The sequence below is a fragment of the Alteripontixanthobacter muriae genome (genome assembly GCF_013336795.1).
GTDB classification, from domain to species: Bacteria; Pseudomonadota; Alphaproteobacteria; order Sphingomonadales; family Sphingomonadaceae; genus Pseudopontixanthobacter; species Pseudopontixanthobacter muriae.
Window position 1 is genome coordinate 121,483 of sequence record NZ_JAAFZT010000012.1, and the last position, 52,085, is coordinate 173,567.

Annotated in this window: 52 protein-coding genes, 1 tRNA gene, 1 other RNA gene and 2 pseudogenes; 22 read left to right on the top strand and 34 right to left on the bottom strand. The window is 62.4% G+C overall.

Translation table 11 applies throughout. From position 1 onward, the window contains the following. The 8 genes and pseudogenes from gatB to rpsU all read right to left on the bottom strand — a co-directional run. A pseudogene (gene gatB / locus G7A66_RS14090) lies at positions 1-683 on the bottom strand (Asp-tRNA(Asn)/Glu-tRNA(Gln) amidotransferase subunit GatB); the annotation flags it as partial. 59 nt (positions 684-742) lie between these two features. Then, a complete protein-coding gene (locus tag G7A66_RS03960) occupies positions 743-1,870 on the bottom strand; it encodes an acyltransferase family protein (RefSeq protein WP_174294408.1) in 1,128 nt (375 codons plus the stop codon). Further along, positions 1,867-2,067 carry a hypothetical protein gene (locus G7A66_RS03965; RefSeq protein ID WP_174294409.1) on the bottom strand — a complete coding sequence of 67 codons (201 nt, stop codon included), beginning with the start codon at positions 2,065-2,067 and terminating at the stop codon, positions 1,867-1,869. The genes G7A66_RS03960 and G7A66_RS03965 overlap by 4 nt, the downstream gene beginning before the upstream one ends. A gap of 1 nt (position 2,068) precedes the next feature. Then, positions 2,069-3,553, bottom strand: coding sequence for an Asp-tRNA(Asn)/Glu-tRNA(Gln) amidotransferase subunit GatA (gene gatA, locus G7A66_RS03970; RefSeq protein ID WP_174294410.1), 1,485 nt, complete (start codon positions 3,551-3,553; stop codon positions 2,069-2,071). After that, on the bottom strand, positions 3,550-3,852 hold the full coding sequence (gatC, locus tag G7A66_RS03975) for an Asp-tRNA(Asn)/Glu-tRNA(Gln) amidotransferase subunit GatC (RefSeq protein ID WP_174294411.1): 303 nt from the start codon (positions 3,850-3,852) through the stop codon (positions 3,550-3,552). Before gatC ends, gatA begins: the two co-directional genes overlap by 4 nt. An 11-nt stretch (positions 3,853-3,863) precedes the next feature. Then, entirely contained in the window at positions 3,864-5,684 is a 1,821-nt protein-coding gene (locus G7A66_RS03980) for a DUF4153 domain-containing protein (protein WP_174294412.1), read from the bottom strand. A 29-nt stretch (positions 5,685-5,713) separates the two neighbouring features. Then, a complete protein-coding gene (locus tag G7A66_RS03985) occupies positions 5,714-6,271 on the bottom strand; it encodes an FKBP-type peptidyl-prolyl cis-trans isomerase (protein WP_174294413.1) in 558 nt (185 codons plus the stop codon). A gap of 245 nt (positions 6,272-6,516) precedes the next feature. Then, positions 6,517-6,723, bottom strand: coding sequence for a 30S ribosomal protein S21 (gene rpsU, locus G7A66_RS03990; RefSeq protein WP_006834591.1), 207 nt, complete (start codon positions 6,721-6,723; stop codon positions 6,517-6,519). Positions 6,724-6,971: 248 nt separating this feature from the next. Between rpsU and crcB the strand changes: the two genes are divergently transcribed. From crcB to G7A66_RS04015, 5 genes are read left to right on the top strand one after another with little or no spacing between them, the layout of a single operon-like run. Next, positions 6,972-7,406, top strand: coding sequence for a fluoride efflux transporter CrcB (crcB, locus tag G7A66_RS03995; RefSeq protein ID WP_174294414.1), 435 nt, complete (start codon positions 6,972-6,974; stop codon positions 7,404-7,406). A 4-nt stretch (positions 7,407-7,410) separates the two neighbouring features. After that, complete coding sequence (locus G7A66_RS04000; RefSeq protein ID WP_174294415.1) at positions 7,411-8,643, top strand: RluA family pseudouridine synthase; 1,233 nt, start codon at positions 7,411-7,413, stop codon at positions 8,641-8,643. A 6-nt stretch (positions 8,644-8,649) separates the two neighbouring features. Then, positions 8,650-9,309, top strand: coding sequence for an HAD-IA family hydrolase (locus G7A66_RS04005; RefSeq protein WP_174294416.1), 660 nt, complete (start codon positions 8,650-8,652; stop codon positions 9,307-9,309). Then, positions 9,302-9,517 carry a hypothetical protein gene (locus tag G7A66_RS04010; protein WP_174294417.1) on the top strand — a complete coding sequence of 72 codons (216 nt, stop codon included), beginning with the start codon at positions 9,302-9,304 and terminating at the stop codon, positions 9,515-9,517. The genes G7A66_RS04005 and G7A66_RS04010 overlap by 8 nt, the downstream gene beginning before the upstream one ends. Beyond that, complete coding sequence (locus G7A66_RS04015) at positions 9,514-10,218, top strand: ATP12 family chaperone protein (RefSeq protein ID WP_174294418.1); 705 nt, start codon at positions 9,514-9,516, stop codon at positions 10,216-10,218. Before G7A66_RS04010 ends, G7A66_RS04015 begins: the two co-directional genes overlap by 4 nt. A gap of 32 nt (positions 10,219-10,250) precedes the next feature. Here the strand turns inward: G7A66_RS04015 and G7A66_RS04020 are convergent, their stop codons facing one another. The 4 genes from G7A66_RS04020 to G7A66_RS04035 form a co-directional block, all read right to left on the bottom strand. Then, on the bottom strand, positions 10,251-10,841 hold the full coding sequence (locus tag G7A66_RS04020) for an ABC-type transport auxiliary lipoprotein family protein (protein WP_174294419.1): 591 nt from the start codon (positions 10,839-10,841) through the stop codon (positions 10,251-10,253). Positions 10,842-10,911: 70 nt separating this feature from the next. Beyond that, positions 10,912-11,886, bottom strand: a complete 975-nt coding sequence (locus G7A66_RS04025; protein WP_174294420.1) for an MlaD family protein — start codon at positions 11,884-11,886, stop codon at positions 10,912-10,914. Between the two features lie 8 nt (positions 11,887-11,894). Continuing rightward, a complete protein-coding gene (locus tag G7A66_RS04030) occupies positions 11,895-12,821 on the bottom strand; it encodes an ABC transporter ATP-binding protein (protein ID WP_174294480.1) in 927 nt (308 codons plus the stop codon). Next, positions 12,821-13,951, bottom strand: coding sequence for an MlaE family ABC transporter permease (locus tag G7A66_RS04035; protein ID WP_174294421.1), 1,131 nt, complete (start codon positions 13,949-13,951; stop codon positions 12,821-12,823). Before G7A66_RS04035 ends, G7A66_RS04030 begins: the two co-directional genes overlap by 1 nt. Before the next feature lie 81 nt (positions 13,952-14,032). Between G7A66_RS04035 and G7A66_RS04040 the strand changes: the two genes are divergently transcribed. Together G7A66_RS04040 and G7A66_RS04045 are read left to right on the top strand one after the other, a co-directional pair. Continuing rightward, positions 14,033-16,690, top strand: a complete 2,658-nt coding sequence (locus tag G7A66_RS04040; RefSeq protein WP_174294422.1) for a valine--tRNA ligase — start codon at positions 14,033-14,035, stop codon at positions 16,688-16,690. A gap of 33 nt (positions 16,691-16,723) precedes the next feature. Continuing rightward, positions 16,724-17,470, top strand: a complete 747-nt coding sequence (locus G7A66_RS04045) for a 7-carboxy-7-deazaguanine synthase QueE (protein WP_174294423.1) — start codon at positions 16,724-16,726, stop codon at positions 17,468-17,470. A gap of 22 nt (positions 17,471-17,492) precedes the next feature. Here the strand turns inward: G7A66_RS04045 and G7A66_RS04050 are convergent, their stop codons facing one another. The 7 genes from G7A66_RS04050 to G7A66_RS04080 all read right to left on the bottom strand — a co-directional run bounded on the left by G7A66_RS04050 (position 17,493) and on the right by G7A66_RS04080 (position 25,071). Continuing rightward, a complete protein-coding gene (locus tag G7A66_RS04050; protein ID WP_232366633.1) occupies positions 17,493-19,106 on the bottom strand; it encodes an ATP-binding protein in 1,614 nt (537 codons plus the stop codon). 162 nt (positions 19,107-19,268) lie between these two features. Then, the gene (locus tag G7A66_RS04055) at positions 19,269-20,054 is read right to left on the bottom strand and encodes a TIGR02186 family protein (RefSeq protein ID WP_174294424.1); all 786 of its coding nucleotides are present in this window, start codon (positions 20,052-20,054) and stop codon (positions 19,269-19,271) included. Beyond that, on the bottom strand, positions 20,051-20,965 hold the full coding sequence (locus tag G7A66_RS04060) for a sulfite exporter TauE/SafE family protein (RefSeq protein WP_174294425.1): 915 nt from the start codon (positions 20,963-20,965) through the stop codon (positions 20,051-20,053). Before G7A66_RS04060 ends, G7A66_RS04055 begins: the two co-directional genes overlap by 4 nt. A gap of 58 nt (positions 20,966-21,023) precedes the next feature. Next, the gene (locus tag G7A66_RS04065; protein WP_174294426.1) at positions 21,024-22,043 is read right to left on the bottom strand and encodes a hypothetical protein; all 1,020 of its coding nucleotides are present in this window, start codon (positions 22,041-22,043) and stop codon (positions 21,024-21,026) included. A 116-nt stretch (positions 22,044-22,159) separates the two neighbouring features. Next, positions 22,160-23,611 carry a glycosyl transferase family protein gene (locus G7A66_RS04070; protein ID WP_332310484.1) on the bottom strand — a complete coding sequence of 484 codons (1,452 nt, stop codon included), beginning with the start codon at positions 23,609-23,611 and terminating at the stop codon, positions 22,160-22,162. A gap of 146 nt (positions 23,612-23,757) precedes the next feature. Next, a complete protein-coding gene (locus G7A66_RS04075) occupies positions 23,758-24,195 on the bottom strand; it encodes a VOC family protein (RefSeq protein WP_174294427.1) in 438 nt (145 codons plus the stop codon). An 84-nt stretch (positions 24,196-24,279) separates the two neighbouring features. Next, positions 24,280-25,071: a TorF family putative porin gene (locus G7A66_RS04080; protein WP_174294428.1), complete on the bottom strand. Its 792-nt coding sequence runs from the start codon at positions 25,069-25,071 to the stop codon at positions 24,280-24,282. A gap of 294 nt (positions 25,072-25,365) precedes the next feature. Between G7A66_RS04080 and G7A66_RS04085 the strand changes: the two genes are divergently transcribed. Then, the gene (locus G7A66_RS04085; RefSeq protein ID WP_174294429.1) at positions 25,366-26,166 is read left to right on the top strand and encodes a metallophosphoesterase family protein; all 801 of its coding nucleotides are present in this window, start codon (positions 25,366-25,368) and stop codon (positions 26,164-26,166) included. Beyond that, positions 26,166-27,488: a UDP-glucose dehydrogenase family protein gene (locus G7A66_RS04090; RefSeq protein ID WP_174294430.1), complete on the top strand. Its 1,323-nt coding sequence runs from the start codon at positions 26,166-26,168 to the stop codon at positions 27,486-27,488. Before G7A66_RS04085 ends, G7A66_RS04090 begins: the two co-directional genes overlap by 1 nt. Before the next feature lie 31 nt (positions 27,489-27,519). Here the strand turns inward: G7A66_RS04090 and G7A66_RS04095 are convergent, their stop codons facing one another. The 6 genes from G7A66_RS04095 to G7A66_RS04120 form a co-directional block, all read right to left on the bottom strand. Continuing rightward, the gene (locus tag G7A66_RS04095) at positions 27,520-28,185 is read right to left on the bottom strand and encodes a hypothetical protein (protein ID WP_232366623.1); all 666 of its coding nucleotides are present in this window, start codon (positions 28,183-28,185) and stop codon (positions 27,520-27,522) included. An 86-nt stretch (positions 28,186-28,271) separates the two neighbouring features. Continuing rightward, positions 28,272-29,051, bottom strand: coding sequence for a hypothetical protein (locus G7A66_RS04100; RefSeq protein WP_174294431.1), 780 nt, complete (start codon positions 29,049-29,051; stop codon positions 28,272-28,274). 39 nt (positions 29,052-29,090) lie between these two features. Next, positions 29,091-29,533: RNase P RNA component class A (gene rnpB / locus G7A66_RS04105), an RNA gene on the bottom strand. Positions 29,534-29,541: 8 nt separating this feature from the next. Next, on the bottom strand, positions 29,542-30,243 hold the full coding sequence (locus G7A66_RS04110) for an N-acetylmuramoyl-L-alanine amidase (protein WP_174294484.1): 702 nt from the start codon (positions 30,241-30,243) through the stop codon (positions 29,542-29,544). Positions 30,244-30,248: 5 nt separating this feature from the next. After that, complete coding sequence (locus tag G7A66_RS04115) at positions 30,249-30,896, bottom strand: histidine phosphotransferase family protein (RefSeq protein ID WP_174294432.1); 648 nt, start codon at positions 30,894-30,896, stop codon at positions 30,249-30,251. Positions 30,897-30,943: 47 nt separating this feature from the next. Further along, positions 30,944-31,339: a Mov34/MPN/PAD-1 family protein gene (locus tag G7A66_RS04120; RefSeq protein ID WP_174294433.1), complete on the bottom strand. Its 396-nt coding sequence runs from the start codon at positions 31,337-31,339 to the stop codon at positions 30,944-30,946. Positions 31,340-31,355: 16 nt separating this feature from the next. Here G7A66_RS04120 and G7A66_RS04125 point away from each other — a divergent pair, with 16 nt between their 5' ends. From G7A66_RS04125 to G7A66_RS04140, 4 genes are all read left to right on the top strand, one after another. Further along, a complete protein-coding gene (locus tag G7A66_RS04125) occupies positions 31,356-32,306 on the top strand; it encodes an RluA family pseudouridine synthase (RefSeq protein WP_174294434.1) in 951 nt (316 codons plus the stop codon). Positions 32,307-32,484: 178 nt separating this feature from the next. Beyond that, the gene (rpoH, locus tag G7A66_RS04130) at positions 32,485-33,390 is read left to right on the top strand and encodes an RNA polymerase sigma factor RpoH (protein ID WP_174294435.1); all 906 of its coding nucleotides are present in this window, start codon (positions 32,485-32,487) and stop codon (positions 33,388-33,390) included. Positions 33,391-33,508: 118 nt separating this feature from the next. Next, the gene (gene mtgA / locus G7A66_RS04135) at positions 33,509-34,189 is read left to right on the top strand and encodes a monofunctional biosynthetic peptidoglycan transglycosylase (protein ID WP_174294436.1); all 681 of its coding nucleotides are present in this window, start codon (positions 33,509-33,511) and stop codon (positions 34,187-34,189) included. 5 nt (positions 34,190-34,194) lie between these two features. Beyond that, complete coding sequence (locus tag G7A66_RS04140) at positions 34,195-35,115, top strand: cation diffusion facilitator family transporter (protein ID WP_174294437.1); 921 nt, start codon at positions 34,195-34,197, stop codon at positions 35,113-35,115. On the opposite strand, the gene G7A66_RS04145 is transcribed toward G7A66_RS04140, so the two are convergent. The 3 genes from G7A66_RS04145 to G7A66_RS04155 form a co-directional block, all read right to left on the bottom strand. Beyond that, positions 35,112-35,678 (bottom strand): DUF2939 domain-containing protein, encoded by a 567-nt coding sequence (locus G7A66_RS04145; RefSeq protein ID WP_174294438.1) that lies wholly within the window; start codon positions 35,676-35,678, stop codon positions 35,112-35,114. The two genes, G7A66_RS04140 and G7A66_RS04145, sit on opposite strands and share 4 nt — an antisense overlap. A 61-nt stretch (positions 35,679-35,739) precedes the next feature. After that, positions 35,740-37,005 carry an ATP-dependent Clp protease ATP-binding subunit ClpX gene (gene clpX, locus G7A66_RS04150; protein WP_174294439.1) on the bottom strand — a complete coding sequence of 422 codons (1,266 nt, stop codon included), beginning with the start codon at positions 37,003-37,005 and terminating at the stop codon, positions 35,740-35,742. Positions 37,006-37,174: 169 nt separating this feature from the next. After that, entirely contained in the window at positions 37,175-37,897 is a 723-nt protein-coding gene (locus tag G7A66_RS04155; RefSeq protein ID WP_174294440.1) for an ATP-dependent Clp protease proteolytic subunit, read from the bottom strand. Positions 37,898-38,308: 411 nt separating this feature from the next. Here G7A66_RS04155 and G7A66_RS04160 point away from each other — a divergent pair, with 411 nt between their 5' ends. Continuing rightward, entirely contained in the window at positions 38,309-39,691 is a 1,383-nt protein-coding gene (locus G7A66_RS04160; protein WP_174294441.1) for a cation:proton antiporter, read from the top strand. A gap of 109 nt (positions 39,692-39,800) precedes the next feature. Here the strand turns inward: G7A66_RS04160 and tig are convergent, their stop codons facing one another. After that, positions 39,801-41,453, bottom strand: coding sequence for a trigger factor (gene tig, locus G7A66_RS04165; protein ID WP_174294442.1), 1,653 nt, complete (start codon positions 41,451-41,453; stop codon positions 39,801-39,803). Positions 41,454-41,553: 100 nt separating this feature from the next. Then, positions 41,554-41,638: transfer RNA gene (locus G7A66_RS04170), tRNA-Leu, on the bottom strand. Between the two features lie 83 nt (positions 41,639-41,721). On the opposite strand from G7A66_RS04170, the gene G7A66_RS04175 reads away from it, so the two are divergent. Continuing rightward, positions 41,722-42,093: a hypothetical protein gene (locus tag G7A66_RS04175; RefSeq protein ID WP_174294443.1), complete on the top strand. Its 372-nt coding sequence runs from the start codon at positions 41,722-41,724 to the stop codon at positions 42,091-42,093. Positions 42,094-42,160: 67 nt separating this feature from the next. After that, on the top strand, positions 42,161-42,469 hold the full coding sequence (locus G7A66_RS04180; protein ID WP_174294444.1) for a DUF3297 family protein: 309 nt from the start codon (positions 42,161-42,163) through the stop codon (positions 42,467-42,469). Between the two features lie 9 nt (positions 42,470-42,478). Here the strand turns inward: G7A66_RS04180 and G7A66_RS04185 are convergent, their stop codons facing one another. Beyond that, positions 42,479-43,258, bottom strand: coding sequence for a CHAP domain-containing protein (locus tag G7A66_RS04185; protein ID WP_174294445.1), 780 nt, complete (start codon positions 43,256-43,258; stop codon positions 42,479-42,481). A 127-nt stretch (positions 43,259-43,385) separates the two neighbouring features. Between G7A66_RS04185 and der the strand changes: the two genes are divergently transcribed. Then, complete coding sequence (gene der / locus G7A66_RS04190) at positions 43,386-44,822, top strand: ribosome biogenesis GTPase Der (protein WP_174294446.1); 1,437 nt, start codon at positions 43,386-43,388, stop codon at positions 44,820-44,822. 10 nt (positions 44,823-44,832) lie between these two features. Next, positions 44,833-45,354 (top strand): DUF2721 domain-containing protein, encoded by a 522-nt coding sequence (locus G7A66_RS04195; RefSeq protein ID WP_174294447.1) that lies wholly within the window; start codon positions 44,833-44,835, stop codon positions 45,352-45,354. 1 nt (position 45,355) lies between these two features. Here the strand turns inward: G7A66_RS04195 and G7A66_RS04200 are convergent, their stop codons facing one another. Together G7A66_RS04200 and G7A66_RS04205 are read right to left on the bottom strand one after the other, a co-directional pair. Next, on the bottom strand, positions 45,356-46,669 hold the full coding sequence (locus tag G7A66_RS04200; protein ID WP_232366624.1) for a DUF418 domain-containing protein: 1,314 nt from the start codon (positions 46,667-46,669) through the stop codon (positions 45,356-45,358). A 74-nt stretch (positions 46,670-46,743) separates the two neighbouring features. Continuing rightward, on the bottom strand, positions 46,744-47,928 hold the full coding sequence (locus tag G7A66_RS04205) for an SPOR domain-containing protein (protein ID WP_232366625.1): 1,185 nt from the start codon (positions 47,926-47,928) through the stop codon (positions 46,744-46,746). A gap of 333 nt (positions 47,929-48,261) precedes the next feature. Between G7A66_RS04205 and G7A66_RS04210 the strand changes: the two genes are divergently transcribed. The 4 genes from G7A66_RS04210 to G7A66_RS04225 all read left to right on the top strand — a co-directional run bounded on the left by G7A66_RS04210 (position 48,262) and on the right by G7A66_RS04225 (position 51,584). Next, positions 48,262-48,996 (top strand): AAA family ATPase, encoded by a 735-nt coding sequence (locus G7A66_RS04210; RefSeq protein WP_174294448.1) that lies wholly within the window; start codon positions 48,262-48,264, stop codon positions 48,994-48,996. A 39-nt stretch (positions 48,997-49,035) separates the two neighbouring features. Next, entirely contained in the window at positions 49,036-49,719 is a 684-nt protein-coding gene (locus tag G7A66_RS04215) for a hypothetical protein (protein WP_174294449.1), read from the top strand. Positions 49,720-49,730: 11 nt separating this feature from the next. After that, entirely contained in the window at positions 49,731-51,083 is a 1,353-nt protein-coding gene (locus G7A66_RS04220; protein WP_174294450.1) for an SPOR domain-containing protein, read from the top strand. A 135-nt stretch (positions 51,084-51,218) separates the two neighbouring features. Beyond that, positions 51,219-51,584, top strand: coding sequence for a cupin domain-containing protein (locus tag G7A66_RS04225; protein ID WP_174294451.1), 366 nt, complete (start codon positions 51,219-51,221; stop codon positions 51,582-51,584). Position 51,585: 1 nt separating this feature from the next. Here G7A66_RS04225 and G7A66_RS14095 read toward each other — a convergent pair. Beyond that, positions 51,586-52,085 (bottom strand): annotated as a pseudogene (locus G7A66_RS14095) (amidohydrolase family protein); the annotation flags it as partial.

Sequence of the window (52,085 nt, forward strand, 5' to 3'; positions counted from 1 at the left end):
TTCGTTTCGGTACGGGTGCCCAGTTCGCCGCCCGGCTTGCGGACCGAGACGTTGACGTCCGCCCGCATCGATCCTTCTTCCATGTTGCCGTCGCACGATCCGACATAGCGCAGGATGGAGCGCAATTTCCGGACATAAGCCCCGGCTTCCGCGGGCGAGGTAAGGTCGGGGCGGCTGACGATTTCCATCAGAGCAACGCCGGACCGGTTGAGATCGACATACGACATCGTCGGATGCTGATCATGCATCAGCTTGCCCGCGTCCTGTTCGACGTGGATGCGCTCTATGCCGATCCGCTTCGCCTCGGGAATACCCGCCCTGTCATCGGCGTCGATGGTCAGAACACCCTCGCCCACCAGCGGATGGTATAGCTGGCTGATCTGGTAACCCTGCGGCAAATCGGCGTAGAAATAGTTCTTCCGGTCAAAACGCGACCATTTGTTGATCTGCGCGTCGATGGCCATGCCCGTACGCACCGCCTGGCGGATGCATTCGCGGTTCGGCACCGGCAACATGCCGGGCATTGCGGCGTCGATGAGGCTGACCTGCGCGTTGGGTTCCGCGCCGAAGTCGGTCGCGGCGGAGGAGAACAGCTTGGCGCGACTGGTGACCTGCGCATGCACTTCGAGGCCAATTACGACCTCCCACTCGCCGGTTTCGCCCTGAATACGGTAATTGCTCATGGTGCGGTGCGATAATGGGCGGACCGCCCGCTGCCAAGCATTTTGCGCGGGGCTAGCACTCAGATCGTCGGCGCAGCACGTTCCTGTGCGCCCACGCCCATCCGTGCAGCGAGCCGCCGCGACCAATCCCGGGCAGGCGCTTCCACCAGCCGCCATGTGATCCATGCGAAGCCAGCACTGCCTGTCAGCACGGCCAAGCCGGTCATTGTTTCTCCGATGATCCCGGCGGAGGGCCACAGTGCGGCCTGCAGACGGGCGAGAACGAGCAGCACGACGGAGTGGCCGAGATAGATCGAGTAGGACAGGACTCCGGCCCAGAAGAACGGCCAGGTGGCGAGGAGACGCGCCGCAGCGCCGCGATCCGCTGCGAAACAAAGCAACGTGAGTGCAAAGATGAAATCGGCCAAGGCAATCGACAACTCCAGCGCCAGAACTGCGATCAGAGCGGTGACGCAGGCGATCTCAAGCAGGGACACCAGTGGCGCAGAAAGGCGCTGCAAGAACGCATGGGCACACCGTTTCCAGATCATCCAGCATGCGGTGCCGAGACCGAACCCCGCGACGCCGCGCACGAGATCGGGATTGAGCGGCGTCACCCAGCCGGAGAAGCCGCACGCCAGCAGCAGCCAGGCCGCTACAGCCGCAGATACCGCCAGCAGCCAGCCAGCACGTCCTCCATACCTCCACGCAAATGCGATTGCAGCGTAGAGCCAGATCTCGACCGAGATGCTCCAGCTTGGCGCATTCCAGCCGAGCGGCGTCGGGTGGATGAGGGCCTGCGTCAGCGTGGCCGTCAGAACGAAATCGCGCAAATTCCGCTCGCCCTGAAACGCCGCGCGCATGTTGTCGGGATCTAGGATGAGAAGCGTGGTTTCGCCCAGAACATACAGGCCTAAAATTGCCAGATGCAGCGGGAAAATGCGTCCCCAGCGCAGCACCATGAAGCGCAGCACAGGGAAGCCCTGCGCCAGCTTCTCACCGTAAGCACCCGCTATGACGAAGCCGGAAAGCACGAAGAAAAAGTCGACGAACACCCAACCATTCCGGGCGAAGTACCAGTTCGGCGCGACGCCGCCGTCGAACACGTGAAAGGAGACGACCAGCAGGGCGGCCACCCCGCGCAGCGAATCGAGCGCGATAAATCGACCGCTATCCGGCAGGCGCAGGTCGCCTGGGCCGCTGCTCATTTGCGCTGCTGGCGACGTTGATGCCGGGCCATCCGGCGCGCTCGCCGGGCCGCAGACTGCGTCTTGGCGGCTTGCTTGAGCTTCTTGCCCCGTACTCGAAACCAGAATGCGCGCGCCGGCTTTTTGAAACCGTCGGCAATCAGCTCGGCTAAACCGTTGACGATGATCTCCAGCAGAGCGCGCAGGAGATCGGCCAAGTCAGCCCCACCATTTTTCCGGCCGCGCATCGAACCCGGCCCGCGCTTCGATGGCGAGGCCAGCATTTAATACACCCTGTTCATCCAATTCCCGCCCGATGATCTGCAGACCGAGCGGCAGGCCTTGTCCGTTCAAACCACAGGGCACACTCATCGCCGGCAGGCCCGCAAGGCTGGCTGGCACGGCGAAAACGTCGTTCAGATACATCGCCAGCGGATCGTCGCTTTTCTCTCCAAGCGGGAAAGCGGCGCTGGGCGTGGTCGGCGCGAGGATGATGTCGCACTCGCTCCATGCCTCCGCGAAGTCGCGCGCGATCAGCGTGCGCACCTTCTGCGCCTGGGTGTAATAGGCGTCGTAGAACCCGGCGCTCAGCACATAGGTGCCGATCAGGACACGGCGCTTGACCTCGTCTCCGAAACCGGCCGCACGGGTGGCGGCATACATGTCCTGCAGGCCCGCGCCTTCAGGCAATTCGCGCAGACCATAGCGGACGCCATCGTAGCGAGCGAGATTGCTGGAGGCTTCGGCAGGGGCGATGATGTAATAGGCAGGCAGCGCATATTTCGTATGCGGCAGGCTGATGTCGACGACCTCGGCACCGGCGTCACGGAGCATGGTCTTGCCCTTGTCCCACGCCGCTTCGATTTCGGGATCCATCCCGTCCATGCGGTATTCGCGGGGGATGCCGACCCGCTTGCCCTTCAGATCGGCGGAGAGAGCACCCTCCCAGTCGGGCACGGGCAAGTCGAGGCTGGTCGAATCCTTGGCGTCGAAGCCTGCCATGGCACCGAGCATGATCGCACAGTCGCGCACGTCGCGCGCCATCGGCCCAGCCTGATCAAGGCTGGAGGCGAAAGCAACCGTACCCCAGCGGCTGCAGCGGCCATAGGTCGGCTTGATGCCGCAAATACCGGCGAAGGCAGCGGGCTGGCGAATCGATCCGCCAGTATCAGTGCCCGTGGCGGCGGGCGCGATGCGTGCGGCGACGGCGGCGCTGGAACCTCCGCTCGACCCTCCCGGCGTCAGGGCGACATCGCTGCCCGTGCGACGCCAAGGGTTCACGACATTGCCGAAATAGCTGGTCTCGTTGCTCGATCCCATCGCGAACTGGTCGAGATTGAGCTTGCCCAGCATGCCCGCCCCGGCGCTCCACAGATTGTGGGACACGGTGCTCTCGTATTCGGGAACGAATCCTTCGAGAATGTGGCTCGCCGCCGTGGTCTGCACGCCGCGTGTCGCGAACAGATCCTTCATGCCTATGGGCACGCCGGCCATCGCGCCCAGTTCCTTGCCGGCGGCGCGATCGGCATCGACGAGCGCGGCGTGGCGCACGGCTACATCGGGCGTCGGAGTAATGAAGGCGTTGAGTGAAGTCGCGCCCGCGACAGCCGCGTTGAAGGCGTCAGCCACCTCGGCAGCGGTAAAGTAGCCCCCGCGCACACCGTCGCGGATCTGCGCAACGCCAAGTTCCGTATAGTCGGTCATTCGATCACCTTGGGTACGGCGAAAAAGCCGTGTTCGGCATCCGGAGCATTGGCCAGCACCCGTTCGCGCAAATTGCCGCCGGTCAGAGGATCGGCATCAACCACATCGGCGCGAAGGCGCAACGCATTGGCGATGACGGCGGTGGTCGGTTCGACGTTCGCGGTATCCACCTCGCCAAGCTGTTCGACCCAGTCGAGAATATTGTTGAGTTCGGGAACCATGCGGTCAAGCTCGGCTTCGCCCATGCTGATCCGCGCGAGCGATGCGATCTTCGCGACCTGAGTTTTATCTACGGACATGGGAAAGCGCGTTAGCGACCGGCGCGGCCTGCTTCAAGCGCGTCTTTCGGCGGATAGGCGAAGGGTTCTCCGAAGGGCCTGCCATCCTGATAGATCTGCCTGCCGGCATAGGGTCGCAATTCCACAGCATTTTCCGGCTCAGCCGCTTCAGGGGGGCGCGCCGGATCGCCAGTAAGATAGCCGTTGCCGATCCCCGGCATGAGGAAGCGATCGCCCGGACCCACCACCAGATGAGTGACCCCGAAGGTGCTTACCAGCACGAGATGCGTGCCACCCCCCGGCCATGGGCCGACGGCCTGCACCCGGCACTTCGTCTCGCAATGATAGCGCAATTGGCCGCGGATTTGCCGGCGAACCCTGTCCTGCGAAGCTGGGTCCTCAACCCCGGCGATGATGATTTCACCCTGCTGCCGGATACCCCCGCCGAAAACGCGCGCAGGCTCGACATCCTGCGCCAGGGCTTCCTTTGCCGAATTCGCCACGCTGGAGGCCCGGCTGTTCGCCAGAAACTGCAGGGCTTCTCTTCCGCTATCGCCGAAATCCCAGCGCAATGCCGTGAAATCGAACTCGCCGGGCGTGACCTCGCCGCCCTGCAATCGTGCAACCTGCTGGCGTGCCGCGATGGCACCGAAGTCGATCAGCGGCAGCGACAGCAGGAAGGCCAACGTGCATGTGGCAGCGGCCAGGATGAGGTTCGTCTGCCGGATGCCTGCTCGCCAGTCGCTGAATGGCCCGAAACGGGCGCGCAGCCAGGAGGCGGCGTAGGCGACCCCATATGCTACACCGACCCCAATGGCGACGAGCGACCAGAGTCGTTCCGGCGTCAATCCGTGCTGGGCAATTCGCACTCCGAGCGAGATCGCGGCGAACAGGGTCAGCGGCAGGATGAAGATTGCCAGCAGTAAGGCCGCCCATCGCACCACTCGCGACGATCGCATTGCATCGTCGGCATCCCTGATGACTGCATTGACGAGAATGAAGCTGCCCGCCGCCAATGCCAGCAGAATGGGCGTGGCGCTGCTGGTCGCGGCCCAGAGGACGTCCGGCCCGGAGATTACCATGGCTGCCAGGAACAGGACGAGAGCCACGGCCACGGGGACCGCAAGCAACGAGAGCAGCAGCAGGACCACACCCTGTAACGTGCCAAGGACAGTGGATTCGCCGCGCAGCCGGCCGAGTGCCGCACCGAAAGCTGCTCCGGACAGCGTCCACACAAACCAGTCCCGCTGCATGAGTTCGACGATCAGATCGATGCCGAGAAGCTCGAACAATTGACCGATCAGCAGCAGGACCAGCCACGTCAGGCCCGTGAAGGCCAGCGCACCTGCTGCGCCGATCGCGTCGGTCCAGACGTAATGATGGGTTTGCGCGTAAGAGGTAGACAGGCGGTGGCGGTGAAAGCCCGCTTGATACAGCGGAAGCGCCAAGCCGATGCAGAGAAGGCCAGCGGCGAATATGAACGGCTCACCCGCCGCCGCATCGGAATTCTCGGAGATCCGCCAGGCCAAACCGCCCATGACGGCCCCGACCAGCGCCGCAAAGATTGCGGGCTCTCGCCATCGGTTCCGGTCCAGCGTGAACGCTGCCGCCAGCGCTCCAAAAGCGACGAATGCAGCCGATGCGAGGCGCCAAGCTTCCTCTTCGCGAGTGTCGATCAGCGCCCAGACCACGAAGCCGGCAAGCGCAAGGAGTCCAGCCAGCACCCATTCCCGCGCAGGCCACACTTCAACGGAGGCCTCACGCAATTTCCCTGGCTGATCCGCTGGCGTGCCGGGTTCGGGCGCGGCTGTTCTGTGTGCAAAAGCAGAAGCATCGGCGGGTTGATCATCCATCTGTCCGCCCCTCCGCCGTGATCGCGAGGCTAGTTCTGCGGCACAGTGACGACAGGCGGCGCCCCGACGGGAGCGCCCGGCATCTGGCCCTGCATCTGCATCATCTGCTCCATCGCGCGCATCCTCTGTTCGAAATCGGTGCGGGAGATGAAATCGATCAGTTCAACTTCGAACAGGAGAGTGCTGTTCGCAGGGATGCGCACCTCCCCGGTCGCAGGATCGACCTTTTCTTCCGCGCCATAGCCAAGCTCGGCAGGAATCTCGATCAGATAACTTCCGCCTTTCTGCATCTTCTGAGCGCCTTCGGTGAAGCCGGGGATCATGCCTTCGAGCGGCAGCGGCGTCGCCTCCGCCTGGTCGAACACCTCCCCGGTCGGCAGCTTGCCGACATAGTTCACCAGCACGACGTCGTCTTCCGACGGGCTGGGTCCGGTGCCGGGTGTGATCGTCGTCACTTCGACACCTTCGGGCACCGTTGCCCAGGCGACTCCCGCCGCCAGCAGCACGGCCAGGGCCACCGCGATCCACATTTTCGGGAGCGTTCCCCTGTCGACGGGCTGGATCGGTACGCGGGTGACTTCGGTCATGATCTGTCCTGGAAATGGCATGTACGGTCATCCGGGTGGAGGACCATAGAAGGCAGAAAGGTGCCCAAACGAAAGGGCGCGGAAACAAATTCCGCGCCCTGATGGCTTATCGCTGCATCGGTTTCAAGCGAATCGATCTTTCCCGCCATGGGGCGCAATCTGCCGCGGACGCTGATAATTCCGCAGAGTTTTTTGCGCTTGATGTTATGACGGGAGCAATACGGGCGGCGCCGGGCCGCGCCGCCTTACTTGATACCGTCGCGTTCCATCCGCTTGCGCTCGAGCTTGCGGGCGCGGCGAACGGCGGCAGCCTTTTCACGAGCGCGCTTTTCGCTGGGCTTTTCGTAATGGCGGCGCAGTTTCATTTCGCGATAGACGCCTTCGCGCTGCAGCTTCTTCTTGAGCGCGCGGAGGGCTTGATCGACATTGTTATCGCGAACCATGATCTGCATAAATTACTTAACCTTACAGCAGGGGAACAGAGCCCGCGCCATATGCGGGAATGCGCCCATATCCTGACGAAAATACGTGTTTCCGCACCAACGAAAACCGCGCCGAATCCTGTGCGGATCGACTGGAACTGCCATGTGTATACCGTTTCATCACCCGATTTGCAAGCATCGCAGCATTGCGTCGCGCCTGCATCCTATTTGCCGGGCCGGCTTTGCAAGTCGCGCACCGACAGGTAAGGGCACCGCCTATGACCGGCTCCGCCCCATCCATCGCTCCCCTCGCCGCCAGCTTGCAGGTGGGCCTTGGCGGCGCAATCGGCGCAGTCCTGCGGTATCAGGCCGGACGCGGGATGACCAGCCTTGCCGGCCAGCAAGGCGCCGGCAGCTTCCCGTGGGCGACGCTGAGCGTCAATGTTCTGGGATCTCTCGCGATGGGCTTGTTGTTCGGCTGGCTCGCCCGCCAGGGATCAGACGCCGAAACCACGGAGCCGCTGCGCCTGTTTCTGGGCGTCGGCCTGCTGGGCGGCTTCACCACTTTTTCGGCCTTCAGCCTCGATATGATGCTATTGATCGAGCGCGGGCAACCGGGCCTTGCCCTGCTCTATGCCGCGTCGAGCATGGTTGCCGGCCTGGCAGGTCTCTATATCGGGCTGGCGCTGATACGAATGCTTGGACAAGGATGATGGCATGAGCAGGATCGAACCCGCAGACACTGTGCGGCAGTTCCGCATTGCCAAGGACGACGACGACATTCGTGTCGACCGCTGGTTCAAGCGCAATCTGCCGCAGGTGTCCTTCGCCATGGTGTCGCGCTGGGCGCGCACCGGCCAGATACGCGTGGACGGCAAGCGGGTGAAGGTCGACGACCGCCTGGCTTCGGGCCAGACCCTGCGCGTGCCGCCAGGCGGCGATACACCTCCGGGAGGCGTTGCGCCGAAGCGCGTCCTGACAGATGCGGACGTTGCGGCGGCGGAAGCCATGGTGATCGAGCAGGACCGCGCCGCCATCATGCTCAACAAGCCTCCCGGCCTTGCCACGCAAGGCGGCACCGGTACGCATCACCATGTCGATGGCCTTCTCGACGCGTTCGCCGGGCCTAACGTGCCGCGCCCGCGCCTCGTCCACCGGCTGGACAAGGATACCAGCGGCGTGCTGCTCATCGCTCGCACACCCGGTAGCGCCGCCTTCTTTTCCAGACGGTTTGCCGGCAGATCCGCGCGCAAGGTGTATTGGGCGCTGGTGGTCGGCGTTCCCGACGTGGCAAATGGCATCATCGAGGCGAAGCTGGCGAAACAGCCTGGCACCGGCGGCGAGAAAATGCATGTCGACGAGGAAAACGGCCAGAGCGCGAAAACTCGCTACCGCATCGTCGAACGGGCGGGCAACAGCGCCGCCTGGGTGGAACTGGAACCTTTCACAGGCCGCACGCATCAGTTGCGTGTCCACATGGCCGCAATCGGCCACCCTATCGTCGGTGACGGCAAATATGGCGGGCAGGACGCCTTCCTGACCGGATCGATCAGCCGAAAGATGCATCTTCATGCCCGCCGCCTGATCATCGACCATCCCGATGGCGACATGATCGACGTAACGGCCGATCTGCCGGAACATTTTGCGGCCAGCATGGAGCAGCTCGGCTTCGATCCCTCCCTCAGCGATGCGGAGCCGGAGACAGGCCCGCCCCCTCCCGGCAAGGCGGAACGCAAGCAGGCGGCGAGGCAGCACGCCAAGCAGGTCAGGAAAGGACGACGCGGTGAGCGGCGCGGCCGGGCTGAGGGCAAGACGCCGGTCCGCAAGCCGCTGGCGAAGGGTGTGACGAAGGGCAAGGGTTCTGCGGTCGGCAAGAGCGGCACTGGCCGTGGGCCAGCAAAGCCGGGAGGTCGCCCGTCGCGGACGCCGGGCGGCGGCAGGGGGCGTTAAGCGCGCATGAGCCGCAAGCTGGCAGTTTTCGATTGCGACGGGACCCTGGTTGACGGTCAGGCGGCTATCTGTTCCGCGATGGATAACGCCTTTGCCGAAGCAGGCTTGCAAGCGCCCGATCACCATCAGGTTCGCCGCATCGTTGGACTTAGCCTGCCCGGTGCGGTCAGGCTGCTGGCGCCTTCTGCGCCTGCCGAAGTCCAGGCTGCGGTCGTGGCAGGCTACAAGCAGGCTTTCCGTAACAGTCGCCTTGAGGGGCGGCTGGAGGAGCCGCTTTTTCCCGGCATTCGCGAGCTCGTCGCCAATCTGCGCCGCGATGGCTGGGCTGTGGCGATCGCCACCGGCAAATCCGATCGCGGGCTTACATCCTGTCTGGAGGTTCATGGCATGGGTGACTGGTTCGTGTCGCTGCAGACGGCAGACCGCCACCCTTCCAAGCCGGACCCGGCCATGCTGCACGCGGCAATGCTGGATGCCAGTGTCGATGCGAGCACCACCGTCATGATCGGCGACACCACCTACGACATGGAGATGGCGGCAAACGCTGGCGTCCGCGCAATCGGGGTCGGCTGGGGCTACCACGATTCCGCGGAATTGACTGAAGCCGGGGCCAGCGGCGTTGCAGGCGACATGGACTCGCTCGAAAGGATACTTCGCGATGGATGACCAGCAACGTGATCCGGCCATGGCGCGTTTCTGGATGCTCCAGCTGCTGCGGCTGGCTGGCATCGTAATGGTCGTGCTTGGCATCGTGATCATCGCGGGCGAACTGCCTCTGGATCCGTCCCTTGGCTATATGCTCTTCGTGCTTGGCGCGATGGAGTTCTTCCTCTTCCCGGCCCTCCTCGCCCGCTGGTGGAAGAAGGAGCGATGAAACGGTTCTACAGCGACGTCGGCGTCCGCCGCGACGATGGAGAGGACGGCGGCTGGCGCGTGCTGCTGGATGGCAGGCCGATCCGCACGCAAGGCGGACATCCGCAAGTAGTCCCTACCATGCAGCTTGCCGAAGCCATGGCGAGGGAATGGCGCGAGCAGGCAGAGGACATCGACCCCCGCAGCTTCCCGTTGCGCGATATGGCCGACCACGCAATCGATATAGTTCGTGCCGCTTCGAACCAGACGGTCGAAACCGTACTTGCCTTCGCCGAGACTGACACTCTGGCCTATCGCGCCGATCCCGAAGACGCCTTGTTTGCCGAACAGCAGCGTATTTGGGAGCCACTGGTCGCAGCCTTGGAAGAGCGCGAGGGCATCACCATGCCGCGCGTGTCGGGCATCGTGCATCGCCCGCTTGCACCCGCAACCGCCGAAAAGCTGCGGCGGCGATTGTCACGGATGGACGCGTTCACGCTGGCGGGTCTGCACAACCTTGCTGCGCTTGCTGCTTCGCTCACCATCGCTCTCGCGGTCGCGGACGATCAGATGGACGCGGAAGCGGGTTGGCATGCGTCGGAACTGGAAACGGATTGGCAAGCCCGCCTATGGGGCCGGGATGCCGAGGCAGAGGCCCGCAATGCATCACGTCATGCGGGTTTCATGAAGGCCGCGCAATTCCTGACACTACTACGCAATTAAAAGTTAACAGCGTCACGGGCGCAGCCTTCAGATTACTGGATCCAGTCCGCCACCTGCGTGGCGACATCGTTCGCGGCCTGGTTCAGCGCCACGCCGACCGGCGCTGCTTCTGGCAAGGCGACAGGTACCACGCTTTCGAAGCGGCGCGTCTGGATCGCTTCGCCATTTATCTCGCGAATTGCGTCATACCGCACCATGACTGTCTGCGTCTGCGCATCGTAGCCGAATTCGCGGATAGCGCCGCGCAGTTGAACCTGCGGCGTGATCGAGGAATCGTCATTGTCGACGACGATCCGCCCCGAACGCTGGCGGATCGTTTCCGCCAGCAGATTCTGAAACAGGCGCGCCGGTCTTTCCACCCAGGTCGCGCCTTCCAGATAGGCGACATTCGTGTTGTCGATCTGCACCGGTACGCGATCGACAGCCAGCCTTTGCGGTGCCGTCGGTTCCTTGACGGCGATGGCGCTTTCCGGCGTGCCGGTGCTGATCGTGCCAGGGGTCGCCACGGTCAGAGGCGTCAGGGTCAGCAGGCTGTCGGGAACATCGGGACCGAAGCTGATGCAACCCGACAGCGCCAGTGCACCGGCCACTGCCATGAAGGATGTTCTTGCGGGACGGATCATTCGTAGTGTCCTGTTCATGGCATTCTGCAGGTTTCGGCACGATTGCGCGCGAGGGGGCGTTCGGCCTGGATCATTCATCGGGATCATAGGTGGGAAGATTCTGCCCGCCGATGAGAGACGAAACGCCCTCATTCTCGATCTTCTCCGTCACCTGCCGCAGTGCCCGGCTGGTTGCCCGCAAATCTTCCAGCGTGGCATTGGCGGCCGGAATTGTGCTCTGGCTCAATTGCTGTGCAGCGGGCTGCGCATCCTGCAAAGTCGCAGTGAGCGCTTCGGCGGCCTGATTGGCCGTGTTCAGCGTCTTGCGCACCTCGTCGGCCAATGCGGCACCCTCCTGGTTCAGCAAGCGGTCGGTGGAGTTCAGCACCCGGTCAGCCGATCCGGTTACCCGTTCGAACCCGACGAGTGCGTTGCTCGCCTCGCGAAGGGTGACCTGCAATTCGGCCAGCGTACGTTCCGTCTGCGGGGCAGTGTCCGCCAGCGCCTGCGATATCTCGTTCGTGTTCCGCAGAATTCCGGCGATTTCGCCCTGGTTGCTGTCGGAAAGCAGCATCGTCAGACGCTCAGTCAAGGTGGCGAGGCGCTCCAGCAGCAGCGGCGCATTCGCGATGATCTCACCAAAACCGCCGGCCTTGGGCGGAATGACGGGCGCGCCTTCAGGGCAGGCAGTTGTTTCGCAGGTGATGGGCGGCGCATTGCGGCGCGCGCCGTCCAGCAGGATTGTGGAGACGCCAGTAAAGGAGCTTTGCAGCGTGGCCGTGGTTCCGACAAGAATGGCGGCATCCGGCTCGACCCTGATGCGCACGCGAACAAAACCCGGATCGTCTTCCCACAGGCGGATTTGGCTGACCTGACCGATAGGCACCCCGGCAAAGGTCACTTCAGATCCGTTCGCCAGACCGGCCACGGACTGGTTGAAGAAGATGTCATATTCCTTCTGATCGGCCGTGCCCAGCCGCGCCAGCCAGACGATGAACAATGCCAGCAAACCCAGCAGGATGAGGGTGACGGCGCCGACCCATACGTGATTTGCCCGTGTTTCCATTATCTGTCCTATGCCCCACCTTGCGCGGGATTGTCCATCGCAGGCGTATCCGCCTCCGGGCCGGCAGCCCGGGCGATGCGGGCCTGTTCACGTTCCTGGCTGGCCTGCGCGGCACGCCCGCGCGGACCGTTGAAATATTCCTGAATCCACGGATGATCGAGAGCAAGTAGTTCGTCGATCGTGCCGACCGCGATGACTTTCCGGTCAGCCAGCACCGCAACCCTGTCGCAGATTTCGTAAAGAGTATCGAGGTCGTGCGTGATCAGGAAAACCGTCAGTCCTAGCGTCTCCTGCAGTTCGCGCGTCAGCCGGTCGAATGCAGCCGCACCCACCGGGTCCAGCCCCGCCGTCGGCTCGTCCAGGAACAGCAGTTCGGGGTCGAGGGCCAAGGCACGGGCAAGGCCCGCGCGCTTCCGCATGCCGCCCGACAATTCGTTGGGATATTTGGCCACTGCTTCTTCGGGCAGGCCCGAGAGAATCACTTTGTACCGGGCGATTTCGTGGCGCAGGTCGGTTTCGATATCAGGATAGAACTGCTTGAGCGGAACCTCGACGTTTTCACCCACGGTAAGCGTCGAAAATAGCGCGCCGCCCTGGAACAAAACGCCCCAGCGGCTGCGGACGCCCACTTCCTCATCAGGCTCGGCGTCGGTCATCGACCTGCCCAGAACCTCGATTTCACCCGCTGTCGGGTTCTGCAATCCGATGATGGAGCGCATCAGGACCGATTTACCAGTGCCGGACCCGCCGACGATGCCGAGAATCTCCCCGCGGTTGACCTTGAGTTCCAGATCCTCGTGAATGCACTGCTTGCCGAAACGGTTCGTCAGGCCGCGCACCACGATAGGGTGCTCGCCGCGGAACCTCGCATGTGGGCTGCCGGGTTGCACATCGTGCTGCAGTTCATTGTCGGCGGAGGTGAAATCGCTGTCCATCATGCCCAGCCCACCTTGGTGAAGAACACGGCGAAGAAGGCGTCGAGGACGATGACCATGAAGATCGCCTGCACCACGGCCTTAGTCGTGCGCAGGCCGACCTGTTCGGAATTGTCCTTCACCTGCATGCCCTGATAGCAGCCGGCAATACCGACGATCAGGCCGAAAACCGGCGCCTTTGCCAACCCGACCCAAAGATCGTAGATCGGCACCACTTCCTGAATGCGGGCGAGGAATGTCAGGAAAGGAATGCCAAGCGTCAGATCGGCGATGAACGCACCGCCAATAATCGCCATGACCGCGGCATAGAAGCCGAGCAGCGGCATCATCAGGAAAGCGGCGAGGATGCGTGGGACGATCAGAGCCTCCATCGGCGAAATACCGATCGTCCGCATCGCGTCCACTTCCTCCGTCAGCTTCATGGTCCCGATCTGCGCGGCAAACGCGCTGCCCGAACGGCCGGCGATCATGATGGCGGTCATCAAGACGCCGAGTTCGCGCAGGTTGAGGCGACCGGTCAGATTGATCGTGTAGATTTCGGCACCGAACTGCCGCAACTGCACCGCACCTTGCTGCGCGACCACGATGCCGATTAGAAAGCTCATCAAGCCGACGATCGGTAGCGACGCAACACCGACCAACTCCATCTGACGTACCAGCGCCTTGCCGCGAAAACGGCGCGGATGCAGGATGAGCGTGCCGAAGCTCGCCATCAGTGCACCGATGAACGCGATCAGGCCCTTTATGCCGCCGCCAAATTCGAAGACGCCCTCACCCACCGTTTCGGGCACGCGGGCCAATGTGACGGGGCGTTCGGGCCGGACATTCGCTTCTCCGCCCGCGCTGGGCCCAACGGCTTTCATCAGCCGGCTCGCACGCTCGTCCGCTCCGACGACCTCGGCACCATGCTTCTGAGCAAGGCTGCAGGCGACATAGGCCCCTACGGTGTCGATTTCCGTCACGCCGGAAAGGTCTACGGTGGAGACGGAGCCGTTGATGCTGCGCAAGTCCCGGTCGACCCCGCCGATCGTGGAGACCAGATAGGGCCCCGTCAAGAGCAGCCGCGCACCGGTGCTTTCGCTGCCGTGGCTGCGCTCGTCTTCCAGCGAAAAGTGTGCCCCGCTCTGCATCTCTCAGGCGATATGTCCGCAAAACGCGCTGCCGACAAGCCGTTGCGCCAAATCAATCCCGCTGGCAAAGGCACTTTTGCCATGAACGACACCACTTCCCCGCTCGACACGACCTTCGACCCCGCCGCGATCGAGGCGCGCTGGTTTGCCCATTGGGAGGATAACGGCCTGTTCCGCCCAGCCCGTCCCGATGCCGAGCCGTTCACCATCGTGAACCCCCCGCCGAACGTGACGGGATCGCTGCATATTGGTCATGCGCTGGATAATACGTTGCAGGACATCATGGTTCGCTACGAACGGCTGCGCGGAAAGGATGCATTGTGGGTCGTGGGCATGGACCATGCCGGCATCGCCACGCAGATGGTGGTGGAGCGTGAACTGGAGAAGAGCCAGGACAAGCGCACCAATTACTCGCGTGAGGATTTCATCGCCAAGGTCTGGGACTGGAAGGCGGAGAGCGGCGGCACCATCACGCGCCAGCTGCGGCGCCTCGGCTGTTCGATGGACTGGAGCCGCGAGCAGTTCACCATGGACCCGCATTTCACCCGGGCGGTGGTCAAGGTATTCGTCGACCTGCACAGGAAGGGCTTGATCTACCGCGACAAGCGGCTGGTGAACTGGGACCCCAAGCTCAAGACCGCGATTTCCGATCTCGAGGTGGAAACGCGGGATGTGAACGGCCAGTTCTGGCACTTCACTTATCCGCTGGCCAACGGGTCCGGCAACGTTTCGGTGGCGACGACACGGCCTGAAACCATGCTGGCGGACATGGCCGTGGCCGTGCATCCGGACGATCCGCGCTATGCCGAATTGCTGAAGAACAAGGCGACGATCCGCCTGCCGATCACCGGGCGCGAAGTGCCGATCGTGGCCGACGAACATGCCGATCCGGAACTGGGATCGGGTGCGGTCAAGATCACCCCTGGTCACGATTTTAACGATTTCGAAGTCGGCAAGCGCGCCGGCATCGCCGCTGGCGACATGCTCAACATGCTGGATGCGGAAGGCCGCGTGGTGCAGACGGCGGACGGATTGGTGCCGGACGAACTGATCGGTATGGACCGCTTCGCGGCGCGCAAGCGCATAGTCGGGATGATGGACGAAGCAGGTCTGCTCGAACGCACCGACGATCGCGTGATCGCCACGCCTTTTGGTGACCGGGGCGGCGTGGTGATCGAACCCTGGCTGACCGATCAATGGTATGTCGACGCCGAGGCTTTGGCCGAAGCGCCTATGCAGGCCGTTCGCGATCGCCGGATCGAAATCGTCCCGAAAAGCTGGGAGAAGACCTTCTTCAACTGGATGGAGAACATCCAGCCCTGGTGCGTCAGCCGCCAATTGTGGTGGGGCCATCGCATCCCGGCGTGGTTCGACGGAGACGGAAACGTCTTTGTCGCCGAAACAGAGACGGAGGCGCAGGCGCAGGCCGGTGAAGGCGTTTCCCTGACGCAGGATCCGGACGTTCTCGACACCTGGTTCTCATCGGCTTTGTGGCCTTTTGCAACCCTTGGCTGGCCCGACGACACGGCCATGCTGGCGAAACACTACCCCAACGATCTGCTGATCTCCGGCTTCGATATCCTGTTCTTCTGGGATGCCCGGATGGCGATGCAGGGCCTGCAGTTCATGGACGAAGTGCCCTGGAAGCGGCTGTATCTGCACGGGCTGGTGCGCGCCGCCGATGGGCAGAAGATGTCGAAATCCAAAGGTAATGTCGTCGATCCGCTGGGGCTGATCGACCGGTTTGGCGCCGATGCCTTGCGCTTCTTCATGGCGGCGATGGAAAGCCAGGGCCGGGACGTCAAAATGGACGAAAGCCGGCTTGAGGGCTATCGCAATTTCGCGACGAAGCTTTGGAATGCCACCCGTTTCTGCCAGTCGCACGGGATCGAGGCGAGCGAGCAGATCGCAGCTCCGACGGCCAATTCAGCAGTCAATCGCTGGATCGTCGGCGAAGTCGTCGACACTTTGGCGGCATTGGAAGGGGCCCTGGCCGACCTGCGCTTCGATGCGGCGGCGAACACGGTCTATCACTTTGTCTGGGACCGGTTCTGCGACTGGTATCTGGAACTGATCAAGCCTGCGCAAGGCAGCACCATCGACGAGGAAACCCGCATGGTCGCGGGATGGGTGCTCGACCAGATCTACGTAATGCTGCATCCATTCATGCCGTTCATCACCGAAGAACTCTGGTCGAAACAGGGGAATCGCGGCGATTACCCGCTGATCACCGCGAAATGGCCCGAACCCGCGGCCGGTGTCGATGCGGAAGCCAAGCGTCAGGTGGAATGGCTGATCAGTCTGACCGGAGCGCTTCGTGCTGCCAAGAACGAGCTGGGCATCCCTCCCGGCGCGAAGCTGGAGGCGTATGTTGCCGCGCCCGGCGATCTAGCCCGGCAGGTCATGACAGAAAACAGGGCGGCGCTGGAACGCCTCGCGCGCTTGTCCAAAATTCATGTGCTTGCAGCGCCCGATGGTCCGGCGATGCAGGTCATGGCCGGTTCGGATGTGTTCGTGATCCCGCTTGAAGGGGTGATCGATATTGCAGCGGAAAAGGCGCGCCTGAACAAGGCGCTGCAAAATGCCGAGAAGGAAGTCGGCAGTTTGGCAAAGCGTCTCGAGAACCCGAAATTCGTCGAGAAGGCAAAGCCCGAAGCGGTGAAAAAGGCGCAAGCGGACATGGAGCACCACGCGAGCGAAGCCGACCGCCTTCGTGCAGCCCTCGCCCGCCTCGGCTGATCCGGGACGATCCGCAACGATGCCATTTCTGCCATGACTCTGATCCTTGCAACTATCACGCCGGGCAAAGCGGAAATCTTCGCATCGGTGCAAGGCGAAGGTCCGTCTGCCGGTGTGCCCTGCACTTTCATGCGCCTGTCGCGGTGCAATCTGGCCTGCGTCTGGTGCGACACCGCATATACCTGGCACTTCGATGGCGATGATCGCCCGCATCGCGGCGGAGGAACCTTCGCCCGCGCGCCCAACCAGTTACGCATGGACGAAGCGGAAGTGGCGGATCTTGTCGCCAGCCTGGGTCAGCAAAGGCTCGTCATCACCGGCGGAGAACCGCTTTTGCAGGCCCCTGCCCTGACCCGCGTTCTGGATGTGCTACAAAGCCGCTTGACGGGTTTGTTCGTCGAAGTGGAAAGCAACGGCACCACGAAAGCGCCGCCCGCGCTCGACGCCTTTATCGGACAGTACAACATCAGCCCCAAGCTCTCGCACAGCGGCAATCCTGCCGACCTCGCGCTGATACCCGAGCGCCTGCGCAGCTATGCCGCAGACCCCCGCGCGTGGTTCAAATTTGTCGTCGCCACTCCTGACGACGTGACCGAAGCCGCGATGATAGTGGAGCAGCATGCCATATCGCCCGAAAGAGTCTTCCTCATGCCGGAAGGGACGGACAGCGCGACCATTCGTCAGCGCGAGGAATGGCTGGTGCCATTGTGCCTCCAGCACGGCTTCCGGCTAAGCGACCGATTGCACATCCATCTGTTCGGGGACGAGCGCGGCACCTGACCGCGCTCGCGCACGCCCAAGGCTACTTACCCTGCGAACGCCAACGCTGCACGATGCGCTGCACCGCTTCTTCCTCGCCGCCGGTTTCGCGCCAGAGTTCGACGAAGCTCGGGTCTTCGGAAGCCGGGCGCTTGACCTCGTCCAGATTGTCAAAGCTGACCCGGATGGGAATGGCCACACCCTCGCCGCAGATGATGCATTCGCGGTTTCGGAGTGCCGGGATGGAATCGAGGAAGCCGCGCGCGCCTTCGGGCATGGCGGCTTTCACAAAGGCCTGATCCCTGTCGTTGTTGAGGCGCATCGAGATGATGGTGCCGCATTGCGACAGCACGCCTTCGGCAAGGTCTGAAGGCCGCTGCGTGATCAGACCCAGCGAAATCCCGTATTTACGGCCTTCCTTGGCGATGCGGCTGAGAATCTTGCCGACAGAATTTTCATCGGCGTTCTTCTCGTTCGGAACATATCGATGCGCTTCTTCGCAGACCAGCAGGACCGGACGAGTCTTTTCCTCGCGGCCCCAGATTGCGAAATCGAATGTCAGTCGGGCGAGGACTGCCACAACGGTTGCCGTGATATCTGACGGAACGCCCGAGACGTCGACGATGGAAATCGGCTTTCCGTCGCTCGGCATGCGGAACACCTTGCTGATGAAATCGCCCATGGTGTCGCCCACCAGCATGCCCGAGAACATGAACTGGTAACGAGGGTCGGCCTTCAATTCGTCCAGCTTGTTCCTGATGCGCATATAGGGCGCGCTGGAGTTCGACTTGTCCAGCTTGCCCATTTCATTTTGAATTTCATTGCCGAGGTCTGACAGCAAATAGGGGATCGGCGAATCGACGGTGATCTTGCCCATCTGTTCGGCGAGGCGGTTCTTGCTGCGCGCCTTCAGCAGGCACTTGGCCAATATATCCATGTCGATCTGGCGTTCGTTGCCGTTGCTCGACAAAAGAACCTCGCAATGCTCCTCGAAATTCATCAGCCAGTAGGGCAGCTGCAGATTGTTGACATCCAGGATCAAGCCGTTGCTGCGGAAAGCCGCCGAATACTCGCCATGAGGGTCGATCATCACGATGTGACCCTGCGGCGCGGCCTCGCAGATGCGGTGCAGGATAAGCGCGGCGCTGGTCGACTTGCCGGTCCCGGTCGAACCCAGCAGCGCGAAATGCTTGCCCAGCATGGCATCGATGTAGAGACCTGCGCGAATGTCCTTCGTCGGGTAGACAGTGCCGATCTGGATATTCGAGCGGCCGTCGCTGGCGTAAATCTGCTTCAGATCTTCCGTGGTAGCGGGGAAAATGAGCGCACCCGGAACCGGATAACGGGTGACGCCCCGGCGGAAACCGTGAATGCGCCCGGTCAGCTTTTCCTCCTGCCCTTCGCCGAGAAAATCGATATCGGCGATGACGCCGCCATTCGCGCGGCGGTCCTGCCGCTGGTTGCGCACGCTGGCGAGCAGCCAGCTGTTGCCAACACGTATCTTGATCTGCGATCCGACCTGCCCTGCTAGCGCGATGGACGGATCGGCATCCTCCATGCACTGGTTCAGCCGTTCAAGGTCGAGAGCGATCTGCGAACCGGAACCGGCGATTTCGAGAACGACACCGATCGGCTGTGCCGCATTTTCGGCACTCATTTCCTCGGCGATGCGACTGTCCTGCGCCTCAGCGCTTGTGCCAGTAAGATTCTTCGTCGCCATATCGTTCATAGCTGTCATGCGCCCCCGTTTGGTCATCTTGGGGAATAAGGCTGCGATGGTTAAGAAGCGGTCAATTGCAGCTCCGCCGCATCGAGAGGCTCAGACCAGTGCAAACAAGCGTCCGGCAAGCCAGCCCATGAACACGGAAAGACAGACCGCGAGAAGGCCGTAAAGCAGGCTCTGCGACTGGCTGAACACCTCGACGAAACGTTCAAAGCCCACCTTCCGGACTTCCACCTCGGCCACTGCGGAGGCGATCACCCGGCCATCGGTAATGGCGAAAGTTTCGGCAGTATACTGGCCTGTCAGCACGTTGGAAGGAAGCGAGATCCGCGCCTTGTAGAGAACGCCTTCCTCGATGGTCACCCCGTTCATGTCCTGCTTGTAAAGGCCCTGCCGCTGCCGCAGGTCGACCAGGCCGGAGGTGAATCGCGCCTGTTCTTCAGGGTCAATCGTTCCCCCGGGCGAAAGCTGGATGAATTCGAGGCCAAGCTCGTAAATGGCCGCGGTCCGCTCATCGACGATCTCGCCGATGGGACGGGAAGATGCCACGGCAAAATACGTGGGGGCCGAGCGGAAAGCGGTGCTCTCGGAATTGATCCAGATGCCGCCGACCCGTTCCTTCTCCCGCACGCGGATCGGTTCTGCCGGACCTTTCAGCACGACGACGATGTCATAGCCATCGGCAGCGCGGCTTCCGCGCGGATCGAGTATCGCGCCGAACAGGAGCAGCTCGGTCCCGGTGAAGCCCTGCCGCACCTGAACTTCCTGCTGCGACACCGCCGGTACGAGAATGGGATCCCGCTCCTGGCTTCTGACCGGCCCCGCGGCGAGCGCGGCAAGAACCAGAACGGCTGCGATCATCAGGAAAAGTGAACGGATCATAATTGCGCGACCGAATAGATCTCGTCCGGCCTGACGCCAAGGCCGTAGAGCATGCGCAAGGCAACCAGCAGCACGATGGCGGCAAGGGCCAGCCGCAGCAGGTCGGGCTTGAACTTGACCGCCATGCGCGTGCCGATCTGCGCGCCCGACACCGACCCGAGAAGCAGCAGAGCGGCCAGCACTATGTCAACAGCCTGCGTGGTAAGCGCGTGCATCATGGTGGTGGTGATGGTCACGAACAGGATCTGGAACAGCGAGGTGCCGACGACCACGCCCGCGCTCATTCCCAGAATGTACAACATGGCGGGCACGAGGATGAAGCCGCCGCCGACACCCATCAGCATGGTCAGCGTTCCGACCAGGACACCCAGGATCAGCGGCGCAAGCGGCGAGATGTAGAGGCCCGATTTATAGAACCGCCAGCGCATCGGCAGCGCGGAAATGAGCGGGTGATGCCGCCGTTTGCGCGCCGGCGGCGGCACGCCTTTCTGCGACTGGCGGATGCTGGCCCAGGCCTCGCGCATCATCAGCCCGCCGATCGTGCCCAGCAGCAGAACGTAAAGTATGTTGATGACGGTATCGATCTGGCCGACGGAGGCGAGGAAGCGGAACAGCAGCGCGCCCAGCCCCGAGCCGATCATCCCGCCCACTACCATGACTCCGCCCATGCGGTAATCAACGCCGCCCCTCTTGCGATGGGCGAAGACGCCGGACACGCTGGCGCCTGTAACCTGCGTTGCCGCCGATGCAGCGGCGACCGTTGGCGGAATTCCGTAGAATATCATTAGCGGCGTGGTCAGGAACCCGCCGCCCACGCCGAAAAGGCCGGACAGGATGCCGGTCAGCCCGCCGAGCGCAATGATCAGCAGACCATTGACCGACAGATTGGCGATGGGAAGATAGACATCCATTACCCCGCTCGCCTAGCCCACGCTGGCCGGTCGGGGAAGCAGCGGGTGGGCTGCGCAGTCAGAAATTCGTCGACAGCGTCAACGCCGCGCCTGAGGCGGGCTGCGCCTCGCCAGAAATGCGAAAGCGGTAATCCGCCGCGGCGGTGACAGGCAATCGCCCGATGTCGAACTGTGCCGAGACTGTCGGGCCGATATCCGCTCTGGCTGCACCGCTTTGCGCCCCGCCCCATGCACCGACACCCGCGCGCAGGCGAGGCGGCTGTCCGGAAGAAGCCTGGCTTGCCTCTGGACCAAGGCGGATGATCTCACGGTCGATCTTCGCCTGCCCGTCGACGAAAGCAGTTGCGAAGGAGCCTCCGACATATCCCGCTTGTGCATAGAACCGTCCTTGCATACGCGCGGGAAGTTCCACGGCAGGGGGAGCCGCCACGGCAAAAATGGAAGGCCGCAGTTCTGTTTCACCGGCAATCTCGCTGGCGCGCACTTCCGCATGGATCGTGACCGGCAGCCTTTGCACTGGTCGTGCCGAGACACCGAGAGCCAATTCGGCCTGCCTGGTGCCAGCCAGGCTGCTGCTGGCGCGAATAAAGGCGGTCGGCGCAAATCGAGACTGCCTGGACAAGCGGTATCGCAGCACTGCCCCCGCCTGACTGGCGCCATATGTCACCAGCGCCCCACTCGCATCGGCCCTGTTCATCGCTTCGGGCCGCAGGAATACCCATGCGTCACCCGTCCATGAACTACCTCCTGGCGCTGCTTTAGCCGGCTCCCGGTGAAAGGGCATGGCAGGAGGCAGGACTGGCGCTGCCGGGAAGGGTGCTGCTGGGAAGGCACCCATCTGTACCGGCCCGCCGCCTGTTCCCACGCCCTCCAGCATGAACAGCTTGCTGGCGGTTTCACTCTGGACGGAGTCAAGCCTTGATACCGGGTAGATAAGCTGACTCCTGGCGGTCACCATTGTCGCGCCATCTCGCTTCACATCATCGGCAATCCGCCATTCAGACGGTTCTTCCGCCGCAGGAGCGAGGCCGGACAGGTGCGACTTTGGCAGAAGCCAACCGGCCGGCAGTTTGGGCATTGCGAAAGGATTATCCCACAAGATGCTGCGCGCACCTGCCTAGACTGCAAGCAGCAGCACCAGCATGACGATCGGCTCGCCGCGCCAGCGCCTCGCCATCTGCGTGGCCGACTTGTTCACAGCGCGCCTGATCGTCGCTGCGTCGCCTTTCGGCTGGCGATCCAGACCGAATGCGCGTCATGCGAAGTCTTGTCCCAGAAAATCGCTTTCCCGCGGAGGGTCTGCAGATAGGCCATGACGGCGCGCCTGCCGGCCATGATCGCGATGATATTGGCGACAGGGATGCGGAATATCGCCATTACTGCCTGACCTGGTCCATATTCGCGCAACTTGAAGGCGAAGCGCCAGAGAATGCGCCAGCCGAAGCCGACAAAATTCGCGATCAGCAGCGCTTCCATGGCAGGCGAGAGAGGCCAGGCCACTGCATAACCCATTTGCGCCGCACCCCAGCCGAGCGCGGCGAGGGCAAGCAACAGATAGGCCAAAGCCAGCACAAGTGCCGTCAGTGGACCGCGGCGGTCGCGCAGACGCATCCAGATCTCCGCCAGTCCGCTTCGCCCTCCCCGGCTGGACCAGCCGAGCCGATCCCAGCTTTGCAAGGCAATACCATGTACCCAGCGGGTCTTCTGGCGCACGGACTGATCGATCCGGGCGGGAAAAAACGCTCGCGTGGCGACCAGTCTTCCGTCGCTGTGGCGGAGCCGCAGAAAACGTCCTCTTGCGCCGAGAGCAGTGACGTTGAGACCGAGTTCGTAATCCTCGGTCAGGCAATCGGCCGCAAAAGGTAGTTGAGAACTCTGCATTGCCGCCATTTGCGCCAGGATCTGCCGCGAATTCGCACAGCCCACTCCCGCGGCTGGAATCCCGGCGGAGATGGCGTCGCGCACCACAAGGCCCTTGCCATGCGCCTCGGCGAATTCTTCGCAATAGTGGCCGGATATCCACGGCGATCCGGGCTGCGGCATCGGCAGGACCGGGAGTTGCACGAAGTCTGCTCGGGATGAGTGATCTGACCCGCAGATCGCAGCATCCAGGACAGTCAGCGCTGCGGGATCGACCATGTCCTCGGCATCGTGCAGCACCACCATCTGGAACGCCTTGCCGGACCGCGCCTCGTCCTGCTCCATCGCGCGATAGAGCCAGTTAAGGCAATCGGCCTTCGTGCTCGGCCCGTCGCTATCGAGAGTGACGATATGCAGGCGCGGATCGCCTCGGGAAGCGAACCTGGCCGCCTCGGCCGTTGCTGAGTCGTTGCGATAACACCCGATGTAAAGCCGCCAGTCCTGCTGCGGCCAAACAGCCAGTGCATGGGCAACGGTGGTGCCGATCACCCGTTCTTCCTGCCAAGCGGGAATGAACACCGCCGCACGGCCAAGCAGCGGGGACGAAGCTTTCTCTTCAGCAAGGCGTGCTACTTTCGCTCTGCCCGTCAGCTTGAGCCAGATCCAGATCAGGTCGACAGCGAATTCGTCAAGTGCGCCGAGCAGGAAGAAGAACCCGGCAAACAGCAGCAATTCGTGCTCTACCAGCGCGAGCCATTCCCATGGCGCGAATCCCAACAACGACACTTGCGCCCCCTGGCCCACAGGCCACCTTCTGCCCGACGTCGCCTATCGAATAGGTCCGCGCCATGCAACGCGAATGAGGACTTCTGGCGGCAGGAAATTAACCATGAATAGAGGCCGGAATTCGCAAACGACAGCCGCGTGAAAGATCACCAGGTGCCGGAATTCTCCATGCTGGCCCAGGGTTCCTGCGGAGGCAGATTGCCGTCCTGCAGCAATTCGACCGAAATGCCGTCGGGCGAACGCACGAAGGCCATGTGCCCATCACGAGGCGGGCGATTGATCGTGACGCCTGCATCCATCAGCCGCTGGCAGGTGTCGTATACATTTTCGACGCGGTAGGCGAGATGGCCGAAATTGCGGCCGCCACTGAACTCTTCGGGCGCGCTGCCATCCTCGGGTGGCCAATTATAGGTCAGTTCCAGCTCTGCCACTCCTTCCTGCCCGGGAGCAGCGAGGAAGATCAGCGTGAAGCGCCCCGCTTCGACATCGAAGCGCCGCACTTCCTCAAGGCCGATCAGGCGAAAGAATGCAATCGCCGCATCGGGATCGGAAACGCGGATCATCGTGTGGAGAAATTTAATCATGCGTGAAACAGCCTTGCGCAAGAAACGGGGTCCGCACCATTTGTCGCGCAGACCCCGCCATGGCAACTGCCAAGGCCGAAGATTTCAGAAGCTGAAGCCCACCGATGCGACAATTGTGTCATCGGTGAGGCCATCGATCGATGGGCCGTCGACTCCGACATAGGCGAGGCCCAGTTCCATGCCGCCGAGCACCACCGCAGTTGCTCCGACCGAATAGTCGAAGCCTGAACCGTCAGTGCCGCCGGCCAGCAAGGCAGGCGCGAGCGCTCCGTCGGTATAGCCGAGATGAGCCGTAACGGTCACCGGCGTCGTCGGGATGCCGACAGATGCGTCGGTATAAAGATAAAGGTTGTCGCTGCCGCCGAGGGAATCCTGCTCCCAGGCATAGGCGACCCCGGCCTTTGCCTCTGCCGGGCCGATCAGAAAGCCGATGGATGCATAGGGTTCGAAATAGTCCGTTTGCGAACCGTCGTCGCCCGTCGGATAGACGTAATAGAGCAGGCCGGCATCGAGGGTGAGGCCGTTGCCGATGCCGGTGTTGTATCCTGCGTACAGGTCGAGTTCCATTTCGCCGAAAGCATCCCCACCGTCGATGCTGGAGGCCCAGGTGCCGGCGTAGAAACCGCTTTGATGCGCAAGGTCGATGCCGCCCTGAATCGCCGGATCGCCGCCCGACAGTGAAACCCCGCGAAAGCGATAGTCGCTGACGATGGCGACATTGCCGGACAATTCTATTCCGGATGGCGGGGCGGTCAGATCGTTGCCGGTCGAGAGCGGCACGTTCTTGTCCTGCGCCTCTTGCGCCGAAGCAGGACCGCACAAGGCGAAAATACCCGCAGCACCTAGCGCGGCGAAAGTCGTTCTGGACGTGAGCATGACATTTTTCCTCTTGGTAAGTGTCGCTTTCGTCCCACCTGCTTTTCGGCGGCCACCTCGTTCGAATGGACGGCCATGTCCGGATGCGCAACAATCATGCCCATAGTTGCTGCGTTGCACAAGACTTATTGCGCATGTGCGAAAATCAGGAGGGAATTGAGCGATCTTGGCACCAGAAGGCGATCTCACGCATATTAAGGGTCAGGCCAGATAGCGTGTTCTATTCGCATCCCACGACGGATTGCCCCATGCGTCCTCCTCGCATAAGCGCCCCCAGGAAATGAACCAAGTTAGATGATCGAACCCCTTCGCCAGATGTTTCGCGGCCGCCGCGCCGCACCTTCCCATGCCGTTCCCGAAGGCGAGCGCTTCTACGTTGTCGGGGACATTCACGGTCGCCACGACCTGTTCTCGCAACTGGTCGACGCCATCGAAGCCGACGATGCGGCATCTGGCGAAGCGGAAACGACCATTGTCCTGCTGGGCGACCTGGTCGACCGCGGACCCGACAGCGCCGGGGTCATAAGGCTCGCCCGGGAGTTGCAGCATCGCCGCAAAGTTCGCCTGCTTGCCGGCAATCACGAGGAGATGTTTCTTCAAAGCTTCGAGGACGAGGATGTCCTTCGCCATTTCCTGAAGCACGGCGGGCGCGAAACGATCCTTAGCTACGGCGTCGACCGGATGCGGTACAACAATGCCGAACTGCACGATCTTCAGGACATGATGATAGCCGCCGTTCCGCCCGAGGATCGGGATTTTCTGGCCGGGTTCGACGAATATCTGGTCGCGGGCGATTATCTGTTCGTTCATGCCGGCATCGATCCCGCCCTTCCGCTGGAGGAACAGAAGCGGCGCGACATGTTATGGATTCGGGAACGGTTCCTGCGCCATGGGGCAGCCCATCCTCACATGGTCGTGCACGGACATTCGATCAGCGAGGATGTCGATGAGCGCAGCAACCGTATCGGGCTCGACACGGGCGCCTATCGTACCGGCCGCTTGACGGCGCTGGTTCTGGAGGGAACAAGCCGCCGCTATATCCAGGCTGTCGAAGAAGACGGTGACATTCGGATCGAAAGCAGGAGTTCTCGTTAATGAAGATCGCGATGGTAGGCTCAGGCTACGTAGGCCTGGTCTCGGGGGCATGTTTCGCGGATTTCGGTCACGAGGTCGTCTGCATCGACAAGGACCAGACGAAGATCGATCGCCTGCACCAGGGCGTAATGCCCATCTACGAACTCGGCCTCGCCGCGCTGGTCGCAGCCAATGTCACTGCGGGCCGGCTGTCATTCACCACCAGCCTTGCCGAAGGTATCGAAGGTGCGGACGCCGTTTTCATCGCGGTCGGTACACCCAGCCGCGGGGGCGATGGCCATGCCGATCTGTCTTACGTTCACGGTGTTGCCGAGGAGATCGGCGCCAATCTCACCAACGATACGGTCGTGGTCACCAAATCCACCGTTCCCGTGGGCACTGGCGACGCGGTGGAAAGAATTATCGCTGAAAGCGGCGCCTCGAGCGAGAGGGGCCACCGGGTCGCCGTCGTTTCCAACCCGGAATTTCTGCGCGAGGGCGCGGCCATCGAGGATTTCAAGAGGCCCGACCGGATCGTGATCGGAACCGATGACGAGTTCGGGCGCGAAGTCATGCGCGAGATCTACCGTCCTTTGTTCCTCAATGAATCCCCGATCCTGTTCACCAGCCGCCGCAGTGCGGAACTGATCAAATATGCCGCAAACGCATTCCTTGCGACCAAGATCACCTTCATCAATGAAATGGCCGATCTTTGTGAGAAGGTCGGCGCGGATGTGCAGGATGTCTCACGCGGCATCGGAACGGATGGGCGGATCGGGCCGAAGTTCCTGCATGCAGGCCCGGGCTATGGCGGATCCTGCTTCCCCAAGGATACGCTGGCGCTGCTGAAAACGGCCGAGGATGCTGGCAGCCCGTCGCGCATCGTCGAAGCGGTGGTGAAAGTGAACGAGAGTCGCAAGCGGGCGATGGGCCGCAAGGTCGTCGATGCGCTGGGCGGCGAGGACGCTGCGCGTGGCAAGAAAGTCGCGCTGCTGGGCCTGACTTTCAAACCCAACACGGACGACATGCGCGATTCACCCGCAATCGCCGTGGCGCAGACGTTGAACGATGCTGGGGTAGAGGTCACCGCATACGATCCTGAAGGAATGGAGCTGGCGCGCCCCCTGATGCCCGGAGTCGAAATGGCCAGCAGCCCCTACTCCGCTATCGACGGAGCCGACGCGGTCGTTCTGGTCACCGAATGGGATGCGTTCCGCGCACTAGACCTGAACCGGGTGAAGAATTTGCTCCGGTCGCCGATAATGGTCGATTTGCGCAACATCTATTCGCCGCAGGCAATGCAGACTGCTGGCTTTACCTACTACAGCGTCGGCCGGGGCTAAAACGCTCTCCAGGTGGCAGGTGCCCTCGCCGTCACAGGATCTCGAATCCGGTGACGGTCAGACGGGCTGGTCCGGTGGCGAAGACGCCATGGCCGTACCCGCCCCTCGAACCGAGTACGAAGCCGACCCGCCCGGCTTCCCTCAAGGCCTCGCGGAAGGTTTCGGGCCTTTCGCTGCGCGGACGGGCCAGCACCGATATCCATTCGTCGTCAAGGCTGACCGTCATGGTGTGCGTGCCAGGCCGAATATCCTGCAAGCTGTCGCGGGGCGCGAACCAGCGGTAATGTTCATACTTGCCCTTGGCTCGCCAATTATCTCCCCGGCGCTGAAAGAAGAGCGCGATCGTGGCGTGCCGTGTCGGCGCTTCCTGCGGCACGAACCGCACACCCGGCGCTGCGTCGATCCGGTAGGTGAAGCGAATTTTCCTGGCGCCATCCAGGGATCCGGGATCGAAGGTGACGTAGTGAACATGCCCATCCGCACGCTCCGGCCCGGGAAAGTCGAACGCGAACCCGTCACGGGTCGGCGTCGGGCGCAGCGGCATGTTTACCGAATAGTTGCGCCGCCCGATGATCGGGCCGATTTCCCAGGCCGATGCTCCGGGAGCGGGTTCGGCCAGTGCCGGACCAGTGACGATGGGCGCGGCCACTGTGCCGAAAGCTGCCAGAGCGAGCGAATAGCGGATCATCAGTTTCATGCCCGCAATCTGTGCCTTCGCCGGTGCCACGAAACTGAACGATGGACGGAGCGAAGGTTCAGGTCCGGTCGCAGTACCGCAAGCGCCTAGCCGAACCAGCGGCGACGGTATTTAGGTATGCGCAGTTTCATAAGCGTGACCAGAATGACGAACAAGGCGGCGAGAATGCAGGAAGCGGCGATGATCGTTGCCACTTGCCCGCCCGCCATGAAAATGCCCAGCAGTGCCCACAGGAATGTTGCGGCATAATAGGGATTTCCCTTGCTGCGGGCCGTGGCAGCAGCGGCGATGATCCCGCCGATCAGCACGATGCCTGCGGCAAGCACTGGCCATTCTTCCGAACCGAAGACCTGGTGAAACTGCAGAGTGGCGGAAATATTCACGATCGTTGCCGCCGTCAGCCATGCTGCCAATGCGCTCAGCGGCAGTACCGCAACCCACCGCTCCGCCGTTGTGAACGGCCTGCCGAATTTCGTGAACTCGCGTAAGATGATCAACAGGCAGACAAGGGTTGCGGCGATGATGATTGCCGACAGGACGGTAAGATCGGCCAATTGCGTATAAACGGCCCAAGCTCCGTTTCCGGTGAACGCCAGGGCAGCCGGCCAGCCGATGCGGTCCAGCAGCGCGTTGCGGCGCATTGCCGGGATGGCCTGCCATAGCGCGAAGATGGCGCTGCCGAAGAACAGCGGCCCCCAGATGGCGAATGCCCAGCCAATCGGCGTAATGAGCGTTCGCGTCTCATCGGACCGACTGCCGATTTCTGCGCCGATGCCGAACTGCGGCAGGAAGGTCGCCCCGATCTGGAAGATGACGGCCAGTATGATCGCTATCCGCTGCGCGGCGCTTCTCGGTTGATGAGTCATGGCGGGCCTGTTCCTTCGCAACGAGTCCAGGCCTGAAGCTGTGCCAGGGGGCCTGTAAGCCGGGTTCTGTCTTGCAGGCGGTATGCACCGAGGTGCACCGGCCCTGCAAGGGCAGCCATTCATCTACGCCATGCGTTGCCGCATGGCTCCAGCGACCAACCCGGGCGGTCGGCACGAAACATGCCAGCCTCAGGCGCAAACCCAAGGCGCGCCGCCCCTATTCGGTCTTGCTCCGGGTGGGGTTTACCATGCCGCCGCCGTTACCGGCGCGCGCGGTGCGCTCTTACCGCACCCTTTCACCCTTGCCCCTTCATCCGCGATGCGAATGGCGGGGCGGTCTGCTCTCTGTGGCACTTTCCCTGGGCTTCGGAACGCGATTGCTCGCGGCCCTCACCCGGCGGGCGTTACCCGCCACCCTCGTTTCGTGGAGCCCGGACTTTCCTCGGCGCTGTTCCCAGCGACGCGACTGCCCAGCCCCCTGGCACATCGCCTATCTAGCGTTCCCGCGGTCCCTGTCCAGCAGCAGCTGAAAAAGGATCGCGCGAATTTCGCCATCGATCTCGCCGTCGATCTTGTGCGGACGCCAGCGCCGCTGGAAGGATCGCACCGCGGCATGACCGTTGGTTATGTCGTACCCATAGCGTTCGAGCGCGAGATAGAACGCCCCGTCATTGGGGAAAGGATCGCCCAGCTTCGCGTCTGGTGTCGGCAGCGCTAGCCCATATTCCGCCAGCCGGTTCCACGGGAAGAATTCGCCCGGATCTATCTTGCGCATCGGCGCTACGTCGGAATGGCCGACGATATTGGCGCGGGGGATGTCATGCGTCTTCATCATCCGCGACAGCAGCGGAACCAGCGCATCGATCTGGACGCGGGGAAATTCGGTATAGCCGAATTTGTGCCCGGGATGGTCGAGTTCGATCCCGATGGAGGCGCTGTTCACGTCCTTGTGCCCACGCCAATAGGCGACGCCCGCGTGCCAGGCGCGCTTGTCCTCGTCCACCATTTGCACGACTTCGCCATCGCTGCCGATGAGGTAATGTGCGCTGACACCACTCTCCGGGTCGCAGAGGCGCTCCAGCGCGACTTCCTTATCCGTCATCTCGGTATAGTGGATCACCACCATGGAGACCGGCAGGTCGCGGTCGTTGAAATTGGGCGAAGGTTCCAGGCGGTGGACCAGTTCGTCCATCTGCATCAGGCCTGCGGCAATACGGCACCGAGGACGAGAGTGCCCTCGCCGCGATGGAACTGCAGCCCGCCGCCCGCCTGCTTGGCGACAAGCGCAACCATCCGGGCGGCTGCGGTCCGGCTCGTCAGTCCGCCTTCAGGCATCCGGCCCTCCAGCGTGTTCCCGATCACTTCGTCAAATGCGATCTTCGGTCCGGCGGCGCGCACCACGATCTCCACGGCTTCACCGGGGCGGTTTTCCGCGCCGATGTCCAGGGTGCCGCCACGTACAAGAGAGTCGAGCGCCACCTGCGCAAGGTTCAGCAAGACCTTCACCGCACCTTTCGGCAATTCGCTGGTGGCGAGCGCCCAATTGATCTCGATCCGTTTCGCATCGCCGACCAGCGCCTCGATCAACTGCCGGGGCTCCTCCACCGGCACCATCTCGCCGAAGCCGCCTGCGGCCCCGAAAGCCAGACGGAAGAAGCGCAGCTTGTCCGCGCTGATCCTCGCGCTCTGTTCCAGAAGTTCGAAACAGCGCTGGCGCATCTCGGGGTCGGTTTCGTCCGCCAGCAATTCCAGACCGTTGCTCAGCGCACCCACGGGGCTGAGAAGATCGTGGCACAAGCGCGAACACAGTAGGGAGGCAAGTTCGGTGGAAGCATTATCGTTCATTGGCAGGGCTGGTCCGTGGAATGTTCGTGCAGGTGTGCGAGCAACCCTTAACCATCGGACAGGCGATAGGGAAGCGCAGCGAAGCCATCTGCCTCGTCCTTCCAGAAATTGATGCCGCCCTCTCCCCAGATCGCCCAGACAGCTCCGTCATGTGCGGCCATGGCGCTGTCGGTTGCGGAGGGTCGCGCAGGGCCTTGCGGGTGGGAATGAAAGTAACCGACAATCGCCGTGCCCCTTGCGCGCGCAGCCTTGTGGGCGGCAATCAGCGCAATGGGGTCGATTTCGAAATGTGTGCGCGGCTGAGGGTGCACATTCGCGGCAGGCGCATACTCCACGATGCGGAACCCGGTGCCCAGCAGCAGGCCGCATGCTTCCTCCGGATGCGACAAGGCGGCGTGATCGCACATATCTGCAAAGACAGCACTTGAGAGTTCGACAATCATTGCCCATCGCTCTAGCATGGATTCGGGCGAAATCATCACCGGCACATTGCGTAGCAGCGGCAGGCTCGACAAGGTGCTTGCCGAGGCGTCCGGCCTTTCGCGCGAGCGGGTGAAGGCGCTGCTGGCCGCCGGATGCGTGAAGCTTGGCGGAGCGCCTGCCGCTTCCCCTTCGGCCAAGGCGGCGAAAGGCGAGGAATACGCCATCGACGTCCCCGCTCCAAGCGCGGCTGCCGCACTCCCGCAAGCCATCGACCTCGACATTGTCTTCGAGGATTCCGACCTGGTCGTCGTCAACAAACCCGCGGGCATGGTCGTCCACCCGGCGGCGGGAAATCCTGACGGCACGCTGGTCAATGCACTGCTGCATCATTGCGGCGAGGGTGGCGGCTTGTCCGGCATCGGCGGCGTTGCCCGGCCCGGCATCGTCCACCGCATCGACAAGGACACGTCCGGGCTTCTGGTCGTCGCGAAAAGCGCCCGCGCGCATGAAGGCCTGGCAGCGCAATTCGCTGATCATTCGATCACCCGCACCTATCGCGCGATCTGCGGCGGGCACCCCATGCCGGCTGCGGGCACGATCGAGACGCTGATCGGCCGATCCGATCGGAACCGCAAAAAAATGGCGGTGCTGGATGACGCATCCAGCCGGGGGAAGCGCGCGGTTACGCATTTTTCGACGGTGCAGCGCCTGTCGCATTGCGCGCTGATTGAATGCCGACTGGAGACCGGGCGAACGCACCAGGTCAGAGTTCACCTTGCGTCAATAGGTCATTCGCTAATAGGAGACCCTGTCTATGGACGAACCCCTGCGCCGCTGCGGGCGCTGTTGAAGGAAACAGGCTTTGCCCGCCAGGCCCTGCATGCCGCGACCCTCGGTTTCGTTCATCCGGCGACGGGTGAGCGCGTGGCATTCCACGCCGAGATACCGGCGGATATGCAGGAACTTATCGAGGAAACCGCTCGTTGAAATCGAGGAAACGCGCTGCAAGGTTCGCCGGAATCGTCTAGGATAACAATAATCCCGAGGCGGAGATCTCTAGGAAATCCCGTCTTCGCCCGGCCCGCCCGATGTGCGGGCGCACCGGGCAAGTGGGGCGCATGAGCCGGTACCGATAAGTCCGGCAAGCTGAAAGGTAAGGAAAGAAGTGAGCGAGAAGAAGTCTTTGACAGTACCTGCGTTGAGCGGCGAACAAAGCCTCAACCGCTATCTGTCTGAAATAAAGAAATTTCCGATCCTGACGGCCGAACAGGAATATATGCTCGCGAAACGTTACGCCGAGCATGAGGACCCGGAGGCCGCAGCGCAATTGGTGACGAGCCATCTGCGGCTGGTGTCCAAGATCGCCATGGGTTATCGCGGCTACGGCCTGCCTGTTTCCGACCTGATTTCGGAAGGCAATGTCGGCCTTATGCAGGGCGTGAAGAAATTCGAACCCGACCGGGGATTTCGCCTGGCGACCTATGCCATGTGGTGGATCAAGGCGAGCATGCAGGAATTCATCCTGCGCAGCTGGAGCCTTGTCAAAATGGGCACCACGGCCGCGCAGAAGAAGCTGTTCTTCAACCTGCGCCGCATGAAGAAGCAGCTGGAAGCCTATGAGGACAGCGATCTTCATCCCGATGACGTGACGAAGATCGCCACCGATCTGGGCGTGCCTGAACAGGAAGTCATCAACATGAACCGCCGCATGATGATGGGGGGCGATTCGTCGCTCAACGTCTCGATGCGCGGGGATGAGGAAGGCGCCGGCCAGTGGCAGGATTGGCTGACCGACGACCGTCCGTTGCAGGACTCGGTTGTCGCGGAGGCTGAGGAAGCCGAGGTGCGGCACGACATGCTGCTCGAAGCAATGGACAGCCTGAACGACCGTGAAAAGCACATCCTGACCGAACGCCGCCTTACGGAGAATCCGCAGACGCTGGAGGAACTGTCGAAGGTTTACGATGTAAGCCGTGAACGTATCCGCCAGATCGAGGTGCGCGCGTTCGAGAAACTGCAGAAGGCGATGCAACGGATCGCCGGTGACAGGTTGATGCCTACAGCGGCGTAAACCTACCGGGCACATCTGCTGAAAACTTGACGGCGGTGGCTGGTTGCAGCCGCCGCCGTTTTCATTCGTCCCGCCCGGCGGCCCTTGCCTGGCGGAACGTTCACGCTAACAAGGGCGGATGGGCTGCATCCTGAAAACCCTTGTCTCGCTGATCGTCGGCTTCATTGGCATCAGCCTGTTGCTGGTGATCCTGTTCCGCTTCGTGCCGGTGCCCTTCACCGCGACGATGGCGATGGACGAGAACAGCGTGACCAGGGATTGGGAACCGCTCGCTTCCATTGACCGCAATCTGGTTTCGGCGGTCATCGCGGCGGAGGACGGGAAGTTCTGCAGCCACGACGGATTCGATCGCGAAGCCATTGAGCAGGCGTTCCAGCGCAATCTGCAGGCGAAGGAAAAAGGCGGCGTGATCCGTGGCGGCTCGACCATCAGCCAGCAGACTGCGAAAAACGTCTTCCTCTGGCAAGGCGGCGGCTATGTGCGGAAAGGGCTGGAAGCCTGGTTCACCTTCCTGATCGAACAGATCTGGGGCAAGCGGCGCATCATGGAAGTCTATCTCAACGTGGCGGAAACCGGCATTGGCACCTATGGCGCGGAGGCCGGAGCGCAGCGTTATTTCGACCATTCCGCCAGTCGCCTCTCGGTTTCGGAAGCCAGCCGAATGGCGGCGGCGCTGCCGCTTCCCAAGGAACGATCGGTCGTCGATCCGAGCGGATTTACCCGCCGCTATGGCAATACGATCGCCGCGCGTATGGGCTCCGTCAGGCGTGACGGGCTTGACGCTTGCGTCTACGAGTAAGGCTCATGGGGGCAGGTCACGATCACTCGCATCACGCAGGCCACGGCGCGGGCCATAGCCATGCACCGGCAGATTTCGGGCAGGCTTTCGCCGTAGGAGTGGTGCTGAATTCCGTTTTCGTGGTGATCGAAGCGACTTACGGCTTCATCTCGGGTTCGATGGCTCTGGTCGCCGATGCAGGCCACAATCTCTCCGACGTGCTCAGCCTGCTGCTGGCGTGGGGCGCCAGCATTGCGGCGAAGAAGCCCGCCAACGCCCGCTTTACCTATGGCTACAAAAGCTCGACGATCCTTGCCGCTCTCGGCAATGCCGCTCTGCTGCTGGTGGCAATCGGCGCGATACTCTACGAAACGCTGCATCGCCTTGCCGATCCGGCGCCGGTGGAGGGATGGACCATGATCGTCGTGGCAGGGATCGGTATCGCCATCAACAGCGCGACCGCGCTCATGTTCGTGCGCGGCCGGAAGGACGATATCAACATTCGCGGTGCCTTCCTGCACATGGCTGCAGATGCGCTGGTGTCGGCGGGCGTCGTCATTGCGGGCGCGATCATCTTGCTGACAGGTGCCTCGTGGATCGACCCGGTAACGAGCCTGATCATCGTAGCGGTGATCGCATGGGGCACCTGGGGGCTGGCGAAAGACAGCCTTCGCATGGGGCTTCTTGCAGTGCCTGAAGGTATTTCAGAAGCGAGCGTTCGCCAGTTCCTCGCGCATCTCGACGGAGTCAGCGAAGTTCACGACCTGCATATCTGGCCGATGAGCACCACGGAAACGGCGCTGACTGCGCATCTGGTCATGCCGGGCGGTCATCCGGGCGACGAATTCCTGCGGCAAGCGAACAGAGAGCTTCTGGCTCATCACCGGATCGGCCATGCGACGCTGCAGATCGAACAGAGCCGCGAATGCGCGATGAAAGGCTGCTAGGCAGCGCCCAGCGGCAGATCGCCACCGGGCAGGGCGATATGGGTCAGATTCCAGCCCAGACCGTCTCTTTCAAAGATAAAGACGGGAGCGTTCGGATTGGCGGGTGAAAAAGCCCGAAAGCGGGAAAAGCCATCCCGCTCGATAGTCCAGTCCTCCGCCTCATCGCGCCGTTCATCTACTGGTGCAGTCGGCAACTGCGTCTGCGGGGTTCCAGCGAACTCGCCGGCATTCAGAGCGCGCCCTTCCCTGACCAGAGTGGCGACATTCTCCGGCGTCACCAGCCTGTCGATCACGGGGCCAATCAGACCAAGCGCCAGAGACGCGCCGAACTTGGCAGGCGCGCCGCCTCGGCCCGAGGCGACTTCCGCCTCCACCTGGGAGCGGGCATCTGCCTTGAGGCCCTCGCGGATCGACTTGAAATCCGCTCTTTCGCTAAGCGCTTCAGCATCGCCTTCGACGGCAGCCTGTCGCAACTGCATGACAGCATAGCCGGGCGAGGCGAAATACCAGGCTCCGGCTGCAAGTACCAGCAGAAGACTGAGGCCGATCAGCAGCTTCTTCACGCACGCACCTCATCGGCTGGGAAAGGTGCGCCGCGCGGAATTGCCGCGCGGCGCCGAGAGATCAGGCAGCCTGTTCCTTGTTCTTTTCGCCGCCCATGACCCGCACGGGATCCTTGCGGCCTTCGACCACGTCCTTGTCGATGACGATCTCGGTCACGCCTTCCATGTCAGGAAGGTCGAACATCGTGTCGAGCAACATGCCTTCAACGATGGAACGCAGTCCGCGCGCACCCGTCTTCCGCAGGATCGCCTTCTGCGCGATGGTTTCGAGCGCATCGCCGGTGAACGTCAATTCGACATCTTCAAGCTCGAACAGCTTGCCGTACTGTTTGACCAGCGCATTCTTGGGTTCGCTGAGAATCTCGACCAGCGCAGCCACGTCAAGATCGCGCAGCGTGGCGATTACCGGCAGGCGACCGACGAATTCGGGAATCAGGCCGAATTTCAGCAGATCTTCGGGCTCCGCCTTCTCCAGCAATTCGCCGACGCGGCGCTTGTCAGGGTCGGCCACATGAGCGCCGAAACCGATGGAGCGCTTCTGCAGGCGATCCGCGATGATCTTTTCCAGCCCCGCAAAAGCACCGCCGCAGATGAACAGGATGTTCGTCGTGTCCACCTGCAGGAATTCCTGCTGCGGATGCTTGCGCCCGCCCTGCGGCGGTACGCTGGCAGTCGTGCCTTCCATCAGCTTGAGCAGCGCCTGCTGAACCCCTTCACCCGAAACATCGCGCGTTATCGAGGGGTTTTCTGCCTTGCGCGTGATCTTGTCGATCTCGTCGATATAGACGATGCCGTGCTGCGCCTTGTCGACATTGTAGTCGCTGGCCTGCAGCAGCTTCAGGATGATGTTCTCGACATCCTCGCCGACATAGCCGGCTTCGGTAAGGGTCGTCGCATCGGCCATTGTGAACGGCACGTCGAAAGTACGCGCCAGCGTCTGGGCCAGCAGCGTCTTGCCGCAGCCTGTGGGGCCGACGAGCAGGATGTTCGACTTCGCCAGTTCGACATCGCCGGACTTCCCGGCGTGCTTGAGGCGCTTGTAGTGATTGTGAACCGCAACCGACAGCACGCGCTTCGCCCGGTCCTGACCGATGACGTAGTCGTTCAGCGTCGTGAAGATGTCGAGCGGCGTCGGAACGTCACCTTCCTTGCGGCCAGCGATCCCGGCCTTGGTTTCCTCGCGAATGATATCGTTGCACAGTTCCACGCATTCGTCGCAGATGAACACCGTTGGTCCCGCGATCAGCTTGCGCACCTCATGCTGCGACTTGCCGCAGAAACTGCAGTAAAGTGTGCTTTTGGAGTCCGTACCGCTCAATTTGGTCATGTCCCGTTTTCCCGAATGCCACCGAATGTCGCACGGCGGCAGATTCGCCCGACTCTATAGCCGGGAGTTCATTTATCAACCGATAGCTGTAGCATACTGCTCTTGCCCCAGGGTGAAGGGCAGGTGCAGCCGGTAAGTGAAACCTTTCGCCTACCGGCCCGGCCCTGCCCTATTCCGGCGCGCCGCCCGAACCCTTTTCGGTCGGATTGTCGCTATCTTCCGGCGTGCCTTCGTTCTCGGGCCGCGTCTCGAATACCTTGTCGACGATCCCGAACTTCATCGCTTCGTCGGCCTCGAGGAAAGTGTCGCGGTCCATCGCCTTTTCGATCTCCGTCAGGCTCTTGCCGGTATATTTCACGTAAAGATCGTTCATCCGCTGGCGAATGCGCAGGATCTCGCGCGCTTGAATTTCGATGTCGGAAGCCATGCCGCGCGCGCCGCCGCTGGGCTGGTGAACCATGATACGGGCGTTCGGCAATGCGATCCGCATACCGGGTTCGCCCGCGGCCAGCAGGAAGCTGCCCATCGAGGCTGCCTGCCCCATGCAGACGGTCGAGACGCGCGGCTTGATGTATTGCATGGTGTCATGGATCGCCATGCCCGCCGTGACGACGCCGCCGGGCGAATTGATATACATGGAAATCGGCTTCGAGGGATTCTCGCTCTCGAGGAACAGCAGCTGCGCCGTGATCAGCGAGGCCATGCCGTCTTCCACCTGTCCGGTGACGAAAACAATGCGTTCACGAAGCAAGCGGCTGAAGATGTCGAAGCTGCGTTCCCCACGGCTTGTCTGTTCCACGACCATCGGGACCAGCGCGCCGGTAACCGGATCGCGCGTGAACTGGCCCTGCGTGCCGTGAATTTCACCAGAATTGCCGAACAGATCGATCATGTATTGCCTCGTGGATTGGATGTCGAAACGCTATGTCGGCGTTGCCGGCGCGATGTTCAAGGGCATTAACCCCGATCCGGCATGAGCGATCAGACCTTCGTTCCGGAACATGGAAGCGCGCGAACTGCCGATGGCGGCTGCCAGCCTTGCCCATGCCGGCAATGATATGCCGGTTTGAGTGGTGTGCACATTTGGTCCGGCGCGGGCGAGCGACCTCGCGGTAAGCGATAAACCCAGCGCCGGCATCCGGCATGCGGCGGTCCTGAAGGCGGGCGCGGCCATGAACGCGCGCGCAGCGTGAAATTGCATGTGCCTCGCTTTCAGCGGTGGGGACCAACGCCAGACCGCCCAGCACTCGCGGCTTTGCTGCATTCTCTTGCCGGTACCACAGGCAGCGCCTAAGCGCTGTCGATGGACCCACGGATCGCATCTTTCGTCATCCTCGGCCTCGGGCTGATGTTCGCTGTCGGTATCGAGAAGGCGCTTTCTCGCAGCAACATCCTGTCCCTGCCCATCGTCTATGTTGCGGCTGGCTGGGCGCTGTTTTCCCTTCCGTTCGATTTGCCGAACATCAATCCGCTGATCGATTCCACGGACATCTATGCGCTGGAATACATCACCGAATTCATCGTCATCGTGTCCCTTATGGGAGCGGGCATTGCTATCGATCGGCCACTTACCTGGCCCAACTGGAAGCAGATCCTGCCGTTGCTCGGCGTTACGATGCCGATCACCATTCTTCTGGTCGCGCTGTATGGCTGGTGGGCACTAAGTCTTGCTCCGGCGAGTGCGATCCTGCTCGGCGGCGTGTTGGCACCGACAGACCCGGTTCTTGCGCGAAGCGTGCAGGTCGGTCCGCCGGGCAAGGACAAGCGGCACGATCTGCGATTCAATCTCACTGCGGAGGCTGGACTGAACGATGGTCTGGCCTTCCCTTTTATCCATTTGGCAATTGCCGCGATCGGGATGACGACTCTGGGCAGCTGGACGCTGTTGTGGCTGGCCGAGGACGTGGTCTGGAGGATGGGCGCGGGCACCATCGTCGGTTACCTGATCGGCTGGGCCGCCGGATGGTTCGTGTTCAAGCGCTATGCCGGGAGCGATGCACCGGATGTGGAGAAATCCATGGAGGAATACTCCACATCCGAAGGGCCGATCGTTTTCGGTGCGCTGCTGCTGGCCTATGGGGTTGCCGAACTCTGCCATGGTTATGGCTTTCTTGCCGTGTTCGTCGCTGCAGTGATCGTCCGGCAGAGGGAGGCGCGCAGCAGTTATCATCTGGTGCTGCACCATTTCATCGAACAGATCGAGAAGGTCATCCTCGTGGCCATGTTGCTCGCTTTTGGCGGCATGCTGGCAAGCGGGGTCATGGACGAATTGACCTGGGCGCAGGCAGGGTTGGGGCTGCTGCTGATCTTTGCAATCAGACCTCTTGGCGGGCTGATAGGAGAATTCAGAAGTCCCTTGCCGCGGCGGGGCAAGGCAGCCATGGCGTTTCTGGGCGTCAGAGGTCTCGGCTCGATCTACTATCTCGCCTATGCGCAGAACCACGGCGACTTTCCAGGGATGATGACCCTTTGGGGTACGGTCAGCTTTGCCATACTTGTTTCGATCGTCGTCCATGGCACGACGACCATGCGCTTCATGAAGTATGTCGAGGATGCAGGGGCGCATGTTTATCGTGAGGATGACGACAAGACGGCTGACAACAGGTCGGCGGCACAGGCCAGGATGGCATCGACCAGGAAGAAACCACCAGAAGAGCAGATGGAAGGCGACATAAGCGAAGGCTGACTTCGCGGAGCACGTGCGTTAAGGCGTTCGAGATACGGCACCCATCGCCTCAGGCATGAAAAACCCCGCCGCACCATACGGTCCGGCGGGGTTTCTTTAACCTTGTAGCTTACTTCTTCGGAGCAGCTTTCTTGGCTGGTGCCTTCTTTGCGGCCGGCTTCTTTGCAGCGGCTTCGGCATCGCCGGCCTTTTCGTCGGCAGCCTTGGAGGTCGCAGCCTTCTTGACCGGTGCCTTCTTCTTGGCAACGGGCTTGTCACCATCATCGGCGTCAGCTGCGGCCTTCTTGGCGGCAGGCTTCTTCGCCGGGGCCTTCTTCGCACCCTCGTCTGAAGAAGCTTCGTCGGAAGAATCCTTCTTCGAAGCAGCCTTCTTCTTCGCAGATGGCTTCTTCGCAGATGGCTTCTTCGCCGCTGGCTTTGCCTCGCCCGTCTGATCTTCCGCTTCGATCGCGGCTTCCAGTTCCTCGCGCGTAACATCGCGTTCGGTGATTTCCGCCTTGTCGAACAGGAAGTCGACGACCTTGTCTTCATATAGCGGCGCGCGCAGCTGCGCGGCGGCCATCGGTTCGGACTGGATCAACTGCATAAAGCGCTGGCGATCTTCCTGGCGATATTGCTGAGCCGCCTGCTGGATCAGCATGTTCATTTCCTGGCCGCTGACCTCGACACCGTTCTTCTGACCGATTTCGGACAGCAGGAGGCCCAGGCGGACACGGCGTTCGGCGATGGAGCGGTAATCGTCCTTCTCGGACTCCACTTCCTTTATCGCCTGTTCCGGATTTTCGTCGCGGGCAGCTTCCTGCTGCAGCTGGTTCCAGATCTGTTCGAATTCGGCTTCGACCATGCTCTGCGGCACGGGGAAGTCGTGGCCCGATGCCAGCTGATCGAGCAGCTGGCGCTTCATCTGGGTGCGGGTCAGGCCATTGGTTTCCTGCTCCAGCTGGCCGCGCAGCAATTCGCGCAGCTTGTCGATGCCTTCGAGGCCCAGCGACTTTGCGAATTCGTCGTCGAGCTTGGTTTCCTGCTCGACCTTCACCTGCTGCACCTTGATAGCGAACTGGGCTTCCTTGCCCTTCAGGTTCTCGGCCGGATAATCGTCGGGGAAATTGACGGTAATCGTCTTTTCCTCACCGGTCTTCACGCCCGTCAGCTGCTCTTCGAAACCGGGGATGAACTGGCCGGAACCGATGACCAGCGGCGCGCCTTCGGCCTTGCCGCCCTCGAATTCGACACCGTCGATACTGCCGGTGAAGTCGATGATGATCTGATCGCCCTCACCAGCCTTCTTGGTCTTGGCCGCGTCCTTGTAGCTCTTCTGCTGGCTGGCGATGTTCTGCAGCGCCTCGTCCACCTGTTCGTCCGTCACGGGAACCGTCAGACGTTCCAGCTTGATACCGTCCGTGTCGGGTGCCTGCACGTCGGGCAGCACTTCCAGTTCGACGTCGAGCTTGGCGTCCTTGCCCTCTTCATAGCTTTCATCGAAGCTGATGGACGGCTGCATCGCGGGACGCAGCTTTTCATCCTTCATCAGTCTGTCGACCGATTCGCGAACCGTTTCGTTCACGATCTGCGCGTGGATTTGTTCGCCATGCATCTTGCGGACGAGGTTGGCCGGCACCTTGCCGGGGCGGAATCCCGGCATCTTCACCTGCGGCGCGACCTTCGCGACTTCGGCATCGATACGCTTCTCGATGTCGGAGGCGGGAATGGTCAGCTGATAGGCGCGCTTGAGCCCCTCGTTCTTCGTCTGATTGATCTGCATGATGCGATTTGCTGCCTTTTCAAGAATCTGGCGTTTTTCAAAATTTCGTGTCCGTTCCGCCTGCCCGCAGCCTCAATTCAGGCGGCGCCGGGCGGCGGAATGGTGCGGGCGAAGGGACTCGAACCCCCACATCTTGCGATACTTGGACCTAAACCAAGCGCGTCTACCAATTCCGCCACGCCCGCAACCCGAACGAAGCCGCGCAAGGGCGAGCCTCACGGCAAGCGCCCGCCTGTATAAGCACAAGGGGAAAAGGGCAAGCGCGGCGATGTCTGCAACCGGCGACAGGGAACGCAAGGGCTCGCCGGGCCGTTCCCCTTGTGGAAAGGATCGCATGATGATCATCGAAGAAAGACGCACCCGTGCCGGCGACGAATACACGACGCCGGTGATCCCGCCAGCCACTCCGCCGGCCATCGACCCCGCCGTGCGGGCGAGCGATGCGGCAACGCTGCCCCGCGCCGACGGGGACAGCGACTTCCCCGGCAACACGCCGCCCGAAACCTTCCCGGACGACGGCGATGTGATCGAGCCGACCGGCCCGTCAGAAATCGAGATCGAGCGCGAGGACGTCGACGAACCCGGTCAGGGCGGTGGCGACGAGATCGTGCCGCCGCATTTCGTGCCGCCGCCGGACTGATCAAGGCCAGGGAGTCCGTGACGAGCGCGCTTGCGAATGGCGCAGGCCCGCTCTATCGGGCTGAGCCATGAGCGACGAAACCATCTCACCCGCCCCTTCCGGTGCTGCGGACATTCCGCCCGATCACCTCTCGGTCAATCCGGGATCACCGGCTTTCGATGCAGAAAAGCTGCAGCGCGGAGTGGGCATCCGGTTCAAGGGAACCCAGCGCCGCGACATCGAGGAATATTGCATTTCCGAGGGTTGGGTGCGCGTTCAGGCCGGCAAGAGCGTGGATCGGAAAGGCAATCCGCTGACCATCCGCCTGACCGGGCCGGTCGAGGCCTGGTACGAAGATCTGGGCGACGATGCGCCCGTCAACCGGAAGATCGCTTAAGCACTTCGGCTACTCGTAGCGTGCGATTGCCGCTGCAATCCTGTCGGTCGGAGCGGCATCGCCTTTAACTGGCCGTGCGGCTTGCCTACGAGCCTCGCGGTGCTGCTTAGCCGGAGATTTTACACGGTCTGCCCTGGCGAAACGAGCGCGCTTGGAGATAGGCGCTTCGGTGGCGATATCGGCAAAAGCATTGCGGAATTCCGGTGAAGTTTCGCGGCGGACCGGCTCCGCTGTCGGCGCGCTGGCGAGCTTCGTATTGTCCGCAGGAGCCGCACCGTCCGCGTAGATGAATCCCGACACGGGCCAAGCCGTCCGCCCCAGATCCTGTATCGGATCATACCAGACTCGCACGCTGGACCAGTCGTTACCGGGCGAGACATCCACCGCCAGAACATCGTTTTCAATCTGTCCGCGCCGTCCGTTGATCGGCGACCAGTTGGCATGCCTCAGCAGGACGCGGCGGGAATCGAGAATGCGGCTGACTGCGGCGACATGGCCCAGCCGCATGTTTCGATGCGGCGGAAAGTGCATTACCGCCCCGATCCGCGGTTCATGCCCACGCTCGTACCGGCCCGCAGCCTGGTCCCACCAGCTGTGGGCATCGCCATAAATCTGGACACCCGATTGCTGCCGGGCATAAGGCACGCACTGCAGGTAAGGCGGCAACTCCTGCGAATTTGCTGCGCGATCCCCGCTGTAGGAACGAAAACCCGTCGCATCTTCCGCCCAGGCCTGCGCTGGAACTGCAAGCAGGCTTGCCGCGATAAACAATGTCTTAGCCCCGTTCATGGCGCGAGACTGCGCCGAATATGGTTAAGAATTTGCTAAACCCGCTGAAGAGTGTCGTAGATTCCCCGAAGCGCGAAGACAGCGGTTTCTTGCCAAAGCGCCTCCGAAAGGCCACTTGCGCAAAATCATGTTACCGCAAGTCATCATCATCGGACGGCCCAATGTCGGCAAGTCAACCCTGTTCAACCGGCTCGTCGGCAAGAAGCTGGCGCTGGTCGACGATCAGCCCGGCGTCACGCGTGACCGCCGCACCGGAGATGCGGAGATCGCGGGGCTGAAGTTCCAGATCGTCGATACCGCTGGTTGGGAAGATGACGATCCTGCTTCGCTGCCAGGTCGGATGCGCCAGCAGACCGAACTGAGCCTCGCCGGCGCGGATGTCGCCATGATGGTGGTGGATGCTCGGGTCGGCATCACGACGCTCGACCAGGAAATCGCGCTCTGGCTGCGGCAGCAGCAAGTGCCGGTCATCCTGGTGGCGAACAAGGCCGAAGGGCGCGGCGCCCTGCCCGGCATCTACGAATGTTTTCAGCTCGGCTTCGGCGACCCTGTGCCAGTTTCGGCCGAACATGGCGACGGCATTGCCGATCTGTTCGATTCGCTCTGGCCAATCCTTGGCGAAGGCGAAAAGCTGCGCGAGGCAGCCGAAGACATCGCGAAGCAGGAGGCGAAGATCGCCCGCCAGCACGCCCGCGATGCCGCGGAAGATCGCGGTGAGGAATATGTCGAGGAGATTGTTGCCGGCCCCCTCAAGCTGGCCATCGTCGGGCGACCGAACGCAGGCAAGTCGACGCTGATCAATCGCCTGCTGGATGAGGAACGCCTGCTGACCGGACCTGAAGCCGGAATCACCCGCGATTCAATTGCCATCGACTGGCAGTGGCGCGATCCCAAGACGGACGAAACGCGCGAGATTCGCCTGATCGACACGGCGGGTATTCGCAAGAAAGCGCGGATCACCGACAAGCTGGAAAAGATGGCCGTCAGCGATGCGCGTCACGCCATTGATTTTGCCGAGGTCGTCGTGCTGCTGCTCGACGCCACGCAGGGCCTCGAACATCAGGATCTCAAGATCGCCTCCATGGTTCTGGAGGAAGGGCGCGCCCTGATGGTGGCGATCAACAAGTGGGATATCGCCGAAGATGCCAGCGGCCTGTTCAACGGCATTCGTCACGCGCTCGACGAAGGGCTGGCGCAGGTGAAGGGCGTGCCGCTGTTCGCCGTTTCGGCCCGGACCGGCAAGGGGCTGGACACGATGCTTTCCACTGCGTTCGAAATACGAGAAAGCTGGTCCAAGCGGGTGCCCACTGCCGCGCTGAACCGCTGGTTCGACGATGCGCTGGAAGCCAATCCGCCGCCAGCGCCGAAGGGCCGCCGGATCAAGCTGCGCTACATCACGCAGGTCGGCACGCGGCCGCCCCGTTTCGTGGTGTTCGGAACAAGACTGGATGCGTTGCCGACGAGTTACGAACGCTATCTTGTCAACGGCATCAGGCGCGAATTGGGGTTCGAGGCCGTGCCGGTGCGGGTCAATCTGAAAAGCCCGAAGAACCCTTTCATCTGAACGTCATGCCATGATCCTCGACTTCATCGCCGCGAATGCGGACATCACCACGACCCTGATCGAACGCACTTCAAGCACTGTTCGCGTTCAGCACATCCTGCAATTGTCCCTCGCCCCGGTATTTCTGCTGGCGGCGATCGGCGCGGTGCTGAACGTGATGAACACGCGGCTGATCTGGATTGTGGAGCGAGTGAACCGGATCGAGGAAGCCGAAGACGATGGAACAGGCGGGCGCGAATCGGAAGAGCTTCCTGCATTGCGGCAGCGGCGCTTCCTGGCGCAGGCGGCGGTCAACCTCTCCACGGCGGCAGCGCTGACCATCTGCCTCGTCGTCGCGCTGCTGTTCATCAGCGCCTTTATTCGTCCTCAGATCGGCACCTGGGTTGCAGCGGCATGGATCGTCGCAATGGTGCAACTGGTGCTGGCCTTGCTGCTGTTCCTGCTGGAAACGCGCGCTGCCATCACCTCGCCGCGCGAGCGCCGCCAGATCTCGCGCGAAATCCTCAGGCGGCGCCACGACCGCGAAGGATAGTTTACCGCTTGAGGGCGAAAACACGTCCATAGGTCAGGCAGCGCCACAACCACTCCAGCGGCCCGTATCGGAACCGTGCGAGCCACGATTCGGACACCACGAGCATGATTGCCCATGCGGCCAGAACCACCACATAAAGCCCAACGCGGTCCAGCTTGCCGAACAGGTCACCCAATCGGCCGTGGAACACCACCATCATCAGGATGGACGTTCCGATGTAATTGGTGAAGGCCATTCGCCCGGCAGCGGAAAGGCGGCGGCCGAGCCAGCCGCCCGCCTTGGGCGCCCACAAGGCGAGCAACGCCGCCATTCCGAGCGCCATCGGCAGCTGCCCGAAACTGCTGAGGCCGATATAGCCGAAAATGGCCGCGAAATAGTCGAAGCCCGTGCTCTGCACCCAGAGTCCGACGGTCAGGGTCAAGGCGCCGCCTGTCAGCAGCCCCGCCCAGCCCCATCTCCGCTGTTTTACCGGGTCCATACCGCCGGTGAAAAGGCCGAGGCGGTACAGGCCCATGCCGATCAGGATCAAAGGCAGAGTTTCCATCACCGTCAGCCACAATTCACTGCCAATGTCTTCGAGGTGACCCCTGAAATTATGCGCGACATATTGTGCGTAGGTGCCGTCCATGACGATGGCGGCGTCGCGGGCGCCTTCCTCCAGCTCGCTGGCCTTGCTGGCGAGCATCATGGCTTGCCCGTCGGCCAATGCCGCACTCGTGCCTGCCTCGGTCCCGCCCATGACATACATCGATGCGCCCATGGCCGTCATCAGCAGCGCACCGGCCAGAAAGCCCATGAGGCCGATGATCAATTGTGTCCTGGCGTCCCAGCCGATGCATAGCAGGGCGACGAGGCCCCAGACGGCATACAGAGTCAGGATATCGCCGCGCCAGATGAACAGGAAATGGGTAAGGCCGAATAGCAAAAGGAAGAACAGTCGCCGCGCCTGCAGCCATCTGGTGGCCCCGCGCTCTTTCGCCTTGTCGACGAACAGCACCATGCCCGCACCGAACAGCAACGTGAACAGGGCGCGCATCTTGCCATCGATCAGCGTGAACTGGGCGAGCCACAATGCGTCGGAGGCACTACCGTGCTCGACCATGAAGGCAGGCGGCCACAGATAGGCCGACCAGGGCTGTCCGAAAGCGACGATGTTGGCCAGCAATATGCCGAGCACGGCGATGCCGCGAATGAAATCCAGGCTGGCGATGCGCGGCTGGCCGGTTCTGGAAATCGGCATTGGCTGCATCACGTTGCCCGGGTCTTCGCCTGTCAGCCCCTGCGCCGCCTGACTCCTGTGCTCAGCCTCGTCCATATTCTCACCCCCGTTCAACTGACTAACTAGCAGAAGCTGTCAGAAACGGCAGGCTTTTCGCTCTGGAACGCGGCCTATTGCATTAACAGGCATTCCTGGCCTGCCCGCTTCAGCGCGGCGCAGGCAGCAGCGGCTTCCGCGCGCGTCGCGAATCCGCCGGCCAGGAGTCGCGTGAGCCGCCCTGATGCAATGAGGATCTGCTCGGTTCCGGCCAGTTCCGGCCTTGATGCAAGCCGATCCCAGAGCTTCTCTGCATTTCCATCGACGGAGAACGCGCCGAGTTGAACACGCCAGGGACCGTCCCGCTTCGGTTCTGTAGCGGCTCCAGCACCAGCCTCCGGAAGGGTGATGACTGGGGGCGGTGCGGTCGGCGGGATGTCGCGAACCGGGACTGTCTCTGGAACCGTGCCTGATGTGGGCACTTCTGGCACTGACTGCGTCGCGGTGCCGCGGATTGGGTCAGCTCCTGCCTGCTCCGGACTTTGCAGGCCGGTCGCGCTCGCTGCCAAGGCGACGGCACGCCGTGCCTCTTCCACGTTTGGAGCGGCAGTGGCGCTTTCTGCAGGAACCGGCACGATAGCTCCCGAGCCCCCCTGCCTCAGGGCAAGATCGACAGCGGCGAATTGGACATTGCGCCGCGAATCAGAGGCATCGCGCAATTGATCTGCGACAATCTGCGCCTGCTGTCGCTGTTCCAGCGGTATGTACCTGTCCATCTGCGCGATGGCCGAGGTGGCCTGCGGCAGACCGGCGGCGTTCGCGTTGGTCAGCAATGCATATGCACGAACCCAGTCCCGCGGCACCAGATCGCCGTTGAAATGCGCGATACCCAGCAGATATTGCGCGCGCGGGTCGCCGCGGTCGGCCGCTGCCTGCACATAGGGCAGCGCAGCCTCGCGCCGCCCGTCCTGGAACATCAGCAAACCGTAATTGTCCGCTGCCTGAATGTGCCCCTGCGCCGCCGCCTGCGCATAGTAGCGTTCGGCGATGATGATGTTGGCCGCCACTCCCCTGCCGAGGCGATAAGCCTGCGCCAGATTGAACTGCGCGTCGGCGTCACCCGCCTCTGCCGGCCCTCGCCAGATTTCGACCGCAGTGCCGTAATCTCCGGCGCTCCAGGCATCCACACCGGTCTTCACCACGGTCGCGTTCCCGGTCTGGGCAGTTGCAAGAGTGGGAATCGTGCCGGACAGGCCGAACATGAGCATTGCGGCGGCAAACCGGCTCAGGAATGGCCGCATCGCACCGGCTTGTGTCATTGACGATCCAGTATTGCTGCTGGTCGCACTTTTCAGAAAAGCCTTGCCAGTCATGGTCATGTTGCCCGCCTGTCTTTTTCTGCCGAGCCGAACCCGGCCCTTTTCGCAGCCCTTCCTAGTGAATGCAGTGTTAGCAAAGAGTTTCCCTCAGAACAAAAGGCCGGTGCTGTATCGAGGCCTTCCGTAAAGACTGCACGCAGACGCCAAGGCCGAAGTGCTCCTTAACTCAAAATTAGGGGTATCCTGTGCATCAGTTGCTGGCGGGTCGCAATGACGAGGCCCGATCAGGGTTTCATACGGTTTATCCGTCAATCAATTCAGGGGGACCAGTCCGTGCGTGTACTGGCATTGGCATCGCAAAAAGGTGGATCGGGCAAGACCACCCTGTCCGGGCATCTGGCGGTTCAGGCGCAACGCGCCGGCGCAGGTCCGGTGGTTCTGATCGATATCGATCCGCAAGGTTCGCTGGCAGACTGGTGGAACGAGCGCGAGGCGGAATATCCCGCCTTCGCCCAGACTACCGTCGCCAGGCTGGCGAACGATCTGCAGATCCTGCGTCAGCAAGGTTTCAAGCTGGCGGTCATCGACACGCCGCCCGCCATCACCATGGCCATTCAATCGGTCATCGGGGTTGCCGAACTGATCGTCGTGCCCACCCGGCCCAGCCCGCATGATCTGCGCGCCGTCGGTGCCACGGTCGACCTTTGCGAACGCGCCGGCAAGCCGCTGGTGTTCGTGGTGAATGCCGCTACTCCGAAAGCGAAGATCACGTCGGAAGCGGCAGTGGCTCTGTCGCAGCACGGCACCGTTGCGCCGATCACGCTGCATCACCGCACCGATTTCGCCGCCAGCATGATCGATGGCCGCACCGTCATGGAAGTGGACCCGAACAGCCGCAGCGCGAACGAGGTCACGGCTTTGTGGGGTTACATCTACGACCGGCTGGAAAAGAACTTCCGCCGCACGGTCTTTGCAGCGCCCGGCGGAATGCATCAGGCATCCGGTGCCGCTCGCAACGCCGGAACCCATCGCCCCGCAGGCGGCTTCGGCCGCCGGGTCGCCCAGTAGAATCGCTGAATAGCGGAACCCCGCACAGGAACGCATATCATGTCGGAAGCCAGTTTCGCATCTCTCAGCCCGACGCTGCTTGCCCGCAAGGGCGGCGCCAGGCCGGCCATGCGCCCGCAACTCACGCCGCTGATCCCGGGCCGCCCGGCCAATCTGGAGGATCTGGGCTGGAATGACATGGGTGAGCAGGACGATGACGCCTCATGTGAAGGCGAAGTCGTCCAGTTGACCCCCGCACCCGCCAATCCGGAAGCCGAGGCGGAAGCCCGCGCCAACGATCGTGAGGCAGAGGCTGCTCTCGCGGACAAACGTGCGCAGCTTGTCCCGCCGGCGGTTCACCGCCAGCAGCACGAGATCGCTACGCGCATCAAGGCTGTGGAAACCTCGCCACGGCATGTTTCTGCGGGCGAGGAGCGGCCTGTCACCAAGGCTGTAGAGCCGATGGGCGAGCACGAGGAAGCAGTCGATCTGCCGAAGAATGCAGCGGCGGTTCTCCGGAATGTCACGTCCATTACCTCGCGCCAGTCAGCGGCATCGCGCGGCAAGCGTGCAGCCTTTACCCTGCGCCTCGATGCCGAACGCCATCTGAAGCTGCGTCTGGCCAGCACGATAGCCAATCGCAGCGCCCAGCAGATCGTCACCGACGCGCTGGATGCCATGCTGGGCGACATGCCCGAACTCGATACCTTGGCCGCGCAATTGCAGCGGCGCACCAAATCATGAGGGGACATGCCATGACCGGGACCAATCCGAAGACGCGCAGGATCGCGCTCGCCGCGACCACCGCACTTGCCACCCTCGCACTCGGCGGATGCGCCACCAGCAGCGCCCCGCGTGCCGACCTTTCGGCTGCCCACGCGCAGAAGGAAATGGCGCAGGGCAATCACGAGAAGGCGGTTGCCCATGCAGAGGCTGCCGTTCAGGCCGAGCCCCGCAATGCAGCCTATCGCACCATGCTCGGCGCAGCCTACATGGATGCCGGCCGCTTCGCATCGGCTGCGACCAGCTTCGAAGACGCGCTGGAACTCGGCGACGATTCCGCTCGCACTGCGCTCAGCCTCGCCCTCGCCTATGTTGCGCAGGGTGAACAGCGCGCGGCACTGGACCTGCTCGATGAATGGGCGCCCGACATCGCACCGGCCGATCTCGGCCTCGCCCTGGCCTTGGCGGGTGAGCCGGACCGCGGCGTTCAGATCCTTGGCGATGCCCTGCGGGCCGGGGAAACTACCGTGAAGCTTCGCCAGAATCTCGCCTATGCCTACGCCCTGCAAGGCAATTGGAGCGGTGCGAAGATCATGGCGGCGGAAGATGTTCCGGCCGGTCAGCTCGACGCGCGTATCGCGGAATGGGCGAAATCGGGACGACCCGATCAGGCACACCTGCGCATCGCGAACGTCTTGCAGGTTCCGGTGATTGCAGATGCCGGCCAGCCGGCAGCGCTGGCACTTTCGAACAACCCCGGCCCGCAGCAACTCGTGGCAGAAGCCGCAGAGCAGATGGCTCAGGTAGAAATTCCGAATACACCCCCGGCTGCACAATATGCCGAGGTGCGACCCGCTGCCGAACTTCCTCCGATACCGACGCAATCTGCCGCTCCCGCCTTCACGCCGGCCGCGGCGGTGAAGATAGCCGCGGCTCCGCAGCCAGTAGCGACTGAAGCCGCAGCAAAACCTGCAGGGTTCACCAAGGCTTTCGCCAGCAGCGAGATTGTTCAGCCCATCCCGGCTCGCCAGCCAGCTGCAAGAGAGGCGCCGAAGCAGGCACCACGCACAGCCTCGTCGTCTCGTGTTGCAGGCGGAAGCCACCTGGTTCAGCTCGGTTCATTCGGGAGCGAAGATCGCGCTCGCCGTGCCTGGGACATCTATGCCGACCGCTATCCCGAACTGCGCAATCACGACATGGTCATCACCCGCGCCCTCGTGCGCGGAAAGACGTATTACCGCGTGTCAGCGGGCGGATTGCGGCAAGCCGCTGCCAGTTCGATGTGTGCATCGGTCAAGGCCTCGGGCCACGGTTGCTTTACCTGGGCGGAAGGCAAGCCGCTGCCCGGCGCACTCGATCAGGGCGTCCGCATGGCGCGCCGCTGATCCATTCATCTCTAACGGATGCAGGCCCGCCCGCCCTCTCCGGCGCGTCGGGCCTTGCTTTGTCGGCGCGATCTTGCACGATCGCGCAGAAGCGACGATTGAAGCGCCTGACGTCAACCGCGCAGGCCTATCGCAATGATCAACCCCACCGACCTTGAAGCCGCTTTCGACCGCGTCACCGATTTCTGGTCGCCCAAAATTATCGGTCAGGTGAACGACCATCTGCTGAAAGTCGCCAAGCTGAAGGGCGAGTTCGTCTGGCATGCCCATGATACGCAGGACGAGTTGTTCCATGTCGTCAAAGGCGCGCTGCGGATCGAGTTTGAAGATCGCGCCGTCGATCTGAAAGAGGGTCAGTTCCTGACCGTTCCGAGGGGCGTGCGCCACAATCCGGTGGCGGAGGAGGAATGTTGGGTGCTGCTGATCGAGCCTGCTTCGACCCTGCATACCGGCGATGTCGAAACGCCGATCAGCCGCAGTCTGGACGAACAATTGTCCTAGATCAAACCTTTACGCCGCCCTTGAACAGCGCCATTACGCGGCCTTGGGTCGGCTGCCCGTCGAAAGGCGTATTGCCCGCCTGCGCTTCCATCCGGCGGCTGTCCACGATCCATGGCTTCTCGGGATCGACAATGGCGATGTCGGCCTCTGCCCCCTTGCGCAGTTCGCCTGCGTTCACGCCCAGAAGGCGCGCCGGATTGGCGGCAAGAAGCGCAGAAGCACGCGGCATGTCGATCACCTCGTCACGTACGAGCGTCAGAACCATGGCCAGCAGGGTTTCGGCACCCGCCATGCCCTCCGCCGCATCGGCGAAAGGCAGGCGCTTGTCCTCCGGGCCGCGCGGGTCGTGACCGCTCGAGACTAAATCAATGGTCCCGTTGGCAATGGCCTCGCGCACGGCGTGGCGGTCCTCTTCCGACCGTAGCGGCGGGGACAGCCTTGCAAAGGTACGAAAATCGCCGGTCGCAAGGTCTGACAGCATAAAGTGCGCCGGCGTTACCC

Coding starts and splice junctions, on each gene's coding strand:
- G7A66_RS03960 (WP_174294408.1), bottom strand. CDS start 1,870: ATGAGCAGCGGCCCAGGCGACCTGCGCCTGCCGGATAGCGGTCGATTT.
- gatA (WP_174294410.1), bottom strand. CDS start 3,553: ATGACCGACTATACGGAACTTGGCGTTGCGCAGATCCGCGACGGTGTG.
- gatC (WP_174294411.1), bottom strand. CDS start 3,852: ATGTCCGTAGATAAAACTCAGGTCGCGAAGATCGCATCGCTCGCGCGG.
- G7A66_RS03980 (WP_174294412.1), bottom strand. CDS start 5,684: ATGGATGATCAACCCGCCGATGCTTCTGCTTTTGCACACAGAACAGCC.
- G7A66_RS03985 (WP_174294413.1), bottom strand. CDS start 6,271: ATGACCGAAGTCACCCGCGTACCGATCCAGCCCGTCGACAGGGGAACG.
- rpsU (WP_006834591.1), bottom strand. CDS start 6,723: ATGCAGATCATGGTTCGCGATAACAATGTCGATCAAGCCCTCCGCGCG.
- crcB (WP_174294414.1), top strand. CDS start 6,972: ATGACCGGCTCCGCCCCATCCATCGCTCCCCTCGCCGCCAGCTTGCAG.
- G7A66_RS04000 (WP_174294415.1), top strand. CDS start 7,411: ATGAGCAGGATCGAACCCGCAGACACTGTGCGGCAGTTCCGCATTGCC.
- G7A66_RS04005 (WP_174294416.1), top strand. CDS start 8,650: ATGAGCCGCAAGCTGGCAGTTTTCGATTGCGACGGGACCCTGGTTGAC.
- G7A66_RS04010 (WP_174294417.1), top strand. CDS start 9,302: ATGGATGACCAGCAACGTGATCCGGCCATGGCGCGTTTCTGGATGCTC.
- G7A66_RS04015 (WP_174294418.1), top strand. CDS start 9,514: ATGAAACGGTTCTACAGCGACGTCGGCGTCCGCCGCGACGATGGAGAG.
- G7A66_RS04020 (WP_174294419.1), bottom strand. CDS start 10,841: ATGATCCGTCCCGCAAGAACATCCTTCATGGCAGTGGCCGGTGCACTG.
- G7A66_RS04025 (WP_174294420.1), bottom strand. CDS start 11,886: ATGGAAACACGGGCAAATCACGTATGGGTCGGCGCCGTCACCCTCATC.
- G7A66_RS04030 (WP_174294480.1), bottom strand. CDS start 12,821: ATGGACAGCGATTTCACCTCCGCCGACAATGAACTGCAGCACGATGTG.
- G7A66_RS04035 (WP_174294421.1), bottom strand. CDS start 13,951: ATGCAGAGCGGGGCACACTTTTCGCTGGAAGACGAGCGCAGCCACGGC.
- G7A66_RS04040 (WP_174294422.1), top strand. CDS start 14,033: ATGAACGACACCACTTCCCCGCTCGACACGACCTTCGACCCCGCCGCG.
- G7A66_RS04045 (WP_174294423.1), top strand. CDS start 16,724: ATGACTCTGATCCTTGCAACTATCACGCCGGGCAAAGCGGAAATCTTC.
- G7A66_RS04050 (WP_232366633.1), bottom strand. CDS start 19,106: ATGAGTGCCGAAAATGCGGCACAGCCGATCGGTGTCGTTCTCGAAATC.
- G7A66_RS04055 (WP_174294424.1), bottom strand. CDS start 20,054: ATGATCCGTTCACTTTTCCTGATGATCGCAGCCGTTCTGGTTCTTGCC.
- G7A66_RS04060 (WP_174294425.1), bottom strand. CDS start 20,965: ATGGATGTCTATCTTCCCATCGCCAATCTGTCGGTCAATGGTCTGCTG.
- G7A66_RS04065 (WP_174294426.1), bottom strand. CDS start 22,043: ATGCCCAAACTGCCGGCCGGTTGGCTTCTGCCAAAGTCGCACCTGTCC.
- G7A66_RS04075 (WP_174294427.1), bottom strand. CDS start 24,195: ATGATTAAATTTCTCCACACGATGATCCGCGTTTCCGATCCCGATGCG.
- G7A66_RS04080 (WP_174294428.1), bottom strand. CDS start 25,071: ATGCTCACGTCCAGAACGACTTTCGCCGCGCTAGGTGCTGCGGGTATT.
- G7A66_RS04085 (WP_174294429.1), top strand. CDS start 25,366: ATGATCGAACCCCTTCGCCAGATGTTTCGCGGCCGCCGCGCCGCACCT.
- G7A66_RS04090 (WP_174294430.1), top strand. CDS start 26,166: ATGAAGATCGCGATGGTAGGCTCAGGCTACGTAGGCCTGGTCTCGGGG.
- G7A66_RS04095 (WP_232366623.1), bottom strand. CDS start 28,185: ATGAAACTGATGATCCGCTATTCGCTCGCTCTGGCAGCTTTCGGCACA.
- G7A66_RS04100 (WP_174294431.1), bottom strand. CDS start 29,051: ATGACTCATCAACCGAGAAGCGCCGCGCAGCGGATAGCGATCATACTG.
- G7A66_RS04110 (WP_174294484.1), bottom strand. CDS start 30,243: ATGGACGAACTGGTCCACCGCCTGGAACCTTCGCCCAATTTCAACGAC.
- G7A66_RS04115 (WP_174294432.1), bottom strand. CDS start 30,896: ATGAACGATAATGCTTCCACCGAACTTGCCTCCCTACTGTGTTCGCGC.
- G7A66_RS04120 (WP_174294433.1), bottom strand. CDS start 31,339: ATGATTGTCGAACTCTCAAGTGCTGTCTTTGCAGATATGTGCGATCAC.
- G7A66_RS04125 (WP_174294434.1), top strand. CDS start 31,356: ATGGATTCGGGCGAAATCATCACCGGCACATTGCGTAGCAGCGGCAGG.
- mtgA (WP_174294436.1), top strand. CDS start 33,509: ATGGGCTGCATCCTGAAAACCCTTGTCTCGCTGATCGTCGGCTTCATT.
- G7A66_RS04140 (WP_174294437.1), top strand. CDS start 34,195: ATGGGGGCAGGTCACGATCACTCGCATCACGCAGGCCACGGCGCGGGC.
- clpX (WP_174294439.1), bottom strand. CDS start 37,005: ATGACCAAATTGAGCGGTACGGACTCCAAAAGCACACTTTACTGCAGT.
- G7A66_RS04155 (WP_174294440.1), bottom strand. CDS start 37,897: ATGATCGATCTGTTCGGCAATTCTGGTGAAATTCACGGCACGCAGGGC.
- G7A66_RS04160 (WP_174294441.1), top strand. CDS start 38,309: ATGGACCCACGGATCGCATCTTTCGTCATCCTCGGCCTCGGGCTGATG.
- tig (WP_174294442.1), bottom strand. CDS start 41,453: ATGCAGATCAATCAGACGAAGAACGAGGGGCTCAAGCGCGCCTATCAG.
- G7A66_RS04175 (WP_174294443.1), top strand. CDS start 41,722: ATGTCTGCAACCGGCGACAGGGAACGCAAGGGCTCGCCGGGCCGTTCC.
- G7A66_RS04180 (WP_174294444.1), top strand. CDS start 42,161: ATGAGCGACGAAACCATCTCACCCGCCCCTTCCGGTGCTGCGGACATT.
- G7A66_RS04185 (WP_174294445.1), bottom strand. CDS start 43,258: ATGAACGGGGCTAAGACATTGTTTATCGCGGCAAGCCTGCTTGCAGTT.
- der (WP_174294446.1), top strand. CDS start 43,386: ATGTTACCGCAAGTCATCATCATCGGACGGCCCAATGTCGGCAAGTCA.
- G7A66_RS04195 (WP_174294447.1), top strand. CDS start 44,833: ATGATCCTCGACTTCATCGCCGCGAATGCGGACATCACCACGACCCTG.
- G7A66_RS04200 (WP_232366624.1), bottom strand. CDS start 46,669: ATGGACGAGGCTGAGCACAGGAGTCAGGCGGCGCAGGGGCTGACAGGC.
- G7A66_RS04205 (WP_232366625.1), bottom strand. CDS start 47,928: ATGACACAAGCCGGTGCGATGCGGCCATTCCTGAGCCGGTTTGCCGCC.
- G7A66_RS04215 (WP_174294449.1), top strand. CDS start 49,036: ATGTCGGAAGCCAGTTTCGCATCTCTCAGCCCGACGCTGCTTGCCCGC.
- G7A66_RS04220 (WP_174294450.1), top strand. CDS start 49,731: ATGACCGGGACCAATCCGAAGACGCGCAGGATCGCGCTCGCCGCGACC.
- G7A66_RS04225 (WP_174294451.1), top strand. CDS start 51,219: ATGATCAACCCCACCGACCTTGAAGCCGCTTTCGACCGCGTCACCGAT.